The sequence below is a fragment of the Micromonospora sp. NPDC048830 genome (genome assembly GCF_043198215.1).
Taxonomy (GTDB): Bacteria; Actinomycetota; Actinomycetes; order Mycobacteriales; family Micromonosporaceae; genus Micromonospora.
Genome location: NZ_JBICUP010000031.1, coordinates 1 through 57550, shown reverse-complemented (window position 1 = coordinate 57550; position 57550 = coordinate 1). Strand labels below are relative to the sequence as shown.

The window sequence follows — 57550 nt, the reverse complement described above, 5'->3', positions numbered from 1 at the left end:
CGTCGGACGAGTCGTTCATCCTCGATGACGACGACACGATCGCCTCCGTCCAGCACGCACACCGAGAAGCCTGCGAAGCATCACGCCATGCGACGTCATCCCTGGGTCTGGACGACATCCTTCACGGGCACCGTCGGGGCCCGCTTCCGCTGCGGTGGGTGTATCTCCACGTGCTGCGCGAGCTCGCCCAGCACTGCGGGCACGCAGACATTCTTCGAGAGCAGCTCATCAACGAGTAGTGCCCGGACGTCCGCTCATGCCGCCGATAGGGCGCCTCCACCTGACCTTTCTGTCGAGCAGATCGACGCCTTCGACCTAAAGAGCACGTAGCAGCACAGGGCAATGGGCCTGCTCCTGTCCAAGATCGTTGATATGGTTCCCGCGTGGCTCAACTCGATCCGCCCGGTCAGTCCGCGCTGGCGCCCTACCCGTCGGCGCCGCCTGGCGACGAGAGGTCGCCTTACCAGCCGTATCCGCACTACCAGCATGACCCTCCGGTGACGCCCGCCCCGGGCGTCAACGGCTTCGCGGTGGCATCCTTGGTACTGGGAGTCATTGGTGGTGTCCTGCTCAGCGTGATCTTCGGCGTTGTCGCGCTCGTCCAGATGCGTACCCGGCCCTACCGCGGCAAGGGGCTGGCGATCGCGGGCCTGGTGCTCTCCGGTGTCTGGGCGCTGGGCCTGGCCGTACTGATCGTGGTGGCCATCGCGTCGGGTGCCGAGCGCGACCCCTCCGGTGAGGTGACCGACGGAGGTTCGGTGAGCGCCCGGCAGTTGCGTCCTGGCGACTGTGTCAACGACCTCGAAGAGAGCAACAACGTTCTCAGTCTGCCGGCGGTTCCCTGCGCACAACCACACGAGGGCGAGGTCTTCGCCGCCTTCGCGTTGTCAGGAAGGGAGTGGCCCGGCGAGGGGCACGTGTTGGAGAAGGCGGACCAGGGCTGCCAAGACCGTTTCGAGTCCTACGCCCCGAGGGCGGACTTCGACTCGTTTGAGCTCTTCGTCCTCTATCCGACGCAGCGAGCGTGGACCAGAGGCGACCATGACGTCACCTGCATCGCAATAGATCCCGCTGGCAAGAGCATCGGCTCCCTGCGCGGCTGACCTGCGGCGATAGGGCCCCGCCGCTGCGCCCTGGCCCGTACGCCGCCAGCCGGCGAGGCAGCGCACCGCCGGCAGGCTCCCGGGACGGCCGATGGCGGATGGCCGCGGGAGTCTGGCACCGTAACCCCGTGGGGCGAGATCCGACCGGGCCACCGGCCTCAGTGCTGGCGGGCGCCAACGGGTGCTCGTAGGCCTGTTCTCGGCGAAGAACAGGGAGTTCGGCGCGAAGCTCGATCTGCTGGCAGCTTCAGTGGAGGCCCATGGTGGACGGGTGGTAGGCCGGTACGTCCAGCGGCGGGGCGTCTCGCACGGCGGTGCGGCCAGGATGAGCGCACCGTTCTCGCGGCAGACGCTGCTCAGCCCCGGAAAGCGTGCGAGATCGCGCACGCATGCCGGGCCGCGGCGGTCGACGTGCCGAACATCACGAGCCCGCTACTCGTCGAGTTCGGGCTTCGCTGGACCTATTCGATCGCGACCATCGCAGGCCTGTCGTTCCTCGGATTCGGTATGGCGCCGCCGGCGGCCGACTGGGGGCTCATGATCAACGAGAACCGGATCGGGATCAGTCTTCAGCCGTGGGCGGTGGCCGTACCGGTCCTGCTCATAGCTGTGCTGGCCGTCGGGATCAACCTCATCGCGGATGGCCTGGACAGAGTTCTCATCGGAATCGATCGCGACACGGGAGCATCATGACCACCGCCAAAGTGCATCGCACCCCGGAATCTGTGGCTGGGGCCACCGTGCTCACCGTCGACAATGTTTGCGTAGCCCTCGAACCTTCCGGAACCGTGGTCGACGAGGAATTGAGCCTGTCGCTTCGCGAGGGGGAGATCGTGGCCCTCGTCGGGGAGTCGGCGTCGGGAAAGACCACGGCCGCAACGAGCCTGCTCGCGCACCAGCGTCGCGGCGCCCGCATTGTTTCGGGCGCGATCAGGATCGACGGCGAGAACCTGCTCGCAGCGTCCCCGGAACGGCTCCGGCGCATACGCGGCGCCCGCATCGCGTACGTACCTCAGGACGCGTCCGCCTCCCTGAACCCGGCGCTCCGCATCGGGACGCAGCTACGCGAGACGTTGGAAGCACATGACTTCGGCGCCGGCCGGGAAGATCGCCGGAACCGACTCGTGGAAATGATGGCAGAGGTCAAACTGCCCGCCGATCGATCCTTCCTGCGCAGCTACCCGCACCAGCTGTCCGGTGGCCAGCAGCAACGTGTGGCCATCGCGATGGCGCTGGCGTGCCGACCCAGTGTCATCGTCTTTGACGAGCCGACGACGGCTCTGGACGTGACCACGCAGGCCCACGTACTCGAGACCATCCGTCATGTGACGCGCGTGCATCGGATTGCCGCGCTGTACGTCACCCACGACCTGGCCGTGATTGCCAACATCGCCGACCGCGTCGCGGTGATGTACGCGGGACGCATCGTCGAGTTCGCACCGCGCGCCGACCTGTTCGAGCAACCGGTTCACCCCTACACGCGTCGCCTGCTGGCCGCGATCCCGGACCTGTCCGGTCGCCGGCCGCTGCATGGGATCGATGGCAAGGCGCCGCGGCCAGGTCAGCGCCCGCCCGGCTGCGCGTTCGCGCCCCGGTGCGATCTCGCCGTGGAGCGCTGTGCGACCGACGCCCCGCCGGTCACCCAGCCGCAATCGGGACGTGAGGTCAGATGCTGGCGCTGGCAGGAGCTCAGTGGTCAGCAGTCGAACGCCCCCGCCCGCCCGGTGGCGAGCACCGTCCTGGACACACCACGCGGGCAAGATGCCTGCCTCGAGGTGCCGAGGCTCGAGGCGTTCTATGGCGAGCGCCAGATCCTCCACGACGTCTCGATCTCTCTGAAGCGTCATCACTGTCTTGCTCTTGTCGGCGAGTCCGGATCGGGGAAGACCACACTCGCGCGCTGCATCGCCGGACTCCACCCCTCGAAGTACACCGGCGAGATACGCCTGGAAGGCAAGGTCCTGGCGCACGACGTTCGATCCCGGAGTCGCGACGAACGGAAGGCGATCCAGTACGTCTTCCAGAGTCCGTACAGCTCGTTGAACCCACGCAAGACGATCAAGATGATTTTGGAGCAACCGATACGTCAGTTCTTCGATCTCAGCGCCAGGCAAGCCGAGTCACGGATGATCGCCAGTCTCGAGCAGGTTTCGCTGGACAGCTCGATACTCTCGCGGTACCCCAACCAGCTCTCCGGAGGTGAGCGGCAGCGGGTCGCCATCGCGCGCGCGTTGGCGGCCGAGCCATCGGTGCTGGTCTGCGACGAGGTGACAAGCGCGCTCGACGTTTCCGTCCAGGCGTCGATCGTCGAACTGCTCCAGCGGCTCCGGGACGAGCTCGGCATCAGCATGCTTTTCGTAACGCACAATCTCGCGCTCGTTCGAAACATCGCGCAGGAGATGGCGGTCATGCATCACGGGAGGATCGTCGAACGGGGAGGCGTGGACGCCGTTCTGGACCGTCCGGTAGACGACTACACGCGAGCGCTGATCGCCGACACGCCAACGCTGTGAACGACCAGCGGCGAGGCTCGACGTGAGCCTCCGCCGGACTTCGTTGCGGTGAGCGCTGGCAAGATCGGGAAGACTCGCGCTGTGAAGTCGTCGGGCCGTCCTCGCCCGTGGCTACCTCCGAGGTCCTCGTTCGCCGGGTTTCGTTTTCCAGCAGCGGTGATCGTCGTCGCGGTCCGCTGGTACCTGCGTTCGGCCTGTCCTACCGCGACGTTGAAGAACTGCTGGCCGAACGCGGCATCGAGGTCGATCACGTCACGGCCTACCGGTGGGTGCAGCGGTGCACGCCGCTGCTGGCCGGCGCCGCCCGCGTCTGCCGGCACTCGCCAGGCGGTGGCCGCGCCGGCGTCGGACGCCCGAGCCGATGAACCCCTGTCCGACAGCCACCACGGGAGACGGAAGACCATGGCAGCTCAAGCCCTTGACCACCAGTCGGCAGCGCTGGCGAGGTTGAACACCGGCCTGTTCGTCGACGGCGCATGGGGGGTCCGTCAGCGTCCGGGCGTACCTTCGATGTCGAGAACCCGGCGACTGGCGAGATTATTGCCCAGGTCGCCGACGGCGGCCCAGTCGACGCGCAACGGGCGATCGAGGTGGCCGGCGCCCGGCAGCGGGACTGGGCACGGACCGCGCCGCGGGAGCGCAGCGAGATCCTGCGCCGCGCGTACGAACTCATCCTCGATCGGGCCGACGAGCTGGCCACAGTCATGACGGCCGAAATGGGAAAGCCGCTGACCGAGGCGCGCGGTGAGGTGCTGTACGGCGCAGAGATCTTCCGCTGGTTCTCCGAGGAGGCCGTCCGGATCGGGGGCGACCACACGCTCACCGGCGACGGGAAGACCCGAATCCTCGTGACCCGCGGCCCGGTCGGACCGTGCGTCCTGATCACACCGTGGAACTTCCCGCTCGCGATGGGCACCCGCAAGATCGGCCCCGCCCTCGCGGCCGGCTGCACGATGGTGTTCAAACCGGCCGAACAGACACCACTGACCTCCCTCGCCCTGGCCGGCATCCTCGCCCAGGCGGGACTTCCCGCCGGCGTGCTCAACGTGGTCCCGACATCGGAGCCGGGCAGCGTCGTCAGCCTGTGGATGAAGAGCGGGATCGCCCGCAAGGTCAGCTTCACCGGCTCGACCGACGTGGGGAAGCTGCTTCTGGCGCAGGCCAGTGAGAAGGTGATGAGGTCCTCGCTCGAGCTGGGCGGCAACGCTCCCTTCATCGTGTGCGCCGACGCCGACGTGGACCGGGCGGTTGACGGCGCCGTCACGGCGAAGATGCGCAACATGGGCGAGGCCTGCACCGCCGCGAACCGCTTCCTCGTTCACCGCTCCGTGGCGGAGGAGTTCTGCCGGAAGCTTGGCCAGCGCCTGTCGGCCCTGACGGTCGGCAACGGCGCGGCGCCGGGCACGGAGGTCGGCCCGCTGATCGACCAGGCCGGGCTGCAGACGGTCCAGCAGCTGGTCGACGACGCAGTGTCCCGGGGCGCGTCAGTCGTGGTCGGCGGATCGCGACCAACCGGGCCGGGCTATTTCTACCTGCCGACCGTGCTGGCTGACGTCCCCGTCGACGCTGCGCTGATGTCCACCGAGATCTTCGGACCGGTGGCCCCCGTCGTCCCCTTCGACGACGAGGACGAAGCCGTCCGGTTGGCCAACGACACCGACTGGGGCCTGGTCGGATATGTGTTCACCTCGGACATCGACCGGGCGCTGCGGCTGAGCGAGGAGCTGGAGGTGGGCATGGTCGGCATCAACACCGGTCTGGTCTCCAACCCGGCGGCCCCCTTCGGCGGCGTCAAGCAGTCCGGCCTCGGCCGGGAAGGCGGCCGCATCGGAATCGACGAGTACCTGGGGGTACCTACCTGTCCGGATCCTGGGTGCCTATTGCCGGTCGCTCTAAGGCCGATGCAGCGCTCGTGGCCCGTGCGGCGTTACGGGGACGGGCCGCTAACGGCGATACCCCCGAGTTGCCCGACGGCGCCGCCCTCGTTGTCTCCTGCCTGACCACGCCGGACGGCTCGGAAGTCAGCTTCGATGGCGACGACATCATCGCCACCGTATGGATTTCTTCGGACAGGATCTCCGAAGAAGGCGCCATGATCGAGGTGCAGGTCTCCCACCGTCTCTTCCCGAATCGCGCCAGAAAGGCACGCGTCGGGATGTGGCGCAGGTTGTTTATGCGTTTTCGATCGCCGTGAATCTTCAGCCAGGAGAGCTGCCGCTTTCAAGAGGTTGGCTGCGGCGCCGCTGGCCCGCACCCTGCCCGCCGCTACTGTCCCGCGCGGCTGATCCCACTGAAGGAACCCATGACCAAGCAGCCCTCCAATGATGTTCTGGAGAATGAGCACACGTAGAAGGTCACCACCGGATCATCGCAAGGCGACCGTAGGCGGGGAACCCGGTACGCGACGCGAGCGTACGCTCGGGCCGCGACGCGCGCGTTCGACCAGGCTCTCGGACGACCGGCGCTGCCGATGTGAGGCGTTCGAGGGGGCGGACGCGCAGTCTTGAGTAACTATTTGGTGCGGATGGCAGCCAGCATGTGCATGGCGAGGCGCTCCTTGTCTGCGAGTTCGGTGAGGGTCTTCGAGGCGCGGGTCAGATGGTCGGGATTGCCGGTTTCTCCGGCGGTCGCGATACGGCGGGCGACCTCGGTCCATAGTGGGGCGGCCTCGGCGTACGCCTGGTGACCGAGGTGGAGGTTGTCGTCGTCGACGATGGTGGCGCATTCGGCGAGGAAGTCGCGGTACATGTTGCGAAACAGGGCGCCACCGGTGCCGCCGCGTTCCATCAGCGTCGCGGCCAGCGGGAGGTCGCGGGACGGGTCGCTTGAGCGGTCCAGCCACCGCGCCACCTGTCGGGCCGCCTTGCCGATGCCGCGGTGGCCGAGGTTGGCGATGGGTGGGTTGAGGAAGGCGTGCGCGTTGCTGCGGATGGCCGCCCGGATGGCGTCGCCCAGGTCGGGTCGGGTGGCGGGGCCTGCGATGGTGTAGGAGAGGTTGCGGGCGGTCACCGGTCCGCGTGCGCTGCGGGCCCGTTCCAGGCTGTTCAGCGTGGTCGTCACGGCACCGCCCTGCTGCGCGGTGTCAACCAGATACGCGTGGGTGTCGTCGTAGCCGTACATCGCGACGTTGTGGGCCCCGAAATGGATCTTCGTGGTGAAGTAGTCCAGGTGGTAGGAGTCCAGTTGCAGGCCGACCGGCCGCCCGGCATCGAGGGCGGCGGCGATGTTGCGCCAGGCCTTGTGGGGCGAGGCGGTCTCCTCGATGCGCAGACTCAGGCCGAGCCGGTCGGCCACGGTCCGGGTGATCGCGGTCGGCTTGGTACGGCCGCCGATGAACGGGAAGTCCATGCTCTTGGCGTCCCAGTAGACGAAGCTCAGGCCTTCGCCGAGGCCGAACAGCATAGGTTCGGACAGGTTGATGCCCTCGTGGCGCAGCAGGGCGCCGAGCGTGGTGGTCTCGCAGTGCTGGCCGGCGGGGAACGCCACACCCTCGATGATCATTTGGTTCCCTGGCTGTTGGGCGGATGGGCCGGCCGGGGGCCGGACCGGCCAGGCGATCTCCGTGCGGAGCGCGGCCGACGGCCGGGGTGGGTGCGGTGTTGGCGGGGGCGGTGCCGCGGATGCGCCGGGCGCGGGGCGGGACGAGGTAGTGCGCCTCGGCCGGGTCCGCCGGCGCCCGGTCGTGCTCGGCGATCCAGCGTCCCGGCGACCGGTACGCGGTCGCAATGTCATCGTAGCCACCTGGTGGACGGTCGCGGCGAGCAGACGGCCCGGCAGCTTCCCGGCCGCGATCGTCGCGGTCGGCCGGGGTGGACGCGCCATGGACACTTACGACTCCCACGGGTAGCCAGCCTCGCACGGGTCCCGGCTCGGTCAGCGCAGCCCCCAACCGCCCGGCGATTTCGCCGAGCTGGGCCGCCTGCGCGGCCATCCGTTCCCGGCGCCGCTCGAGAGTTCGGCTGCGGCGTGCTACTCGTACTCCTGCCCGCACCGGGCCAGTTCCGCGAGATCGGCCCAGCCGAGGGAGCCGATGGTGTGCTCACCCGGCTCCGGTTCGTTCACCAACGACACGACGGGGCCAGGAACCGGCTTTCGTAGGCCGTCGTCTGCGCTCCAGCCGCCCAGTGCTCCGGCCATCCCGCATTCCAGGTACGCCTGCGGGTCGAAGTTGTACCAGCGGATGTCCGTGGCTCGCACACATCCTGCCGTCCGGGGGGCGTCAATGCCGAACCGGGCGTACTCGTCCAGCGGTCCCTGATCGGCGAAGTCGGCCACAGCGGCCGGGCAACCCGCCACCATGCACGCAGGAACACGTCCAAACTGCGCGTGGCGGCGTTCATGCGTTCGCCTTCTGAGACAAGGCGCCGGTAGAGGTCGCGGTTCGTGCGGCAGACCGGCCCGGGTGGCCCGTCGACCCAGTAGGTCTGCTTGTGCACCACACCAGACTCCAGCGCCAGGACCTTCGCCAGCGCCTCCACCCGATCAGCGAAGACGCCCATCCGAACTCGGTTGCCGTTGTCGTCCTGCCGCCAGAGCTCCCACACCGTCACGGCAGCCACCGTAGTCGTGGCCCCTCCCCGGCGAGCAGAGGAGACCGAGCAGAGAAGAGGGAACAGCCACATCCGCTCTCGCTGCGGACCCGGCCGTACGTCGCTAATACTGCAACGGCGGGTCGTGACTTATGGCGGTTCGAGTCGTTTGCGGTAGTGGGCGGCTCGGGCTTGTTCCTGGCGTAGGCGGCGGAAGTTGGACCAGTGCAGGATGTGGCTGGCTTGGTGGCGGATGGTCAGGACGAGGTGGGCGAACACGTGGCGGATCTCGTTGCTGCTCAGCGGGATCAGGCTGCCCTCGCTGCCGGTGGCGCCCCCTTTGCGGCTTCGCGGGCGCGGGTGACGACGAGGAACGCGGCAGCGGCCATGGCCAGGGTGATGTGGCCGTACCAGGCGTCGTAGCGGCGGACCTGGTACTGGTCCAGGCCGACCTCGTTCTTCGCGGTCTGGAACGATTCCTCCACCGACCAGCGGCTACCGGCGACCCGCACGAGTTCCCGCTGTCGGGTGCCGCGGGGGCCGAAGCAGACGTAGTAGGCGATGTCGCTAGGGTCGCTGATCGAGCGTCGGGCCAGGACCCAGCCGCGGCGGCCGTGGGCGAAGGTGCGGCGGATCGGCACCCGGGCCCAGTCGTAGCGGCGTGGTCCGTGCGCGCCATCGCCGCACGACAACCGCTGCCACGCACCCGCACGCACCCTGGCGATCAACTCGTCGACGCGGGTGGTGGTATGCAACCCGGAGGGCACCTCGTCGTCGCATCGGGTGGCCATCACATACGCGATGTCCTGCTCCTCCAGCCAGCCCCGCAGGCCGGGGTTCTGCCCGTAGGCCTCGTCGGCGGTGAACCACGAAAACGGCACCCCGGCGGTGATCGCCCGCTCCAGCATGGCCCGAGCCTGCTGTGGCTTCGTGGCGAACTCGACCTCATCCGGGATCGCCGCCGCTCGGCACCGGTCCCGGTCGCCGGTCCACGACTTGGGCAGGTACAACTCTCGGTCGATCAACGCCCGGCCCCGGCTCGTGGCGTAGCACAGGAACGTGCCGATCTGGCAGTTCTCGGTCTTGCCCGCCGTGCCTGAATACTGCCGTTGGACCCCCGCCGAGGCGCGGCCCTTCTTGATGAACCCGGTCTCGTCGGCGACGAGCACCCCGGCCGCATCGCCGATCTGCTCCACGACGTAGTCGCGTACGTCATCGCGCACCGCGTCCCGGTCCCACGCCGCGCTGCACAACATGCCCTGCAACCCGTCCGGCGAGACATGCCCAGCCTGCTCCGCGAGGGTCCAGCCGTTACGCCGCTCCAACGGCGCCAGCAACCCCCGCATATACGCCCACGCCCGCCGCCGCGGCTCCACCCGAGTAAACCGATGCGAGAACCGGAAGAACAACTCCTCCAACCCGGCATCCCACGACCCGACCAACTGCGCATCCACCACAACCAGCCAACGAGCGATTACCACCCGAAGCCACGACCCGCCGTTGCAGTACTAAGCGGCGCGGCACAGATGGCGGCTATCGGCCGTCCTCCCACCGTGCGGCCGCCCACGTCCGCTCGAACTCGTCGCGATCGAACTCCTGGTCCGGCAGACGAGCGGCCATCCGATCCTCCAGGGCAGGAGCGTCTACCAGGGCGAGGCCGGCTGCGTTGCGCGTTGTCAATCTGCGGGTGCCGGCTCGGTGGGCCGTGGCGTGAAGAAGCGGATGATGTCGTCGGCTGCGGTGGGGGACAGCATCATTGCCTGGACTCGTGCGGACATTTCGGCGATCGGGTGGATTCTGGTGAACATCGCCTCCTCGTACGTCTGGATCGCCGAGTCGGGGTCGGCGGGGTGCGTGGCGAGTTCGGCGGCGAGTTCGGCGGCGTCGAGCATGGCTTGGTTGGCGCCCTCGCCGACCGGCGGCATGAGGTGCGCGGCGTCACCGATGAGGGTGATGCCCGGTTGATGGGCCCAGCGTGTGCCGGTGGGCATCGCCTCGATCCTGCGTGGGGCCGGCGGGCTGTCGCCGGCTTCGATGAGTGCGGTGAGGCTGGGGTCCCAGCCATCGAACATGTTGAGCAGAGCGCGCTTGCTGCGGTAGGTGTCCAGGTGACGATCGTCCGCGCGTAGGGAGATCCCGACTCGGATGCTGCCGTCGCCGAGGCGTTGCGCTGCCAGGATCTGGTTCACGCCGATGCACCAGAGGTTTCCGGGGCCGACCAGCTCGGCGAGATCCGGGTGGCGCCGGTCGACGTCGCTGATGTTGAGCTCGACCAAAGTGGCCACGGAGGACAGTGCCGCGTCGGTCAGCAGCGACCGGACGACCGAGCGTGCGCCGTCCGCGCCGATGAGGACGTCGCCGTCGGCGCTGTGGCCGCCCTCGAACGTCAGCCCGAAGCCTCCGTCGGGTCGTGGCGTCGCCGCGACGAGCCGGTGCTGCCAGACCACCGCGTCGCCGGGGAGCGAATCGAGCAGAAGATCACGCAGTGCGCTGCGGTCGATCTCGGGGCGTCCGGAGAATGAGCCGGGTTGTGGCTTGTGGTGCACGAGGGTGCGTCCGGCCGGGTCGAGGATGCGATGTTCCTCGCCTTCCGGCCGTGCCTCGGACCGGAATCGGCCGGCGAGGCCAGCATCGGCCAGGGCCCGTTGCCCGGACTCGGGGTGCAGGTCGAGCGATCCGCCCTGTGGTCGCGCGGATCGGCTTGCCTCGCGTTCGTACACCACCGCGTCGATGCCGTGTCGGCGCAGGATTCGGGCCAGCGTCAGGCCGCCGAGGCCACCACCGGCAATCGCGATTCGCATCATCATCTCCGTTACCGTACGGTGTATGTCATGGAGACGTCGTACGGTAGCGCACCGCTGCCCGTCTGGGAACGGCCCGAGCCTCAGCCGCGGGCGGCGCCGGTGCCGCTGAGCCGCGCGAAGATCGCCGCCACGGCGATCCGGATCGCCGACGCACACGGCCTCGACGGGCTGTCGGTACGCAAGATCGCCAAAGAGCTCGGCGTCGGTCCGATGCGGCTCTACGACTACGTGACCAACAGATCCGAACTGCTCGATCTGATGGTCGACGCCGTGTATGCCCAGATCGCCGAGGCCGGCCAGCGCTCCGAGTGGCGCGCCACGGTACTGGCCATCGTTCACCGGACCCGTGAGGCGGCTCTTGATCACGAATGGTTCGTCGACCTGCTCGGCGCAAGGCCACATCTGGGACCTCACGCGCTCGCCGTGGGGGAATCGACCGCGGCGGCGCTCAGCCAGGCCCCTGGTGTGCGCGGCATCGACGATCTCCAGCGGGCCTTGGGTGCCCTCAACGCGTTCATCGTCGGAGCGCTCCGCAGGGAGATCACCGAGCGCCGCACCGCCCGTTCAACCGGCACCGACGTGTCCGCTTGGCAGGCCACCCTCGGGCCCTACCTGACACGCATGCTCGAAACGGGCCGCTATCCCACCGTCGCCCGGCTCGTCATCGACGGCGCCCACCTCGACGCCGAGGAAACCTTCCACCACAACCTGATCACCATCCTGGACGGCATCACCAGCCATCCCCGCACGTGACCTGCTGCTCGCAGGCCGGCGCCGGCCGAACAGCGCGTCACGCAGTGTCAGCGTTGGTCAATCAAGCCAGAAAACCATGGCCCCTGGCGGGGCCACCCACAGGTGGGTGAAACTCGGTCGGCGGTATCGCTCGCCGTCGCCGGTGGTGCTTGGTGCCCTCGTGGTGCCTGAAAGCCAGAATGGTGTGGGAGCCCGTCCCTGGTATCCCAGGTTGTCGCCCCCGTGCACGTGTCTCAGTGTCATGAGTTTATGACGGGCTCTGCGAGCGGCGCCGTCCCTGGTTGGTTGTTCGGGACGGAGGCGTGGTTGGACATTTTGTACTCGCATGTCGCGGGGATCGACGTGCATAAGAAGCAGGTCACGGTGACGGCGCGGACACCGGATCCGCGGCGGCCGGTGGCACGCAAGGAGAAGACCCGTACGTTCCGCACGTTTTACGCGGATCTGCTGGCGATGGCATCCTGGCTCGTCGAGCTGGGGGTGACACGGGTGGCGATGGAGTCGACCGGCCCCTACTGGTGGCCGGTGTACGTGGCGCTACGGGAGGCCGGCGGGCCCGACCTGACCGTTGATGTGGTCAACGCGGCGCATGTCAAAGCGGTCCCGGGCCGGAAGACCGATGTCAAGGACTCGCAGTGGCTGGCCCGGTTGTTGGAGGTCGGGCTGTTGCGGGGCAGTTTCCTGCCGCCGGACGACATCCGCGAGATCCGGGACCTGACCCGGTATCAGACGAAGCTGACCGAGGAACGGTCCAGGGAGAAGCAGCGGCTGCTCAAGGTCCTCGAAGCCGCCGGGATCAAGCTGGAGGTCGTCGCGTCGGACACCTTTGGTGTCTCCGGCCGATCTATGCTGGACGCCCTCGTTGCCGGCGAACGTGACCCGCACGTCCTGGCCGGGCTGGCCCGCGGGGTGCTACGGAACAAGACCGACGACCTGCGGCTGGCCCTCGCAGGACGGTTCACCACCCACCACGGGCAGATGATCGGGTTCCACCTGCAACGGCTCGACCACCTCGACCAGATGATCGACCAGGTCAAGAAGAAGATCGGTCACGCCGGTGTGGCCGGGGGCAGTCGGCGTGCGGCGGTCGCGCCGATGGGGCTGGTCGCCCCGTTCGCCGCCCAGATCCAGCTGCTGAGCAGCATCCCCGGGATCAGCGACCGGGTCGCCACGGTGATCATCAGTGAGATCGGCGTGGACATGAGCCGGTTCCCGTCCGCGACACACCTGGCGGCGTGGGCCGGGCTCGCCCCGGGCAACAACGAGTCCGGCGGCCGGCGCCGGCGGGCCCGGCACCGCAAGGGCAACACCCACGTCCAGTCGATCCTCATCGAGGCCGCCCTGGCCGCGTCGCGGACCAGGACTCGGCTCGGGGCGCGTTTCCACCGGCTGCACCGGCGTTTCGGCGGCCGGGCGAACAACACCGCGGGCAAGAAAGCCGCGTTCGCCGTCGCCCACACGTTGATCAAGGTCATCTGGAGCGTGCTGGCCAGCGGGCAGCCTTACACCGATCTCGGCCACGACTTCTACACCCGCCGGGTCAACCCCGAACACCACACCCGGCGGCTGATCGCCCAGCTCGAAGCGACCTCCGGCAAGAAGATCATCCTCGCCGACCACGACGGTGAACCGCCCAGACCAGACGACAGCTACGGCAGGCACGACAACGAGGCCGCCGCCTGAACGACCTACCCCGCACATAGGCGGTGGGAAGAGCGCCGACAAGGCCGTTTCCAGCAAGGTCAAGCCACAAGGGCCGACAACGTGGTCGCTCTCCCCACCAGCAACCCAGCTTGCCGCATCCCGGCCACCAGCGGCAAGCCCCTAACCGTGCCCGAAAACCACGTGTCCCGGCTCCGCCGGGACGCTGCCGCACACATGGCCAAGGTCCGAGTTTCGTCTCAGCGGCTCGGCTCGATGAGGATGACGGACGCGCCCTCCTGATGCGCCGTCATCGCGGCGACGCAACCCGCGGGCGTTCCTCCGTAGACACAGACATCGGCTGTACTCGTCATAACCATGCACTCTGCCGCTGGAGGAATCCCCTTGGGCATAGCAACTCCGGCCGTCCGCATGTACTTTTTTGCCTTGGTGACGCTGGACGGCTATTTGCTCGCCCCGTCCCAGGAGCAGTTCAGCCTCAGCTTCGACAGGTACGACGGCTGGTGCCTGCTGCTGCCGAGGACCGGAGCCTTCACCTTCGAGGTCTCCGGCGGGCCGCAAGGGGTGGCGAAGCGCGGCGACATCGTCGTCTGCCCGCCGGGCGGCACGCTCTGGCGCCGGATGCAGACTCCGACCTCCTTCTTCCACGCGCGCTTCAGCACCGAGCTGGAGCCGCCGATCGGCCGTACGCGCGTACCGGACGTCGACCGGTTCCGCGCCGACCTGGCAATGCTCGAGGCCGCCGAAGCCCACCCCGACCTGCTGGCCGCTCATGTCGTCACCGACCTCGTCCTGATGATGCTCCGTGCCCGCCGCCCAGCGCCCGGTGACGAGCTGGTGCGGCAAGCGACAGCGTTGATCCTGGACCACTTCGCCTCTCCGGACCTTTCGCTCGGTGAGCTGGCCGCCGCACTCGGCATCAGTCCAACGCAGCTCTCCCGACGCTTCCGAGCCGTCCGGGGCGTCACGCCGGTCGCATACCTCCGCAGCGTCCGGCTGCGGAAGGCACGGGAGCTGCTGACCGGGACCGACGCCACACTGCAGGCGATCGCCGAGCGCTGCGGGTACCGGAGCGCGTTCTACTTCAGCCGGGTCTTCAGCAACCACGCCGGCCAGTCGCCATCGCAGTACCGGCACGACAGCCGTGTCTGACTGACGAGGGACGTCGCAGCGGACGAACTCCCCACCGCCGAGCGGCTCACCGGCGCGGTCGTCCCCTCACCTACCACGATGACGTGGTTGACGTTCGAACGGGTGCGACGGAGAACTTGGCTGAACGACCGACGGAACGTTCCACGTTCATGATTGAACAGTCAACGAATATTCGTCGCGCAAGGGTTACCTGGTGCTACCGGAGCGCCCTAGTCTCCGCACCATGTCAGACATCTCCCGCCGCAGGCTTCTCGGCGCCATCGCCGGTGGCACCGCCCTCTCTCTTCTGCCCCCGTCACTGCTGAAGGCGATGGCCGCGCCGCTGCCTCCCGGGGGTATGGATGCGATTGAACACGTCATCATCCTGATGCAGGAGAACCGTTCCTTCGACAACTACTACGGCACCCTCAAGGGCGTACGCGGCTTCGGCGACCGGACGCCGCTGCGGCTGCCCACCGGGGCCACCGCCTTCGAGCAGCCGCGGTCCGCTGGTGGCAAGGTCCTGCCGTTCTCGGCCCGGCAGGCGGCGGTCGACGCCGGCCGCCGCGAGAGCGACATCCAGTACCTCGGCGCGCTCCCGCACGGCTTCTCCGACGCCAACCAGGCGCGGGCGAACGGCTGGTGGAACGACTGGGTCGCGGCCAAGGGCCAGAGCACCATGGCCTTCTACGACCGGCGCGACATTCCCCTCCAGTACGAGCTGGCCGACCGTTTCACCATCTGCGACGCCTACTTCTGCTCGGTCTACGGCTCGACCAACCCCAACCGCAACTACCTGTGGACCGGCACGACCGGCTACGAGCCGAACGGCGTCAACCGGGCTGTCACCAACGCCGCATACTCGTACACCCACGCGGGCTATGACTGGACGACATACCCGGAGCGGCTGGAGGCCGCCGGCGTCTCCTGGCAAATCTACCAGGAGTGGGACAACTTCACCGACAACGCGGTGGAGTACTTCCGGCCCTGGAAGGAGATCGGCCGGAAGATCCTCTCCAAGGTCAGCGGCCAGTACTCCACCACCGAGCAGTTCTACGACGGCCTGTGGGGCAAGACCGCGGACCAGCGGAGGGCCGCGCTGGCCCAGTTACAGCAGGGCGTCGACTCGCTGACCGAGGCGGAACGCCGGCTGTTCATGCGGGGCGCCTACCGCTCCGAGCCGAACACCCTCGTCCAACGGATCAGGTCGGACATCAAGAACGGCACGCTGCCGAGGGTGAGTTGGCTGGTTCCGACGGCGGCGCTCTCCGAGCACCCCAGCTCCTCCACCCCGGTCGGCAGCGCCAACCTCATCTACGACGTCCTCGACGCCATCGCGAGCGACCCGGAGACCTGGTCGAAGACGGCTTTGTTCATCAACTTCGACGAGAACGACGGCTACTTCGACCACGTGCCCGCCCCGGTCGAGCCCCGGCCGGACTCCGGCAACAGCGACGACTGGTTCAACGGCCTCCCGGTCGGCCCCGGCCCGCGGGTGCCGATGACGGTCGTCTCGCCGTGGACGGTGGGCGGTTTCGTCTGCTCGGAGACGTTCGACCACACCTCGGTCATCCGGTTCCTGGAGAAGTGGACCGGTGTCCAGGAGCCCAACATCAGCGCCTGGCGCCGCAGCGTGTTCGGCGACCTGACCTCCGCCTTCGACTTCGACCGCGGATACGCGCAGCCCACGCTGGAGCGGCCCGGCCCGGTGCCGTCGGCGGTCGGCCGCTGGAACCCCGTACCGCCGAAGAACCAGTCGCTCCCGCAGCAGGAGGCCGGCACCCGCCCGACGCGTCCCTCTCCGTACCGGCTGTCCCTGCGGGCCGACGTGACCGGCTCCGGCGTCCGCCTCCGGCTCGGCAACGCGGGCACCACCGCCGCGACGTTCACCGCCTACCCCGGTGACGGCACCACCCCACGCACGTGGGCCGTCTCCGCGGGCGGGACCGCGGACGACACGGTCGGCTACGGCGCCGACGGCTACGACCTGCAGGTCACCGGCCCCGGCTGGTCCGTCTGGGAACTGCGCGGCACCGGTGCGAGCGCCGAGGCCCACCTGGTCGAGCAGGCCGTCCCCGGCCAGGTGAAGGTCCAGTGCGCCAACCCCTCCACCGTCACCCGGACGCTCCTCGTCGGCGAGTCGGTCTACCCGCGCAACCCCGGGGACCATGTCCAGACCGTCACCCTCGCGCCCGGCGAGATCCAGACCGTGCCGATCCACCTCCCCGACCACGGCTGGTACGACGTCGTGGTCGTCGACCAGGCGGACCCGACGTTCCTGCGCCGGATGACCGGCCGCCTGGCCGACGGCAGGCCCGGCGTCACCGACCCGGCGACCGGTACCGCCCCGGCGCTGGCCGCGGCAATCACCCTGCCGCAGCCGCTGCCCTCCCTGGACACGCCGTTCGCCCAGGGCAACCCGACCGATGTCGTCGTCACCGTGCGGAACCAGGCCGACGCCAAGCTCGACCAGCTCTCGGTCGCCCTGCTCGCCCCCTCCGGCTGGACGGTCGAGCGGACCGCCGCAACGCCGAGCGTGGTCGCCGCCGGGGACTCCGTCGATGTGCCGTTCACCGTCACGCCGGCGCCGAACGCCACCACCGGCAGCCTGGTGGTCGCCGCCCACGGCGACGGCAACGGCCTGCTGAGGTTCGCCGACGCCCGTGTCCGCTCCCGGGTCGTCCCTGCGATGAGCGTCTCGCTGACCGGTCCGGCGAGCTCGCCCGGCACCGACGGCACCGTGATCTCGCCGGGCAGGCCGGTCACCGTGACCGCCGCCGTCACCAATGCCGGCGGCACCCCGCTTACCAGCCTGGCCGCCGCGCTGGCCCTCCCGCCGGGCTGGACCGCCACCCCCAGGGGCGCCGCGCCGGCGTCCGTTCCGGCCCGATCCTCCGTCCGCCTGGAGTGGGACGTCGTCGCGCCCGCAACGGCGGCGCGCGCCTCCGGCAGCGTCAAGGCGACCGTCACGGCGAATCTGAACGGCAGCGTCCAGCAGGCGACCGCGTCCCTGTCCACCAGGACCGGGCCCGTCATGACCGGCTATCTGCTCGCGGAGGACTTCGAGTCCGTCGCCCCCGCGCTCGCCCCGGCGGCCGACCTCAGCCGGCCCGGTCTGCTCGGCTGGACCCGGACCACCCCCGAGGGCTGGACGGTCGGCAACGCGCCGGCCATGCCGCAGGGCACCCGGGAACTGCAGGGCTGGACCTTCCTGTCCAAGCAGTTCTGGTTCCCCGGCGGGCAGAACCGCCCCAACTTCAGCCGGTCCCTCGGCGTCGTCGCGGTCGCCGACCCCGACGACTGGGACGACACCGGCAGCCCGTCCAGCCGGGGCCGGTTCGACTCGACCCTGACCACCCCGGCGGTGGCCATCCCGTCGGGCACCCCCACGCTCCACCTGGGCTTCGACTCCCACTATCGGCAGGAGAGCCCGCAGGAGGCCGAGGTCACCGTGCAGTTCGACACCGGCGACAGGGTGCAGCTGCTGCACTACAGCAGCGCCACCTCCGGGAACACCAACCAGGGCCGGGACCAGGAGAACCGGCTGGTCCGGCTCTCCTGCCCCGTCCCGGCCGGGGCCACGTCGGCGAAGGTCAACTTCCGGATCTTCAACGCTGGCAACAACTGGTACTGGGCGATCGACAACGTCCGCGTGGGCACCAGCCCGATCGTCGACGCCTGACCGGCCGGCGGCCTGACCGCCTCCGCGCGGGGACGCATGGCCGTCCCCGCGCGGAGCCGCGGTGATGCGCCAGGAGGCGGGCGCCGGTGCCGGCCGGCCCGCCTCCTCACGCGAGCGCCGCTGGTCTTCACGCGCCGGACGGGTCTGCGTTGCCGACGTCCACGTTGCCGATGGCGTCCATTCGGCCCCAGCGCCCAGGGATGCCAAGCAGCTCGATGCGACCGAACGTGGCGGGCAGCACCGGTTCCACGATCAGGTCGTCTTCGTACGGCTCAAGGCCGAGCATGGTCCGCAGCAGCAGGAACGGCGTTCCGGTGGACCCGGCGTGCGGGCTGGACGCGGTGGGGTATTGCACGGGGTAACGGGTGAGGTGTCGGGGGTATCCGGCGAAGGCTTCGGGTAGTCGGCCGTCGAAGTAGTCGGCGGCGTCGAGGATGCCTTCGGCGATGCGGGCGGCTTCGGTGTGGAAGCCGTAGCGGCGTAGGCCCCAGGCGATGAGTGAGTTGTCGAATGGCCAGACGGTGCCGACGTGGTAGCCGAGGGGGTTGTAGTGGGCCTGGCCCTGTCCATGATGCCCACCCACCCGGACGCCGCGGCGTGGAGCACCCGCTTCTGCCCTGCGCCGGCCCGCCGGGGCGCGCCCTCAACGTTGCGGCGAGCGTCCTGTCCGTCGCAGGACGCCGGCCGCCATGCCGTCAGGTAGTCGGTTCGCCGAGCGACAGCATGAGCCGATTCGCCCAGTTGAAGAACGCCCCGCTCATGATCGCGTCCAGGATCTCGAACTCGTCGAGACCTGCCTCGCGCAGGACCACGATCTCGGCCTCGCCGAACCGGACCGGCGTCCGGGTGAGCGCCACGGTCGCGCGGACGATGGCGTTCCACCGTGCGCCGAGATCGGCGTCGACTCCCTCGTCGAGCAGGCGCTGGACCTCCTCTCGGCGCTTGGAGTGGTGGGACGCGAATGCCGAGTGCACCGACGCGCAGTAGACGCAGCCGTTGAGCCTCGACGCCGCCGTCGCCGCCAACTCGCGGTCGGCGCGTGGCAGACCGGCCTTGGTGTTGTAGAAGATGTCGAAGTCGGTCTTCGTCCGTTCCAGCAGCGCCGCAGGATCCCGCGCGAGCAGCCGGAAGTACGGGTTCTTGGCCCGCGATGCCTGCACCAACGACTCCAGGTGCTCCTCGGTCAGTTCGGACTCGTCGAGTGGATGCAGCCACGGATGCCAGCCGAGGACGTCCTGGGTGAACCGCGGCGGCTCGACGATCTCCACCTCGGGAGTGAGTGTCTCGCTCATGACAGGTCTCCTTCGCGGCTCGCACTCAGGGCCTGCAGCCCCTGGACGACACGGATCTGAAAGGTCAGGAATGCGACGAGTTGCGACAGCGACACGATCCCCGTCGTCGACCACCCAGCGTCGAGTAGCGCCTGTAGCCGGGTACGGCTCGCATCCCGCGGGTGGAACACCAGGAGGTGGGTGTGTTCGAGTGCCGCGACCAGCCGCTCGCCCAGTACGTCGACGCTTCCGATGGAGTCGATGACGTACTCGCTTCCGGTTGTGCTCTCGCCCGCGAGTTCGAGCCGGAACTGTCCGTAGGGCCCATCGGTCGCACTGCGGCGGCTCTCGGCGAGGACGACGTTCAGAAGGGTTGCCGAGCCCTCCCCGCTGTCGAGCAGACGGTCCGTGTAGAACCGCGTCGCGGCATCGACGCCATGGAGGCAGGCGACGAACGCGGCGACGGCGAAGCGTTCCCGCAGCGTGAACTGCGAGTCGTCGCGCGGCTCGAAGAAGGCCCGGAAGCTGCCCTGAAGATGTTCGCGCGCTTCCGGCCGGTTGTCGCGGATGGCCGAGATGCGATCACTCGGCCGCAAGCCGATGAGATGGTCGACGACGTCGAAGTCTGTGCTGGCCGACACGAGCGGTCCTTTCTGTGGTGCGGGGGGCTAGGACGGAACGTCGAGACGGGTGCCGAGAGCTGCGAGCGCGGCGCGCACTCCTGCGGGGATGGCGTACTCGGGCTCCGGAGCGAAGTGCGGCGTGTGGTTCGACGGCATGTCGACGGGATCCCGGCCGGGGCGGTAGGCACCGAACATCCAGAAGACGAGCGGCACGCCGATCGCGTCGGCGAGCCAACCCACGTCCTCGCTGCCGGTCGCCCGCAGGTCGCGCGCGACGTTGTCCGGCCCGAAGACGGCATCGAGGGCCGCCGCCACCTCGCCGGCCTGCTCCGGCGCGTTGAAGCACCGGGGAAAGCGGCTGATCTCCTCGATCTTCGGCTCGGGCGCGCCGCTCGCGCTCGCCTCGGCGGCGATTATGCGCCGGACAGCGGAGAGCACCGTCTCCCGCGTCTGGGCATCCGGCGTGCGGATGTTGAGCGAGAGGGTCGCCTCGTCGGGAATGATGTTCTCCTTGGTGCCGGCATGGAAGGTGCCGACGGTGAGCACGGCCGGGGACCCGGGTTCCACCTGCCGGGAGACGACGGTCTGCAGGCGGATGACGAGGTGGGCACCGAGCACGATCGGGTCGATGGACTCGTGCGGGCGGGCCCCGTGTGCGCCGTGTCCGCGCAGTCGCACGTGCCACGAGTCGCCGAGGTTCATGACGTTCCCGACGCCGATCCGCACCTGGTCGCTCGACAGGGATGTCACGTGCTGCGCCAGCACCGCCTCGGGACGCGGGGCCTTTTCCCACAGCCCGTCGTCGACCATCGCCACCGCCCCCGAGGCCGTCTCCTCGGCCGGCTGGAAGATCCACACGACGGTGCCGGCCCAGGCGGCCCGGTTCTCGGCCAGCACGCCGGCGGCCGCGAGCGCGACCGTCATGTGGAGGTCATGGCCGCAGGCATGCATCACCCCGGACACCGATCCATCCGGCAGTTGGCCCTTGTCGGTGCTCGCGTAGGCCACGCCCGACTCCTCCTGGATCGGGAGCCCGTCGAGGTCCGCGCGGTATGCCACGACGGGTCCTTCCCCGTTGCGCAGGATGCCGACGACGCCCGTACCGCCGCACCGGAACGTCTCGATGCCCAGGTCGGCGAGCCGCGCCTGGACGAACTCGGCGGTCCGGTGCTCCCGTCCGGACAGTTCGGGATGGGCATGCAGGTGGTGATAGGCGGTCAGCGACGGAGCCAGCCGTCCCCTGCTCCAGAGCCGGCTCAGGACGGTACCTGCGGGGCCCGCCACCCGCGCCGATCGGTTCACGCCGTCACCGGGGCCGCAGCCTCGAAATCCTGCGCCAGCTCGTCGAGGGCGGCCGTGACGCTCGCGTCGATGTCGAGTTCGGCGCCCGCGATGATGTCGTCCAGATGCGACTCGCGCCGGATGCCACAGATGACGTTGACGGCGTCTGACGACGCGAGGAGGTAGGCGATCGCCAGCGCACCGGGAGTGGTGCCCAGGGACGAGGCGACGGAGGTCAGTCCCTCGACGAGGTCCATGGCCGGTCCGAAGCGGTCGCCGAACAGCGGGTCGTCACGCCGGGTGCCTGCGCGCGCCGGCGGCGCGGACCTGGTAAACGCGCCCGTGAGCAGCCCGTTCGCGAGGGGTGAGTAGGCGTGCAGGGACAGCCCCGTCGACGCGCACAGCGGCAGGAGGTCGTCGCGTACCTCGCGGGCAAGGAGGCTGTACTTGCGCTGCACGATCTCGATCGCGTCGTGCGCGAGGTAGGCTTTGACGTCCTCTGGAGGACAGTTCGACGCACCGATCGTGAGGATCTTCCCCTCGTCGCGCAGCTCGATGAGCGTTGCGATCGTGTCCTCGATCGGCGTCATGAACGGCGGCATCGCCGGGTTGTGGGTGTAGTAGATATCGATGCGGTCGGTGCCGAGCCGGCGCAGGCTCTCCTCCACCTCGATCCGGATGGTCCGCGGACTGAGGTTGCGCTTGACAGCGTGTCCGTCCCACGTGAAGCGGTAGCTGCCCTCGTCGTCGCCCCACCACAGCCCGCACTTGGTCGCGATGATGACGTCGTCGCGGCGACCGCGAATGGCCTCGCCGATCAGCTCCTCGCTGTGACCGAATCCGTAAACTGGTGCAGTGTCGATGACGTTGACACCGCGGTCGAGGGCGGCGCGTACGGCGCGGACCGACACCGCGTCGTCGGCATCCGGGTAGCGGAATCCGCCGCCGATGCCCATGGCGCCGAAGGTGACCACGGACGCCTTCAGCGAGGTCCGGCCGATCGGGCGGTACTTCATGCGATGTTCCTCTCGAAGTAAGTCGGTCAACGAGATGGGCCGGCCGTCAATTGGGCTGGTGGGGCTGCGGTGCCTCACCCGCATCGCCCAATTGACGGACGCCCCTACTCGGCAACGGCACGGTCGGCCGATGTCAGGTCATGTCGAGGCGAAGGATCCCGCCGACTCCGACGTTTTCGGCGGCATGCTCCTTGATGATGACCACCACCTTGACGGTGTCGCCCCAGTCACTGGCCTGGACGACATCGTGGAGCGCCTTCACTGTCCGACGCTTGAGCTCCACGCTCTTGCCGGGTGCCGTGTACAGGAAGAACGTGATCTCGTAGCCGTCCTTCACCGTGCAGTTCTCGGGTGGCAGCGGCACGAGGTAGACGCTGCGCATGTGCGGGGGCAACTCGAAGGCTGTCTGCGCCGCACGCCCGATTTCGTCGACGAACGTGGGGAGATCGACCCTGTCGAGCGGGAGATCGGTCATGCCGACGACGCTGACCATGGTGTTTTCCTTCCTGAGGGGCTGCGGTTCGAGGGGCTGCGAGGAGTCAGGGCGTCTTCTTGAGGCCCTTGTAGGTGTTCGCGATCCAGGTCTTGTAGTCCGCGGACTGCATGAACGAGGTCGCCGCATCGAGCCAGGCGGTGTTCTCGTAGCCCTCCTTGACGACCCAGAGCGTGCCTCCGTAGGTGCGGTAGACCTCTGGCGTCTCCTCGTAAAGGGCCTTTATCGAGGGGTCCTTCATCAGGTAGACGGTGATCGAGGGAGCGGTCATCGCGTCCAGGTCGGGGAACGCCGCGGCCTTGCTGCGCGGGTTGACCTCAACCCAGCGGAGGTTCTTCGGGTTGGAGGTGATGTCGAGGATTGTGGGCGCCTCGACGCCCTTCGCGAGCTCGATGAGGCCGTTGGCGGCGAGGAGTTGAAGCTCCCGGGCGCGATTCGCGGAGTCGTTGGCGATGCCGATGCGCGCCCCGTTCGGGAGTGCGTCGGCCGAGTCGTGCTTGCTCGAGACGAACTGCACGGCCGTGGTCTGCAGCCAGGGGCCGTAGGTGACGAGCGACGATCCGTTGCTGTCCTTGTAGCTTTTGAGGTAGTTTGCGTTCTGGAAGAAGTTGGCGTCGATACTGCCGTCCTCGGTGGCCCGATTCATGGCGATGTTGTCGTCGAACACCTGGACCTTCATCGTGTAGCCCTGCTGAGCCAGATGCTCGGCCACGAAGTTCAGGTCGGGCTCCTCGCGGGCGAGTACGCCGATCCTGACCGTCTTGCCGTCGCCTCCGGAGCCGGAGCCGGACGAGCAGGCCGCTAGGGACACGGCCAGGGCGCCGACGACGAAGAGCGGGATCACTCTCCTGAGGGGGTTTCTCATGGGGGTGCTGCCTTTCGTGCTGGGACTCATGGGGCTGGAGTTACCGGAGTTTGCGGTAGAGGGCGTTGCCGCCGAGCTGAATGCCGATCACCATGACGACCAGGATCGCTACGGTGCCGTACATGATTTGGTCGTTGAAGTTCTGGTAGCCGTAGGTCAGGGCGACGGCACCCAGGCCGCCCGCGCCGATCGTGCCGGCCACTGCGGTGAAGCCGAGCAGCGAGATCACGCCGAGCGTCATCTGCGAGACGACCGCCGGTACCGACTCGGTGACGATGACCCGGAAGGTGATCTGCCGGTCGCTCGCGCCGAAGGATCGTGCCGCCTCGATGAGGCTCGGATTGACCTCCTTGAAGGCGCTCTCGAGGAGCCGCGCGATCAGCGGGCTGCCCGCGAATGTGATGGCGAAGACCGCCGCCCACACGCCGATCGACGTGCCGAGTACCAGGCGGGTCAGCGGGATGATCGAGATGGCGAGGATGATGAACGGCACCGACCGCAGCATGCTGATAACGGTGCTCACGATCTCGTGGACCGTCCGGTTGGGTCGAAGCCCGTGTGTGTCGGTCGTTACGAGGACCAGTGCGAGCGTGAACCCCACCAGGGTGCACGTGATGAACGAGCCGAGCAGCATGGTGATGGTGTCAAGCAGCCCGGGCAGGATGATCCGCTCGAAGAGCTCGGAAAACTCGTACTGGTACATCAGATCTCCTTCCAGTCGGCCCCGAGAGCGGTCAGGCCGTCGCACACCGCGCGAATATCGGCGTCGGCCACCTGAAGCAGGAACGATCCCGAGACCCGGTCCCGGTAGCGGTCGAGCCCGCCCCACGAGATCTCGAACGGCACGCCGGTGCGGATGGCGAGCTGCGACAGCAGACTGGTCTCCGCGACGTCCCGCTGGACGACCCGGACGAGCGAGGTGCCGGGAGCGACTTCTGGGCGACGGCCCGCGTCGCGGATGAAGTCCCCCAGCAGCTCCGGGTTGTCCAGGAAGAAGTGCTCGACGGCCCCCTCCGCGCGCAGGTGCCCGTCGCTGAGCAGGCCCATCCGAGTGCACACGGACTTCATGACCGCCACCTCGTGGGTCACCACGACGATCGTGAGGCCGAGTTCGCCATTGATGCGCTTGAGGAGATCGAGGACCGCCTCAGTGATGTTCGGATCGAGCGCGGAGGTGGCCTCGTCGCACAGCAGGATCGTCGGATCGTTCACCAGGGCCCGCGCGATGGCGACCCGCTGCTTCTGCCCACCGCTCAACTCCCGGGGCAGCGCCTTGAGCTTCTCACCGAGTCCGACGAGGTCGAGGAGATCGCGCACCTTCCGGTCGGCCGCTGATCTGCGTACGCCCTGGCACTTGAGAGGGAAGTACACGTTGTCGTAAACGCTCTTGCGCTCCATCAGGGAGAACTGCTGGAACACCATGCCGATCCGGCGGCGGAACTGCGGCAAGTCCCGATCGCCGATGGCGCGTACGTCCGTGCCGTCGACGATGAGGCTGCCGCTGTCGATCTCCTCGAGCCGGTTGATGCACCGCAGCAGCGTGGACTTCCCCGCGCCGCTCACGCCGACCAGACCAAAGATCTCTCTCTGGTCGATATTCAGGTTTATATCGTCGAGCACGACGTGATCGCCGTAGGACTTTCTCAGGTCGCGGAACTCGATCACCGTCGCTGCGTTTCCTTCCCACGCTCATTTCAACCTCGACACAATCCGGAAAATGGCAGGCGACGGCGCGCCGGTGTGGTGAGCTACCCCTGGTTGAACCTCGTGCGGCCCATCGTCACCGACACCGTTTTTGATCCGTCGAAAATCGTCGACGGAAAGTCGACCGCCGGCATGACGGCAGGTTATGCCCTCGCCGAAGGCGCCCCCGATGTCCCGACCTCACCGACATCGCGGCGGCGGGGCCGGGTCATAGCACACACTGTCCGTCCTGCCAGCGTCACACCGCGACACTGCTCGCGTGTGCTGGGTGACCAGCAATTTCACCATGCCGGAACTCTACTAAACCTAGCGACCAAGTAGGGTAGGCCTGTGACCCGGTTCATAGACATCCGTCCACTATCGACATCCTGCCCCTCCCGCCCCGTCATCGCGCTCATCGGCGCAGGCCCCCGGGGGGTATCGCTGCTCGAGCGAATCGGTGCGAATCTCGCGGACTTCACCGATATCGACCACCTCGACATACTTGTCATTGACGACACTCAACTCGGTGCGGGTCGCATCTGGCGTACCGACCAAACGCGCCAGATGTGCATGAACACCCTTGCGGGGGCCGTGACGCTCTTCACCGACGACACCGTGACGATGGCCGGCCCGATCGCACCCGGGCCCACGCTGTTCGAGTGGTGTCGGCTCGCGCTCGATGCCGCGCACCCGTCGCCGTCGTCGGCGATCCAGGTGGCAGACATCGATCCGGCCCACCGCGCCGCGTTCGCCTCGCTTGCCGTCCGCCCGGGCTTCGTCGACGACTACCGCGACGAGCTTGAGGCGATCACGGTTGCATCCCATCCAAGCCGATCACTTTATGGTGAGTACATCCGCTGGTGCTTCGAGCGGGCACTCAACACCATGCCGGAACGCGTGACTGTTGCCACCCACCTGGCGCGAGCAGTCGGCATACGCGAGGACGGCGGGCGCCAGCTCATCGAACTCAGCACCGGTGAGGTGCTCGCGTGCGATGCCGTCGTGGCCGCGACCGGGTGGATGCCGCGCGACCACACCGACGAGGAGCACGGCTTCCTGGCGGTGCTGGCCAGGCATCGCGAGATGATGTGGGTACGTCCCGACAACCCGATCGACCAGGCCCTCGGGGATGTTCCGGACGGGGCGACCGCGATCGTACGCGGGCTCGGGATGGGCTTCTTCGACGCGATGACGCTGCTGACCATCGGCCGCGGTGGGCGATTCGTCGACGACTCGCTGACGCGGGCGGGCGTGCGCTACGAACCGTCGGGCCGCGAGCCGAAGATGCACGTCACCTCTCACCGGGGCGTCCCGTACCGGGCGAAGTCGCTCTACGGCTCACTGCCACCCTCGGCGCCGCAGCGTCACCTGCGGTCGGTCGACTGGTCGACGATCCCACGCCCCATCGACTTCGACCGTCAGCTGTGGCCGCTCATCGTCAAGGACGCATTCGTCGACTACTACGAGACGCTTCACCGCGTGCGCCCCGAAGCGTTCGCCGCCCCACTGACCACGGTCCTCGCGACGATCGACACCACCGAGGGCCTGCCGTCGGCACTCGACGCCGCGATAGCGCCACACGTTCCGGACGCCACGGACCGCTTCGACCTGCCGGCGGCGATGTCGCCGGTCCGCGGAGCGTTCCCCGATCCCGAGACATTCACCGCCTGGGTCGTCGACTACATGGCCGACGACCTCACCGAGTCGGCGAAGGGACGGGACAGCGCCATCAAGGCCGGACTGTGGTCGATCAGCGCGGCGCGACAGCTGGCGAACGTCATCGGAACGTTCGGCGGCTTCGACGCCGAGTCGCGCGCGAGCGGCTTCCGCGCCCTGCAGGCGTTCGGCGGCATGGTCGGCAGCGGCCCACCGGCCTTTCGCAGCCGGCAGTTGCTGGCCCTCGTGGACGCCGGTCTCGTCAGGTTCATCGGCCCCGCGGCGCACGTCATCGCCGACGACGAGCTCGGCCTCTTCCGCGCCGAGTCGCCCGCTGTCGCCGGTTCCGCCGTCACCAGTCCCGTGCTCATCGACGCGTGGATGCACGCGCACGACGTCACGGCCAGCGCTGATACCCTCACCCACTCGCTCGTGGCGGCGGGCCGCACGCGTCCATTCAGCGTCCGCGGACGGGACGGACGCCGGCACCCCACCGGCGGATTCGATGTCGACCCCCAGACGGGGCTACTGGTCCGTCCCGACGGCACGCGCGACACCGCGTTCCACGTCGCCGGCATCCCCCTCGACGAGGTAATGGGCGACACGATCATCAGCCCGATGCCGCGCACCGATCCCACGATGCTGCGTGAGACCGACCGCGTGGCTCGTAGCGTCCTGCGGGTGGCGGCCGAGGCCGCCACCTCCCTTCGTACGTCGAGGGGAAGCCGCGTTTCGCCGACGTTCAACGGTTGACGGCGGCGCCTCCCCAGCTTCCGAGGGCGGCACCGTGCTGCTCGGCGACGCCGAGCCGGGCGTGCCGTACTCGATGCACGGGGCGCTCGGGACCTCGCTCCGGGCTCGGCGCACGCGGGCCGCCCAGGCCCCTGCCGGCAACACGGCCGGGCAGCGCCACCGGGCCGAGGACATCCAAGAGCGCCATCGCGTCATCCTCACCAACCCTCGCTGCGGCGGGTGGCAGGTGTGGAACAAGCAACGTACCGATGAGGTATTACTGGACGTCGAGGACGTGGCGATGGACCACACCGGCCTCATGCGTTGGAGCGCCTGCGACAACTGGGTGATCTCCAAGCAACGGGCCCACATCGCGCTGATCAGCGAGTTGGCCGCCCTTTTCACCGCCCCTTGCCGCGACGGCGGCGACGACAGAGGGCCCGATCGTACCGGCGATGCCGTAGGTGGCGACGTCCCAGCCCTGGGCGCGGCGCTGGCTGCGCTGGCCCGGGGCCGGCGATCGCAGGCAGGCGGCTGCTGATGCCTGCGGTCAGCAAGGGCCGACCAAGCCTGAGACGGCCAGCAGTACGGCGATCACCGCCGGCCAGGTGTGCGGGTAGAGCAGCGCTGCCGCAGCCAGGGTCCCTCCGTGGACAAATCAGGCGACGGCGATCACGGTGCGTCCGTCACGGGCGGTATCCAGCGGCCACGCGATGAACGGCCCGGCCAGATGCGTTGACCCGGCCGGCGGCGGCGCTGACTTCCTGCTGCGGCTCAGGGCGCGGACAGGATGCGCCCTCTCAAGGGGGCGCCGTTTCTGCAGGCAGGCGCCCCGCGTCCTCGTACTGGTGGTGTGGGGGAGCGGCGTAATACGTCCTCACCGTGCCACTGGTTAGCCCATGCTCTTGGCACCGTCCAGGGACTCGCGGATGATGTCGGCGTGGCCGGCGTGCTGCGCGGTCTCGGCGATGATGTGCATCAGCACCCGGCGGGCCGACCACCGCACGCCGGGCTCGAACCACGGAGCCTTCGGTAGCGGCTGGGTGGCGTCCAGGTCAGGCAAGGCGGCGACCAGCTCATCGGTCCGGCGGGCCACCTCGGCGTAGTCGGCCAGCACACCGGCCAGTGTCTCGCCGGGTAGCAGCCGGAACCCGTCGGCCCACCGGGCCCAGTCGGCCTCCGTCATGGTGGTGAAATCACCCATCGTCGACGGGCCATCCACAATGAAGCCCACCCAGTTCCGCTCGACCGCGGTGACGTGCTTGATCAATCCGCCCAGGCACAGCTCGCTGACGGTGGTCCGCCGTCCGGCCTGCTCGTCGGTGAGGTCGCGGGTGGTGAAGCGCAGGAAGTGCCGCTGTTTGGCCAGCGTCGCCAGCAGGTCGGCCCGCTCGCCAGTGGCGGCCGGCGCGTCGGCCAGGTCGTGGGTGGTCCGTTCATCGGCGGTGGTGGTCTCGCTCATCGTCTCCGGTTCCCTTTCCTGTTCCCGTTGGTCAGGACCCACGTTAGGCCGCCCTGCGGACACTTCCTGACCTGAATAGCGCAAGAATCAACGACATGGCGAACACCAGCACCCGGACCCTGCGGCTGCTGTCCCTGCTGCAGAACCACCGGTACTGGCCGGGCACCCAACTGGCTGAGCGACTGGGGGTCTCGGTCCGCACCCTGCGCCGGGACATCGACCGGCTGCGCGAGCTTGGCTATCCGGTCGAGGCGCAGCGCGGGGTGGACGGCGGCTACCAGCTCACCGCGGGCGCGGCACTGCCGCCGCTAGTGGTCGACGACGAGGAGGCGGTCGCCCTAGCCGTGGGGCTGCAGGCCGCCGCGCACAGCGCGGTGGAGGGCCTCGCCGAGTCCTCGGTGCGGATGCTGGCCAAGGTGGTGCAGGTGATGCCGGCGCGGCTACGGCGCCAGGTCGAGGCGCTGTGCGCGATGACCCTGCCCGCCGGCTGGGACAGCCCGACCCGGCCAGGCGTCGACCCGGGCGTGCTCACCGCGGTCGCGCTGGCATGCCGGGACAACGAACACCTCCGCTTCTCCTACACCGCCGCCGACGGCCAGCACACCGACCGGCACGTCGAACCGCATCGGCTGGTCTCCCTCGGCCGCCGCTGGTACCTGGTCGCCTACGACCTCACCCGGCACCACTGGCGCAGCTTCCGAATCGACCGCCTCACCGCGCCGTACGGCACCGGCTCCCGGTTCCGGCCCCGCGACCTGCCCGCCGCCGACGCCGCCGACTTCGTCCGCACCAGCCTCGGCAACCTGCCCCGCCCGTACCGGGTGGAGGCCTTGGTCGACGCCCCTGCCGCGGCCGTGCGCGAGCGGATCGGCCGGTGGGCCACAGTCGAGGAGCTCGACGCCGAGCACTGCCGGGTGCGGATGACCGCCGACTCCCTGGACTGGCCGACCATGGCACTGGGCGCGCTCGGCGCCGACTTCCGCGTCCTCGACCCGCCCGAACTGCTCGAGCAGATCCACAGCTGGGGCGCCCGATTCAACCGGGCTAGGGCGTGATCCGCCTCGCGCAGTCGACGCGGCATGACAGCCCCATCCGCTCATCGGCATGAGCATGCAGCTCCACGTGGCGGCGCCAGCGGCCTCGACCTTCACGCACCGTTGTCCGTTGTCAGAGAAGTTGGTCCGAGCGGAATGCGCCGAGCTGGGCGGGTCAGACCGAATGGCCAAGACGTGTGGTGCGCGGGCCAGCGGGGGGCGATCGCCGTCCAGGTGGTGGGCGCGGAGCGCGTGGAGGCGCTCAACGCGGTCGCCGCCGCAGAGTGTTCACCCCATGCGGCCCGTGTCGCTGGCGATCTGTGCGATCTTCGTGAGTTCGCTTCGGGTGGCCCCGTCCTGGGCCCGCTGGGCCATGCCACTGAGTACCACCATGACGTAGCCGGCCCATCCGGCTGCATCAGTGTCTTCAGGTAGCTGGCCGGTGGCGATGTCGGCGTTGATCTTGTCGGTCAGGAGTCGGGTCTTGTGGCTGCGTAGCCGTTGGAGTGATCGGCGGATCGTGGCGTCGGTGCACCCGGCATCACCGCTGACGACGAGGCATCCGGCAGGCAGTCCGCGCCGGGTGTAGCGGGCTGGTGCCTCGGAGAGGATGCGAGCGATCGCAGCGGCCGCTGTCGGCTCCTCGGCGAGAGCGGCTTCGATGAACTCTCCGTACTCGCGGTCGTAGACGCCGACGGCCTCGGTGAACAGTGCCTGTTTGTCGCCGAACGCGTTGTACAGGCTCGGAGTCCCGATTCCGAGCGCCTCGCTGAGATCGCGGATCGAGGTCGCCTCGTAGCCGTTGCGCCAGAACAGGCGGATGGCCTGGTCGAGAGCGACATCCCGGTCGAAGGATCGGGGTCGGCCGCGCGTGCTGGAGGTCGCCATGCCGCCATTTTATACCGGCCGCTACACAACGTGCTACGCTCGCATTGTCTAGCGATCGCTACAAAAAGGGGTGGGTCGTGGCAGCACTGACGGGCAAGACGGCACTGGTCACCGGTGCCGCACGTGGGATCGGGCGTGCGATCGCGCTGCGACTCGCCGCCGACGGGGCGCGGGTGGCGGTGCACTACGGGTCGAGCCGCGATGCTGCGGCACAGGTCGTGGCGCAGATCGAGTCGCGCGGGGGTTCGGCGTTCGCGATCCAGGCCACGCTCGGTGTCCCGGGTGATGCCGGGCACCTGTGGTCGGCGTTCGACGAGCACGCCGAGGGCGTGGACATCCTGGTGAACAATGTCGGGGTGCTCGGTGGGCGCGTTCCCTTCGCCGAGCTGAACGAGGCGACCTATGACGAGGTGTTCGCCGTCAACACGAAGGCGCCGCTCTTCGTGGTCCAGCAGGGCTTGGCGCGGCTGCACGACCGGGGGCGGATCGTGAACCTGTCCACGCGGTTCACCCACGGTGCACGCAACCCTGAGCTGATCGCGTATGCGATGTCAAAGGCCGCGATCGACGCCTTCACCGCCACGCTGGCGAAACTACTCGGGGCGCGGGGCATCACGGTCAACGCCGTCGGACCGGGCGCGACGGACACGGACATGAACGCCGTCCGGCTGGCCACCCCGCAGGGGCGCGAGGCCATCGCCGCACTGTCGCCGATGAACCGGGTGGCCGGCCCCGAGGACATCGCCGATGTCGTCGCGTTCCTGGCTTCCGACGACGCACGGTGGGTCACGGGACAGTGGATCGATGCCAGCGGGGGGTCGCTGCTCTGATGCCGGTCGCGATCTGGGTCATCGGGTTCGGAATCTTCGCCCAGGGAACCAGCGAACTCATGCTTGCCGGGCTGCTGCCCGGCCTCGCCGGCGACCTCGGCGTGAGCATCCCCGAAGCCGGGCTGCTGATCACCGCGTTCGCGCTCGGCATGCTGATCGGTGCCCCCATGCTGGGCGTGCTCACGCTGCGGTGGCCTCGCAAGTATGCCTTGCTCGTCTTCCTGGCCGTCTTCATCCTCAGCCACGTCATCGGCGCGCTCACCGACAGCTACACGTTGCTGTTTGCCATGCGGTTCGCGGGCGCGTTCGCGTACGCCGGATTCTGGGCCGTGGGCGGCAGTACGGCGATGGTGCTGGCCGGGTCCGAACGGCGGGGACGCGCGATGAGCATCGTTGCCGGTGGCCTGACGGTGGCCACGGTCCTCGGCCTTCCCGCCGGCACGTGGATCGGTCAGCACTTCGAATGGCGCGGAGCATTCTGGGCCGTGGCGGCGCTCTCCACGCTCGCAGCGGTCGCAATCGCGTTCACCGTGCCGGCGCTTCGTCCGGAGACTGCGCCACGCGCCTTCGACGAGATCCGTGGGCTCATGCGCCCGAGGCTCTGGCTCTCCTACGGCATGACCGCCGTCGCGACCGCGGCACTGCTCGGGACTTTCTCGTACCTGGCGGCCATGTTGATCGAAACCACCGGCATCGATGACGGGTGGGTGCCGGTCGTGCTGTTCGGCTACGGGCTCGGCGCGGTGCTCGGCATCGCGACCGGAGGACGAACCGCGGACCGATTCCCTCATGCGGTGCTGGGTGTCGGCTTCACCGGGCTGCTCGTAGCCTCGGTCGCGCTGGCGGTGACGGCATACCACAGCGGACCGGTGGTTGCCCTGGTGGCGGTGCTCGGCTTCGTGGGATTCAGCACCAACCCGGCGCTGAACTCCCGGGTCGTCGCCATTGCGCCGAAGGCGCCGACGCTCGTGGTCTCGGGCAACGTCTCGGCTTTCAACGTCGGCATCAGCGTCGGCCCGTGGCTGGGTGGTCTGGCGCTCTCCGCCGGGTACGGCTATCCCGCCATCACCTGGATCGGGGCAGCGCTGGCCGCGCTCGCCCTGCTGCTCTGGCTTGTCGACCTCACGCTCACGTCGCGGCGCCACCGTTCCGCGTGCCCACTTGCCGTCCCCTCCTGAAACCGCAGCGACCCTGCAACGGCACGGCGCCGACGCGCAAGCGCACGTCGGCGCGGTTGTCGGTGCCGTTCCCGGGCCAGGCGGTTGCGGTGCGGTGGGGCCCCGACCGCGGTCAGCAGCGCACCGGTCGCGACCACCGTCGATTTCAGCCGCGTCGACCTGCGGTACGGGCGCGCCCACGACAACGGCGAGGTGCACCACTACAACATCTACCGCTCGGAGAGCCACGACGTCGCGGTGGTGCCCGGAAACCTGGTCGGACGCACCCACGGCCTGGGGTACACCGACACCGGTCTGCTGGCCAACCAGCGGTACTACTACCGGATCACCGCGGTGGACATGAAGGGCAACGAAGGACCGCCGTCCGCGGTCACCTCGGCCCGTACCGAGGCGAGCAAGCTGCGCGCGATGGTGATCAGGGAAGCCGCCGTCACCCTGGCGGACGGGACGATCCGGATCACGGCGCAGGTCGTCGACGCGCGTACCGGTGCCGGTGTGCCGGCGAAGGTGGAGGGCCGCTTCACCAAGTCGGCCAGCCAGTACCTGTGGATGCCCGCCGACGCCGGTGGCCGGGTCAGCGGCGTGTCGGCTCCGCAGGCGGCGGCCAGCGGCACGGCCGGCTTCACGATCCACCGGATCGTGGCACCGGACTACTACTGGGCGTCCTCGAAGGACCTGGCCCACGCGGGCGAGGTCGTCTGGTAGCCAGCTCGGGTAGGTAGTCAGTCTCCCGCCAGCACTCTGCCGCCGGGGTCCCGGCGGCAGAGTGCTGGCGGGCGCCGCCCGGACCGCCCGGACCGCGGCGGTAGCCCGTTACCGGCGGCACGCCACAGGGCCACTCGGCCAGACAACCCGCCAGCACGACGCCGACCCGTATCCGCACGCGCAGCAAGGAGTCCCATGCCTGACATCGTCGTGTTCGGCAGTCTCAATGCCGATCTGGTGTTGACCGTGCCCTCACTCCCTGCCGCAGGCCAGACGGTGCTCGGCGGACGCGTGCAGACGCACAACGGCGGTAAGGGCGCCAACCAGGCTGTCGCCGCTGCCCGGCTGGCCGGTGCGGGCCAGGTGCGAATGGTCGGCCGGGTGGGCGACGACGAGTACGGCCGCCACCTGCGGGCCGACCTCGCCGCCGCCGGAGTCGACGTCGCTGCGGTGCTGGTGGACCCGACCGAGCCCAGCGGAATCGCGCTGATCCTGGCCGATGCCGCCGGGCAGAACATGATCGCCGTGTCGCCCGGCGCCAACGGCGCGGTCGACGACAGCGACGTGGCCCGCGCCGCAGCCGATCTGCGCGCCGGCGACGTTGTCGTCTGCCAGCTGGAAGTACCGCTACCGGCGGTTCGGGCGTTGTCGACCGCGACCCGGGCAGCCGGGGCGCGACTGGTGTGCAACGCGGCCCCCGCCGCCATGCTCGACGCCGACGTGCTCGCCGCGCTCGACGTACTCGTGGTCAACGAGACCGAGGCGCAGGTGGTGCTCGGCGCGGTCGTTGCCGGGCCGGCCGACGCCGCTGCGGCTGCCTGCCGAGCCGGCTGCGCCGTCGTGGTGACTCTCGGCGCCGAGGGCGCGGTCTACGCCGACCCGGACGGCCGGTCCGGCCAGTGCCCCGCGCCGATCGTCGACGCCGTCGACACGGTGGGGGCGGGGGACGCCTTCGTCGGCGCGCTCGCGGTCGCTCTCGCCGCCGGTGCCTCCCTCCCTGACGCGGTCGCCGCAGGCGTGACCGCCGGCTCGTACGCCGTCACCCAGGTCGGCGCGCGGCCCGCACCACCCCCGGCTGCGGCCATCGCATGATGCCCGGCGGCTCCGGTCGGCGCCGGCCGGGGGCGGGTGGTCCGGACCGGCTGGCTGGTTCCGGCGTTGCCGATGGCCGCGGGGTCATCCCAGCCTGACCAGGGCATTGTCATTGGGCGGCTATTGGTCTACCGTTCCGGACCAATAGCCGCCCAATGTTCGAGGTGATCATGTACGAGCCCGCCGACATCAGCGATGTCGTCGTCGACGAGACCCGGCCGGTACCCGCGTACTACCAGGTCTACGAGGCGTTGCGGCAGCGACTCGGCGGCTCGGACCTCCCCCCGGGCAGCCGGCTGCCCACAGAACGGGCCATGGCCGAGCAGTTGGGCGTGAGCCGGGCCACGGTCCGCGAGGCCCTGACCCGCCTCGAACGCGACGGGCTCGTCAACCGGCGGCAGGGCGACGGCACGTACGTGGCCGAACCCCGGGTCGAGCACGACATGCGGTTCCTGCACGGGTTCTCCGCCGAGCTGGCCCGGCGCGGGCACCGGGTCCGCGCGAAGGTCCTCGCCATGAGCACCGTCCGTCCCTCCGCCCGGCTCTGCGAGGTTCTCCGGGTCGCCGACGGCCCGGACACGGTGATCGAGCTGCGCCGGGTCCGTTCCCTCGACGGCAGCCCGGTGTCGCTGGAGACGGTGTGGCTCTCCGCCGACCGGTGCGCCCCCCTGCTCGGCGTCGACCTGAACGACCGGTCGCTCTACGACTCGCTGCGCGCCTTCGGCATCCAGCCGGTACGCGGGCACGAGCAGCTCACCGCCACCATCCTCGACGACTTCGAGGCGACCTGCCTCGACCAGCGGGTCGGCGCCCCCGCCTTCCTGATCGAACGGCTCACCTACGACGCCGCCGATCGCGCGGTCGAGTACGTCAAGAGCGTCCTGCGCGCCGACCGGTTCACCATCCGCACCGACCTCGACCTCGAGGCGGCCCGTTCCCCGCACACACCCACCACCACTGAAAGCTGACCGGAGGTTCCCCCATGAGCGAGCGAAAGATCAAGCACGGTCCGGATGAGCCTCGTGACGGTTTCCGAGCGCAGGAAGGAAGCGGCATGAGCAGTGCCGGAGCCCGGAGGGTCGAACGCCGTCGCGGCGCCGCGCGCTTCTTCACCCCCCGCCGGATCGCCCGCATCGCCATCCTCGTCGCGCTCAGCGCCGTCGGCGCGTTCATCAAGCTGCCCAGCCCGACCGGCACGGTGGCGCTCGACTCCGCGCCCGCCTTCCTCGCCGGCGCCGCGTTCAGCCCGCTCGAAGGGTCCATCGTCGGGGCGCTCGGGCACCTGCTCTCCGCCCTGACCACCGGCTTCCCGCTCGGCCTCCCCGTCCACCTGCTGGTCGCGGCCGAGATGGCCCTCTTCGTGGCGATCTTCGGCCTGCTGGCCCGCCGGGTGAGCATCTGGCTCGCGATCGTCGTCGGCATCGTGCTCAACGGGGTCGGCGGCGCCGCCATCATGATCCCGATCGGCGGCGTCGGACTCTTCGCCGCGCTCGTGCTGCCGCTCACCGTCGGGTCGGCCATCAACATCCTGGTCGCTGCCGCCGCGACCCGGGCCCTGCGCGCCGCCGGCCTCGCGGAGGAGGAGACCAGATGACCGACGCGGTACGCACCGTCCGGCGAATCCGGGACCTCACCGTACTCGACCTCACCGACAGTTGCCTGGTCGTCGCCTGCGACTCCGTGGGCGGCATCGGCCCGAAGCCGCACGACACGGTGGCCGTACCGGCGTCGACCACCGCGCACTTCGCCACCCGCGTGCCGATGCTGGAGGTGCTCTGCGCCGGAGCCACCCCCACCCTCGTGGTCAACACGCTCTGCGTGGAGGCCGACCCGCAGGGCCGGGAGATGATCGCCGCGGTCGTCGCGCTCGCCGCCGAGGTCGGCCTCGACGCCGACCGGGTCACCGGTACGACCGAGGACAACGTCCCCACCGTCGCCACCGGCATCGGGGTGACCGTCCTCGGCGAGGCGGCTCACGGGGCGCTGCGCCCCGGGGCCTCCCGCCCGGGGGACGTGGTGGTCTGCCTGGGTCTGCCCCGCTCGGCGCCCCGGGACCGGGTCGTCCCCGGCCACCCCGACCTGGTCGGCCTCGCCGACCTGCGGGCCCTGCTCGACAGCGGCGTCGTCCACGACGCGCTCCCCGTGGGCTCCAAGGGCCTGGCCTGGGAGGTGCCACAGCTCGCGGCCAGCGCCGGGCTCACCGTCGACTGGCGGACCGACCATCCCGTACCGGTCGACCGCTCCGCCGGCCCGTCGGCCTGCGTCCTCGTGAGCTGCCGGCCGACCGACCTGGCCACGGTCCGGGCCGCCTTCCCCGATCGGCTGCCGGTGAACGTCGTCGCCGACCTGACCGAGGAGGCACCATGACCGGTCGAGGGCTGACCCGAGTCGCCGGCGGCGAGCCGCAGGGCACCGACCCGGGCGCCGTGCTGCGCGCCGACGGCGTCAGCTTCCGGTACCGGTCGGCCACCGAGCGCCAGCTCACCGACGTCTCCTTCCAGATCCGGCGCGGCGAACGGGTCGCCGTCATGGGCGCCACCGGGGCCGGGAAGACCACCTTGTTGATGATGTTCAACGGGCTCATCCCGCACCACCACGACGGTGAGATGCACGGGTACCTGACCGCGGTCGGCCTGGACACCGTCGAACACGACGTGGTCGACCTGGTCCGGCACGTCGGCCTGGTCATGCAGGACCCGGAGTCGCAGATCACCGGCCGGCTCGCGCTGGACGACGCGGCGGTCGGCCCGGCAAACCTCGGGCTGCCCCGCGCCGAGGTGCTCGACCGGGCCCGCCGGGCCCTCGACGCGGTCGGCCTCGGCGAGCTGGCCGACCGGGACACCGGGCAGATGTCCGGTGGGCAGCAGCAGCGGCTGGCCATCGCCGGCATCCTGGCCATGGCTCCGGAGATCCTCGTGCTCGACGAGCCGACCAGCGAGCTGGACCCGGCCGGCACGGCCCAGGTGTTCGCGGTGGTGGAGCAGGCCGCCGCCGACCGGGACCGGACCGTGATCCTGGTCGAGCACGAGCCGGAACTCGTGGCGCAGTGGGCCGACCGGCTGATCGTCCTGCACGACGGTGCCCTCGTACACGACGGCCCACCGGCGGAGTTCTTCGCCGCCGCGCAGCGGGCCGAGGCGGTGGGGCTGCGACCACCGCAGGTGACCACCGTCTGCCACGCGCTCCAGCGGGCCGGCCGGCTGCCCGCCGACCGGACGGCGGTGACCCTGGACGAGGCGGTCGCCGTGCTCCAGGACCGGCTGCCGGTCACCGCCCGGGTACGCGCCAGCGCCCGCGCCCCGCAGCCGGCGGTGCCGGCGGACGCGGCCGTCGTGATCGAGGCGGCCGGCCTCGGCCACCGCTACCCCTCCGGGGTCCAGGCCCTGTCCGACGTGGACGTCCGGGTCCGGGAGGGGGAGTTCGTCGCCCTGCTCGGCCGTAACGGCGCCGGGAAGACAACGTTCGCACGGCACCTCAACGGCCTGCTCCGCCCCACCGCCGGCCAGTTGCGGGTCTACGGCCGCCCCACCGACGGCCGCTCGGTCAGCGACCTGGCCACCGACGTGGGGTACGTCTTCCAGAACCCGGACCACCAGATCTTCGCCCCGACCGTCCGCGACGAGGTCGCGTTCGGGCTGCGCAACGCGGGCTGGACGGACGACCGGATCGAGGAGAAGGTACGCGAGGTGCTCGACATGGTGGGCATGCGCGGCCACCTCGACCACCACCCGTTCCGGCTGGGTAAGGGGCAGCGGCAGCGGCTGGCGGTGGCCAGCGTCCTGGCCCTGGAACCCCGGATCCTCATCGTGGACGAGCCGACAACCGGCCAGGACTGGCGCGGCGCGCGGGCGATCATGGACCTGGTCCGCGAGCTGAACCGGGCCGGCCGGACCGTCCTGATGGTCACTCACGACATGCCCCTGGTCGCCGAGTACGCGCATCGGGCGCTGGTGTTCGACGCCGGGCGGCTCCGCGCCGACCTTCCGGTGGCCGACCTCTTCGCCGACGAGGACCTGCTCGCCGGGACCCAACTCGTCGCACCCCAGGTGACCCGCCTGGCCCGGCGGCTCGGGCTGCCCCCGGTCACCACCGTGGAAGCGTTCGTCGAACTGTGGGAGGAAGCCTGATGTTCCTCGAGTACCGGCCCGGCACGAGCTTCCTGCACCGGATGGACGTCCGCACCAAGCTCCTCGTCTTCGTGGTCGCGGTGGTGTTGACCTTCCAGTTCGCCCACCCGCTGCCCAACGCGCTGCTGGCCGTCGGCTCGCTGCTGCTCCTGCCCGCGATTGGCGTGCCGGGGCGGCAGGTGGGCAAGCTACTGGCGCCCCTGGCCCCGGTCGTCGCCCTGATTCTGATCTTCGCGGCGCTCAGCCGCGGCCCCGGTGACTTCGGCTCGTCCTCCTCCGCCCGGGTGCTGGTGCACCTCTGGTTCGGTGACGGCCTGCCACTGACCGTCGGCGGCCTGGCCCACGGCGCCAACCTGGGCCTGCGGATCCTCACCATGGTCTGCCTGACCGCCGCGCTGATCGTCAGTACGCCGGTGGAGCACTTCGTCGCCCTCATGCGCATGGCCCGACTGCCGTTCCCGGTGGTCTTCATCGTGATGACCGCCCTGCGGTTCGTCCCGACCATGCAGCACCGGGCCAACCAGGTACTGGACGCCCAGCGGGCCCGGGGCGCGAAGATCGACGGCGGGATGATCGGTGCGATTCGCGCCTACACCACCATCATGGTGCCGCTCTTTTCCACCGGCATCCGGATGTCCGAGGAGTTGGCCGCCGCGATGCTCAACCGCGGCTACGGCATCACCCGGCAACCCACCGCGCTGACCATCCTGCGTCCGACCTGGCGTGATCCCGCCGTGGCCGGGGCGACCGCCGCGGTGGTCGGCGTGGTCGTCTGGGCCCGGCTGACGGGGTGGGGATCGTTGTGACCACTGTAGAACCGATGAACGGAGTACCCGACATGACCGACCGAGCGACGCTGGACACCGCGACCACGGCGGACCGGGCACGCGGCTGCCTAGCCGGGGTCGCGCTCGGCGACGCCATGGGCATGCCCGGCGAGCTGTGGCCACGCCAGCGGGTCGTGTCGACCTTCGGCTGGATCGACCGTTTCCTCCCCGGCCCGGACGGCCACTTCGTGGTGGACGGCTTCGTCGCCGGCCAGGTCACCGACGACACGCAGCAGACGTACATGCTTGCCGAGGCGATCCTCGCCGCGGGCGGCACCGTGGACACCGCCGTGGTCGCCCGGCACCTCGTCGAGTGGGCCGACCGGGTGGGGGCCAGCGAGGGTAACTTCCTCGGCCCCAGTTCGGCCCAGGCGATCCGGCGGCTGCGGGAGGGGGCCGACCCGACGGAGACCGGCAAGGGCGGGGAGACCAACGGCGCCGCCATGCGGATCGCCCCGGTCGGCCTGCTGCACCGCAGCGACCGGCTTGACGCGCTGGTCGACGGGGTGGTGGCCGCCTCGCTGATGTCCCACCACACCAGCGTGGCGATCAGTGGCGCCAGCCTCGTCGCGGGCACCATCAGCGCCGCTGTGGAGGCACCCGACTCGGTCGACCGGCCCACCCGGCTGGCCGAGGCGCTGGAGGTCGGGTACGAGGCGGGCCGGCTCGGCGCGACCCGGGGCGAGCAGGTGGTCAGCCCCGCGGTGGTCCGCCGCGCCCGGTGGGCCGCCGACCTGGCGCGGCAACCCGGGGACGACGTCGACTTCCTCGCCGACCTCTACGACCTGGTCGGCGGCGGCGTGGCGACCGCCGAGACGGTGCCCACCGCGGTCGGCCTGCTGGTCCGCTCGGGCGCGGACCCGTTGCGCTGCGCCGTGCTGGCGGCGAACCTCGGCGGGGACACCGACACCATCGGCGCGATCGCGACCGGGATGGCCGGCGCGGTCAGCGGGCTGTCCGCCATCCCGCGGGGCCTGGTCGACCAACTCCGGGTGGTCAACGGGATCAATCCCGAAAAGCTCGCCGACGCGCTGCTCGACCACCGGCACTGACCCGCCATCTTGGCTTCGACTGGCCGGTACGACTTGAAGGCGGAAACCGGCTGGTCCACGTCGTGGGCCGGCCGGTACCCTGCGCTGGCCAGGAAGGAGTGCCGCGGTGGCCGAGACGATGACCCTGTGGCGGCCGACCGGCCCCGAGGAGCTCGAACTCGTGCGCGCTTCCGGCTGGAAGGCGTGGCCGCCGCGACTGCCCGACCAGCCGATCTTCTACCCGGTCCTCAACGAGCAGTACGCGATCATGATCGCCAGGGACTGGAACGTTCCCGCCTCCGGCGTCGGTTACGTCACCCGGTTCGCGGTCGACCGCGGGTTCGCCTCCCGTTACCCGGTCCGGCAGGCCGGTGGGCGCGACATCCTTGAGCTGTGGGTGCCCGCCGAGGAGCTCGACGAGTTCAACCAGCACATCGTCGGGCTGATCGAGGTCGTCCACGAGTTCCGGCCCGACAGCGGGCCGACGGGGTGACCGGCGATGGACGCGTCCGAGCGGCTCGCGAGGGTCCAGCACCTCCTGGCCGGACTACCAGGACCATACGGTAACGAGCATTTGTGGACCTTGATCGGGTTCGCCGTTGACGAGGACTGACTCGACGAGACGAGAAGCCGTGATGCGTGAGTATCAGCAGCAGCTACGTGACCGGTTCCTCGGCGCCCCGGTCGTGCCTGCACCTGCTCCGTGGCTTGCGCCGCCCACTCCATACCCGTGCATACCCGTGGGCGGGCTGCTGGGCGTCGGCTTCGCGGCAGATCCGGCGAGCGGCGCGGACATCCTCATGGTCGTGTCGCACGACGGGCGAGGTCTGTTCGATCCTCCACGGGCACGAAGATCGCCCGTGATCGGAACCCTGATCCGGACCTCTGCATCCCGATGGGGACGGACCTGTCATGTCCAGGATTCGGTCCGCTGGCCGACACGCGCGTCCGTATCGCCGGGCTGTTCGGCGGCGGACTCCACGCCACCACCGAGGACGGCTGGACCGTCGACGTGGTGGCACCGGACTGGCCCAACGAACGCGTCGTGCTGTCCATCGACGGCGATATCTATCGCGGCACAGCCGGTACGCACTGGTGGCACATCTTCCACTCCGACTACTCGGAGCTGCGCGCCGCCGGCTTCTCAGCCACCGGACGCACGCTCGTAGTTGCCACCAGCAGCGATATCACGCTGTGGCACCGCGGTTGATCAAACGGGGTGCGGCGGTGGCGACGAGGGCATGCCGCGAGTTGACCGACGAAGTCGAGGCTGCTCGCAGGATTGCCCAGGAGATCGCCAGCCGGCACGACCTGACTCTGGTGGGGCTCAGAACGCGATCTACGCGGGCCGGTCACATCGAATCGCGCTGCTCGACCGTGACGGGATGCTGTTCGTTCTCGTCCCGGCGGCCGGCCGACGCTCGGCTACGACGGTTCTCGCTTCCAGCCTGCTCCGGATCAGGTCGACAGCTACGCCGAGAGCGCCCGGATCCGCGGACTCGGCGACATCGCCGTTTGCCGCGACTTCGCTCGCGGAAGACATCCTGCTGGGCCTGACTCGCCGCCTGAGCCGTCCGCTACTCGACGCGGGGAAGCGTGATGGTGAATGTCGTCCCGACGCCGACCTCACTCGCGACCGTGATGCTGCCCTGGTGATCGGTGACGATCTGCCGGGCGATGGCGAGGCCGAGGCCACTGCCCCCGGTGCGGCGGCCCCGTGCGGCGTCGGCCCGCCAGAACCGGTCGAACACATGCGGCACCGCGTCCGCTGCGATCCCCGAGCCGGTGTCGACGACCCGGACGATCGCCTGCGTTCCGGTGCGGCTCGCGACCAGCCGGACGCTGCCGCCCACAGCCGTCGCCCGTAGTGCGTTGGTGACGAGATTGCCCACCACCTGGCGCAGCCGGTCGGGATCGGCGTGTACCGCAACCGGCTCGGCCACCACGCGCAACGACACCCCGGCTGACTCCGCCCGGGCGTGGTGGGCGGTGCCGCAGGTCTCCAGGAGTTCGGCCAGATCCACCGTGACCCGGTGGTACGCCAGGTTGCCGGCCTCAGCCAGGGCCAGGTCCTGCAGGTCGTCGACGATGCGCTGTTGCAGCACCGCCTCTTCGAGCAGCGAGGCGTAGAGCTCCTGGTCCGGCGTGATCACGCCGTCGGAGAGCGCCTCGAGGTAGCCGCGCAGGTTGGCCAGCGGGGTGCGCAGTTCATGTGCGACGTCGGCGACCAGCCGGCGTTGCCGCTCCTCCCCGCGCTGCAGGGAGTCTGCCATCCGGTTGAACGACCGGGCCAACTCCGCCAGCTCGTCGTCGCCCCGCACCGGAACCCGTCCGGTGAGGTCGCCCCGGCCGAGCCGCTGGGCGGCCGTGGTGAGCGTGTCGATGGGGCGCAGCACCCGCCGGCTCAGCAGCACGGTGCCGATGATCGCGACCGCCGCAACGCCGGCTGCCGCGGAGAGCAGCGGACCGGCCGCCAGCGTGGCCGCCGGATCGCCACGAGCGCCGAGGTAGACCCGGGCGGGTACCGGCGCGACGTCACTGATCTGGTTGGTGAAGACCTGGGTCAGGCAGGAATCCAGTGGTTCCACCGCCGTCAGGGCGCCACAGCCCTGCACCCGGTCGGCGCCGGCCGCCCGGTTCCGGTCCGCCTGGGCCGCGGCGTCGCGACAGCCGCGGACGATCTGGTCGGCGCCCGGGCGATGGCGCACGGCGGCCGTGCTCGGGTCTGCGTCGAATCGCGGAACTCCCGTGCTGGTAGGTGAGGCGACGACGGGGACGGATTCCCGGGTCAGGCAGGCCGCGAACAGCACGCCCGTGCGGTAGGCGGCGATCGCATCGACCACGCCTTTCGCCCGGCCCGCCGGCTCCGTCGGCAATGCGGCCAGGTGCAATACCGGCCGCGGGTCGACGAACCCGACCATCGTGCCGAGCGGCCGGGCGGTGCGGTTCTCCTGGGTGTCCGTGTCCACGATCACGTCGCCCGTGTCGGCGACCAGGTGGATCCGCTGACCGGTCTGGGCGCGCAGGTTCTGTACCAGGCCGGGCACGCCCTCCCAGGTGCCGTGCTGGCTGCCGTACGCCCTGAGCCGGCCGACGACCTGGTCGAGTTGCGCCCGGTCGGTGGTGGCCGAGTCGTTGATCTGTTGCGAGGCCTGCCGCAGGGTCAGCCACGCGGTCGCCGCGACCGCGCTCACCGCGACGAGGATGACCAGCCAGAGCACCCGTAGCCGAAAACTCACCTGCTGGCTCCGGGCGTGCCCTCGGGCGTCGGCGTCGCCGCCGGTTCCGGCTTTGGTTCGGCGAGCCGGTAGCCGCGGCCGTAGACGGTCTGCACGTACCGCGGCTCGGCAACGTCGTCCTCGATCTTGCGGCGGAGGTTCATCACGTGCGCGTCGACGGTGCGTTCGAGCACGAAATGATCGAACCCGAAGGCGCGGTCGATGATCTGCGCCCGGGTGAACACCCGCCCGGGCTCGCCGGCGAGCACCTCGAGGATGCCGAACTCCTTGGCCGTGAGGGCGACCGGTCGGCCGCCGACGCGTACCTCGAATCGGCCGGCGTCCACCTCGAGTTCGCCGACGCGCAGCAGCGCCCGGTTGTCGGCGCTGACCACCCGGGCCCGGCGCAGCAGCGCCCGTACCCGAGCGGCCAGCTCCCGCGGGCTGTACGGCTTGGTGAGGTAGTCGTCGGCGCCGAGATCGAGGCCCAGCAGGACGTCGTCCTCGGTGGTACGGGCGGTCAGCAGCAGGATCGGAATCTCCGACTCGGCGCGCAGGATCCGGCACACGTCGAGGCCGTCGACGACCGGCATCATCACGTCGAGGACCACCAGGTCCGGCCGGCGGGACCGGCACTGGTCCAGCGCGGCCCGCCCGTCGCCGACCAGCAGCACACTGTGCCCCTCGCGTTCGAGATAGACCCGTACCAGGTTGGCCTGCTTGGGGTCGTCCTCGGCGACCAGGATCCGCGCGCTCATGTTTTTCCCATTCTGCCTGGTGGTGGCGGGGGTCAAGTAAACCCGAAACCTGTGAAGAACTGATGTGGGCGGGCTCCGCAGGGCTCCGGGGAGCGGCGAGCGGGATGCCCGCGCAGGTGGCCCACGGCTTCTTCAAGGGTTCTTCACAGCCGGCTGCCTACCGTGCCGTCATGCCAGTCAGGAGCCGGACATGACCGTCGAACCGGCACACCCGGCCCGCCGCGACGAGCAACAGCGGCGGGCGGTCCGGCGGCGGATCCGGGAGACGCTCGCGGTGCGCCGGGCCGCCGCCGGCGGGCACGGGGCCGGCGAACCGCCGGGTGAACCGCCCGTCGAACCCGAGGCTGCCGGGGTGACGCCGGGTACGCGCGGTCGGCGCGCGGGAACCGGTGTGGCCGATGAGGGTACGCAGCTGGCCGAGGCCGTGATCGATCTCGCGGCGATCGCGGAGAACATCCGGACGATCGCGGCGATCGCACGTACCGGGTTGATGGCCGTGGTGAAGGCCGACGGGTTCGGGCACGGCGCGGTGCCGGTGGCGCGGGCTGCGTTGGGGGCCGGCGCCGCCTGGCTGGGCGTGACCTCGGCGGCGGAGGCGCTGGCGCTGCGGTCGGCGGGCATCGACGCGCCCGTCCTGAGCTGGCTGCACCGGCCGGACGAGGACTTCACCCGCCTGATCGCCGCGGACGTCGACATCGGGGTGTCGACCCTGACCCATCTCCGCGCGATCGCCAACGCGGCCAGGAAGCTCGGTGTGCCCGCCGCGGTCCAGCTCAAGGCGGACGTCGGTCTGTCCCGTAACGGTGCCGGCGGCGGCGAATGGCCCGAGCTGGTCGCCTGGGCTCGCAAGCACGAGGCGGAGGGCAGCATCCGCGTACACGGGGTGTGGTCTCACCTGACGAACGCCGACGTGCCCGGATGCCCGAGCATCGCGCGGCAGCTGTCGACGTTCCGGGAGGCGCTGCGGATCGCCCGGGATGCGGGGCTTGACCCCGCGGTGGTGCATCTGGCCAATTCGGCGGCGGCACTGGCCGCCCCGGAGGCCCGGTTCGATCTCTGTCGGATCGGCCTGGCCATGTATGGCATCGACCCCTTTGGCGCGGCCGGTGCCCGCCGTCTCGGCCTGCGACCCGCCATGACCCTGCGGTCAAGGGTGATCAACCTGAAACGGGTGCCCGCCGGGACCGGCGTCTCGTACGGGCCCGACCACGTGACCGATCGGCCGACCACGCTCGCTCTGCTGCCGCTCGGCTACGCCGACGGCCTGTCGCGCACCGCCGAGGGCCGCGCGTGGGTCTGGCTCGCTGGTCGACGATGCCCCATCGTGGGCCGCATCGCCATGGATCAGTGCGTCGTCGACGTCGGCGATCTGCCGGTGGCGCTCGGCGATCCCGCGGTCGTCTTCGGCCCCGGCGCCGAGCCCGGCTCGCCCGACCCGGCCGAGCCGACGGCCGCCGAGTGGGCGCGGTGGGCCGGCACCAACCCGCACGAAGTCCTGACCGGAATCGGCGCGCGAGTGGCGCGCGTGCACCTGCGCGGGGGAGAGGCAAGATCATGACTGTTCGTCTGGCGGTGCTGTTCGGTGGGCGCAGCGGGGAGCACGACGTCTCCCGCCGCTCGGCGGAAAGCATCCTGGCCCATCTCGACCGCGACACGTACGACGTGACCGAGGTGCTGATCGAGCGGGACGGCCGGTGGCGGGTGAACGGCGACCGGGCCACGTTCGCGCAGGCGCTGCGGACCCTCGGCGACCAGGACGTGGTGTTCCCGGCGCTGCACGGCCCGTACGGTGAGGACGGCACCGTCCAGTCGATGCTGGAGTGGCTCGGCGTCGCGTTCGTCGGAAACGGTGTCTTCGCCAGCGCCGCGGGGATGGACAAGCCGGTCACGAAGAAAGTTCTCGCCGCCGAGGGCCTGCGCGTGGCCGCCGGGGTGACGCTGCGCCCCGACGAGGAGCTGTCGTCGCGGGATCAGGAGCGACTGGGACTGCCCGTCTTCGTCAAACCGGCCCGGGCCGGCTCCAGCCTGGGCGTCTCCAAGGTCGAACAATGGGCGCAACTGCCCGCCGCCCTGCGGATCGCGCGCGGGAGCGACGCGAAGGTTCTCGTCGAACGCGCCGTGCACGGGCGCGAGATCGACGTCGGCGTCCTTCAGCACCCCGACGGTCGCGTCGAGGCCGGGCCGCCGCTGGAGATTCGGATGGCGAACGCCTCCTTCTTCGACTACGCCGCCAAGTACGACGGCGGTGCCGTCTTCCACATCCCGGCCCAGCTCGACCCCGGCACCACCCGACTCCTGCAGGACCGGGCCGTGCGGGCGTTCCATGCGCTCGGATGCCGTGGGCTGCTCCGCGTCGACTTCTTCCTGCCGGATCCGGACGCCGACCACGGCACAGGGTGGACCGGAGACCACCGGGAGCCGGTGATCAACGAGGTCAACACCTTCCCCGGATTCACCGCCGCCTCCCAGTACCCGCAGATCTGGCAGCGGGCCGGCGTCGGCTACTCGGCACTGCTCGACATCCTCATTCAGGGCGCACTGCACCGACGAGGCACCGCCTCCTCCTGCCTGCGGCGCTGACCACGAGCTGCCCGCGGCGCCGACCACGAGCTGCCCGCGGCGCCGACCACGAGCTGCCCGCGGCGCTGACCACGAGCTGCCCGCGGCGCCGACCACGACGCGGGTCTGCGAGCCGGTGGCGATGCCCGACAAGACCCGCGATTTTCCGGGTGTTGCAGGGGCCGGCCGGTTGCGACGATCCCTTCGTGGGCGTGGGGAGCGCGGAGGGCGTACACCAGGGTTGCGGGCCGATCCCGTGCCTCGTCGACGTCTGGGCGCTTGGCGGCTGGGCCGTTTCCCGGCGACGTGGCGTCATGCGGGCTGGTTGGACAGAATTCTGCGGCATGAGACCGCGGGCGATCAGAGCCATCCGCAGCACGGCCACCGGCCAACGGTGGCTGGGACGCGCCAGCCTGCCGACCACTCCCGCCGGGGTCGAGCAGAGCGCGGTGATGGTCTTCCTCGGCGTACGGTTCGTCAATCTTCTGCAACTGGCGGTGACGCTGCCGTCCGCGCTCGGGCACACGGCGCGGCCGGTCCTGTTCACCGCGGTGCTCACCGGGTTCGCCGCGGAGTCGGTGCTGATCGCGGTTGTCACGGTGCGCGCGGGGAGGTACCGCGACCGGCGCTGGGGGTGGGCCGACACGGCGGTGGCCGTGCTGGTGTTGCTTGCGCAACCGGCCTTCACCACGGCTGAGGACATCACCGGGGACTGGACTGCCTGGGGGTTCGCCTGCACCATCAGCACCGCGGTGGGAGCCTCGATCGTGTTCGCGCGTCGCCGCGAGGTCGGCTTCGTGGTGGCCATCCTCATGATCTGCTACCTGGCGACCGCCCTGTCAGGTGCGCAGCCCGGATCGACCAGGGCGACGGTGCTCGGCAACGCGTTCGCGTACCCGGGATTCGCCCTGCTCTCCCGGCTGCTGGTCGGTTACCTGCGCCGGCTCGCGGCCGACGCCGACGCCGCCCGGATGGCCGCCGCGCAGGCCGCGGCAGAGGCTGCCCGCATGCGGGAGGTGCAGCAGCAGCGGTTGCTGCTGCACGACAACATCAGCGTGCTCCACATGCTGGCCAGGCCGGACCTGCCCGAGGAACTCGGGGAAGCGCTCAAGGCGCAGGCCGTGGTACTGGCCAACCGGGTCCGCACGTTTCTGGACGACGCGGCGGATCGGATCGGCGCCGACGCGACCGATCGGATCGGCTGGGACGGCGTCAGGCAGCGGCCGCTCACCGCGATCGTTCGGGACGCCGTAGCCGCCTATCCGGATCTGCGCGTGGAGACCAGCCTCGATCTCGCCGCCGGGGTCACCCTCCCGGAACCGGCCGCTGAGGCGTTGCGCGACGCGGTCGGGACCGTCCTGTCGAACGTCCGCCTGCACGCGTGCGCCAGCCGCGTGGTCGTGCACGCCGACGCCGATCCCGATGAGGACGAATGGGAACTCACCGTGACCGACGACGGCCGTGGGTTCGACCCCGCCGCAACGCCGTACGGCTTCGGCCTGCGGGTCCAGGTGGAGCAGACCCTGGCTGCCCACGGCATCAGCACACACGTGCATTCGGTGCCCGGCGACGGCACCAGGGTCACCGTACGCGGCTGCCTGACAGCGGTGGACCCGGCCAGCCGGTCTCCCCACCCAGGTGACCGTCCGTGACGGCCGCGGCGATCCCGCCTGGCGGGCGCGTCCGGGTGGCCGGCGTGGACGACGACACCATCATCCGGGACGGCCTGCGACTGCTGCTGCCACAACTGGACGTCGTGGCGACCTTCGCCGACGCCGAGTCCCTGCTCGCCGCCCGACCGCAGGTGGATGTCGTCCTGCTCGACCTCAAGCTGGACGGCACCGGGCGAGAGCTCTCGCTGCGGGGGACCGACGCCGTACGGGCTGTGGCCGCCGCCGGGCACCGAGTGCTGGTCTACACGAACGAACGCCGCCGCGCGGTGCTGGCGGCCTGCCTGACCGTGGGCGCTCTCGGTATCGCCCACAAAGCCGAGCCGCTCGACGCACTCGCCGACGCCGTCGCGCAGGTCGCCGCCGGGCACATCGTCATCACCCAGGCGCTCACCGGGCTGGCCGAGGTCGCGGACCGCCGGGGCCGGCTGCCCGCCCTGTCCCCGCGGGAACGGCAGGTGCTGGCCGGCCGGGCCCGCGGCGAGTCGTTCCGCAGCATCGCTGCCCGACTCTACGTGTCCGAGAAGACGGCCGCCGGATACATGGAGCAGGTCAAGGCGAAGTTCGCCGCGTACCTGCGCGACCATTCCCCCGCCGACCTGGAGTACAGCCTCGGCCTGGAGCCGGCCGACCTGCCCGACCGCTACCCGCACGACCCCGCCCCCTGAAGGAACCCGATGCCCGCCACCATCCCTCGGCCCCGACTCGGGACCTGCGCCCGCCTCATCGGGATCCTCCTGGCCGTGGCCGGTCTCGTGAGTACCCCCGTGAGCGCGGCGGCCGGCGGTCCGCGCCTCACGGCCACCGCCCAGCGGGCAGGCGTCGACAGAGGTGCCCAGCCGGTGCCGGTCGACGGGCGCTGGATACGGGGTGACGCGTCGGCGAACCGCGCAACGTTCCTCGCCTGCCTCGGCGACTCAGGTGACGACTGCGCGGGCGGCGAGCGCGACGCGATGCCGCCCGGGTGGCTCGCCTTCCTCCTGGCGGTGTGCCTGCTCGCGGGTGCGGTGGGAGCGTGGTATCTCGGTTGGACGCTCATCGACATCGCGGCGGAGGCGATCAGGGACCGCCGGGCCGGCGAGCGGTTGCGGACGGTTGGGATCTGGCCGGCGCTGGCCGCGCTGGAGGTCGCCTGGCTGGTCGTGTTCGACAACCTCGCCTTCGGCTACGCCCTTCCGCGGATCGGCCTGGAGGTCAACGCCCTGGCCGGGGTCGTGCTGTACCCGCTCTATCTGGCGGTGCTGGTGGTCGGCCTGCTCATCATGATCGGCTACCCGGTGTTCGCGGCGAGTCTGCTTCGCTCCCGCACGCGGTCGGCCGGCCGGCGGCTCGGCCTGTACGCGGTGGTGGTGGCCGTCCTGATCGGTTGGCGACAGATCTACCTGCGGTTTCCGGCGGTCGCCGCGGGCCCCTTCGAGATCCGGACGGCATGGCTGAACGACGCATTGCACACCTGGCCGCTGCAATGGCCGATCACGGTCCTCTGGCAGACGCTGAGGTTCTTCGCCACGCCGGGCGGCATCGCCGCCTTCTGCTGCCTCGCGCTGATCTCCGGCGTCCTTCCGGACCGCCGATGGGGCGGTCGCGGGAGACCCGCACGTGCCGTCGTCGGTGCGGTTCACGGCACGGCGGTCAACGCCGCGGCGTTGCTCACCGGCACCGCGACGACGATTGTCGTCGGCGTCATCGCGTTCGCCGTGCTCGCTCTCGCGGCGGCTTTTCTCGCCGCTTATGCCATCTACTACCTGCTGGCCATGGTGATCACGGGCGCGATGATCTCCTGGCTCGTCAGACGCTGAACACTTGGAGGGTGGAAAGAAATGGCTGACTTCGATGACATGGTAGCCGCCGAACGCCGAAAGCTGGACGAGCAGGCGGCGGCCGAAAGCCGGTTGCAGGCCGCGGCGAAGTCCCGGCGGGACGCCTGGGAGCGCACTGAGTTGCGCGCGTGGCAGGAGAGCATCGACCGCATCCAGGAGTTGTTCTCCGCCGCGGTGCGACGGCTCAAGGCCGAAGGTGTCGAGCCGCTGCCGGTACTGGAGCGCCGCAAGGCAAGGTCGTTCCAGGAGGTCGACCGCCACGTCGTCGCGGGCCACCGATGGGAGTTCGAGGGAAGGTTCGCCCTGGACAAGCGCTGTCACGCCTACCGGGCCGTGGGCGCCGAGCCCCTGATCCCCGCCGAGAGACGGCCCGATCGGAACATCGTCAGGCGGTTGGACAAGTATCTGCGGGACAGGGGCCTGGTGCCAGGCGCCTACACGGGCCAGTCGAGCGCACAGCGTTTCGCCAAGCTCGATGACAGGTCGCGGCTGCGTACCGGCCTGGCGGCGGACCAGCCCGTGTTGCTGTGCCTGGGGGACGACCGGCACCTCATCGAGTTCGAACCGGCCAAGGCGGTCGAGTCCGGCCGCATCCACTGCTTCGGCAAGGCCGACGACGGCACTCCGCTGATGCTTCCGACGAACGACGACCGGCAACCGGAACCCTTGGAAGCGTTCATGGCGAGGGCGGTCGCCCGGCTCCTCGCGCGACAGCCCTGACGATCGCCGCAACCAGTTCGACCGTATTCGACACCAGATGATGTGGATGTGCCGTGAACAAGCGATGGTCAGCGGCCGTTGCGGGCGTAGTGGCGCTCGTGACCGCCGCCGGATGGGCCGCAGGTACGGGCAATCTTCCCTGGCAGGAACCAGAAACGGCCAGGTCGGGGACGGCGCAGGTCGGACCGGACGGAGGTACCTTTTCCTTCCCCGGCGGTGCCGTCGTCACGGTGCCCAAGGGTGCCGTGGCGAGCGAGACCACGTTACGGGTGACGGCGCCGCAGCCGCTGAAGGCCAGCGAGGCGGGGCCACTCGGCGGCATCCGCGCGGCCGTGGCGAAGTTCGACATCTCCCTTGCCAAGGATGGTCGGGACGGCATCCAGCCGAAGGTTCCGCTCACGATCGAGTTGTCGTACGCGGGCAGGCCCCGGGCTGAGGGCGCCGAGCATGTGCTGGCCCTTCCGTACACGCCCGACGGCGACGCGTACGCCCTGTTGCCGTCGAGCGACAACGGCACCGCGACGAAGATCTCCCTACCGCACCTCTCGCCGAAGTACATCGCGTACGTCAGCGACCGGGCGTTGCTCGCCTCGTTCTTCCCTGAGCAGGTCGAAGAGAACCGAACCGACTGCAAGCAGGAAGTGACCGTGTCCGGTCAGCAGGTCAAAATCGGTTCTCGCGGCTGGTCGCTCAAGGACGACAGCCCCATCTTCGCCTGCCTCTCCTCCGGCAGCGAGGGGTACGTCCGCGTCGGCATCGCCAACCGTACCAACTACATCTTGTCGGTGGCCGCCACGAGCGATGTCCGTCTCGTCGCCTCACATGGCGACCACGAAGAGGAGGTGGTCAAATATGTCAGCAAACTGCTGCCCTTCGGCGAGAAGGTCAAGGCGTACCTCGGGCGCGACGGCCACCTGGTCGGGTCGATCAACACGAAGGACCTACCTGCCACCATCGAGCTCCAGGGCGACTTCCGCACCTTTGCCGCCGAAAGCATCGTGAAGCTCTTCGGCCTCGCGGTTGGCCTGCTGACCGGCGAAGGCAACGCCGGCAAGACGATGGAGGTCGTCGGCGCGCTCCTCGAACAAGGCAACCTCGTCTCCTGCGTCCAGAACTCGATGGCGCCGCTTGCCGGCCGAGCGACGCTCGGCCAGGTCATCAACGCCGGCGCCGGCTGTTTCGGCACCCTTGTCAGCCTGCTGGCCGGCCGGATGAACCTCGCCAAGCTGCTGTGGCGCTTGGCGTGGGTGGGCGACGCGCTGAAGGCGCTTGTCGACACCGTCACATCGTCCATAAGCGGCATCCGGCTGCAACTGAGCAACACGCTGCGGGTCGCGGTGGTGGGGTCGGCCGGCGGCACCAGCCCGGCCCGGCCGGCGTTCACGTTGAAACCGAACTTCGCCAGCTTCGCCGCCGGTGAAAGCATCTCCATGTTCGATCGCCTGACGATCCCGTATCCGAAGAACTGGATCGGGGCCATGAGCGAACCCGATGTGGTGATGAACTTTGCGGAGGACTGCGGCGGAACCACTGCGGACTGCCCGCATGTCAACTTCGTCAATCTCGCATCGGGGAAGGCGGACGAGTACTTCGGCGATGATCCGGTCAAGCACTGGGCCGCGCAGTCATGCTCGGGCGGCGCGCCCGGGAAGGTGGAGGGACCCGTCAACCTGACGCTGGGCGGACAGCCTGCAAGCCTCTACCGGCAGCGGTGCGGCGCGGACAGGTTCGCCTCGCCGCGCTACGCCTGGCTGGTGCCGGGAAAGCAGCTTTTCGTCATGATTACGGACGTCGGCGCCTCGCCCGAGATCGCAGAAGGTGCACTGGAGAAGGTGCGGTGGCAGTAGCACCTGTGGGGTCAGGGGTGGAAGGTGTCGGCGGTGGCGCCGTGCCAGTGTTCCTCGCCGGGTGGGCAGATGACGGTGTCGCCGGGGCATACGCGCACGACCGTCCCGTTCCATGTGGTTCTCCTGTTCGTCGCGTTGCTTGGGATCGGCGGTCGCGGAGGTCAGGGCCGCAGCAGTGTCTTGATGGCGCGGCGTTCGTCCATTGCGCGATAGCCCTCGGCGGCCTGGTCGAGCGGCAGCGTCAGGTCGAACACCTTGCCGGGGTCGACGTGGGAGTAGAACAGTTCCTGGCCGGGGAGTTCGACGCCGTGGGTCACGCCGACGTAGCCGACGTGTCCGCCGGGGCGGGTGGATCGGATGGACTGCAGCACCGCTTCGCCGCCCCGGAGGACATCGCGCTCGGACGGCCGCACCTCCCGTCTGTCGGCCGGGCCTACCCGTCCCGCGTCGCCTCATGCCTGCGATCTCGACTAGCTGGGGCGACAAGGGGTACCTACCGGCGGCGGCCGGGGTCCCGGGACGAGGCGCCCAACCGGCGGGCCGAGACGAACCACCGGAGAGGAGAGGCGATGGACGCGAGGAGCGGGCCGCCACGGCGGCGCCGGCCGGCGGCCGGACGGAACGGCCGGCCGTGAGGGCCCGGGAGGTACGCCACCAGACCGGCCGGGTCCTCGTGGTGGTGTGCGACAAGGGGGAGGAGGCGATGGCGGCCGTCGGGGTGGCCCTGCGCGAGCAGCGGGTGCGCGCCGCCCGGGTGACCGCCGTGGGCGGCTTCGCCGACGCGGAGGTCGGCTGGTTCGACCGGGACCGGCGGGACTACCGCCGCATCGCCGTACCCGAACAGGTGGAGGTGCTGTCCCTGCTCGGCGACGTGGCGGAGCAGGACGGCGAGCCGGCCCTGCACATGCACGCGGTGCTGGGCCGGTCCGACGGCAGCACCGTCGGCGGCCACCTGCTGCGCGGCCGGGTCTGGCCGACGCTGGAGGTGATCGTCTCCGAGGTGGCGCCCGAACTGGCCAAGCGGGTCGACCCGGAGACGGGTCTGGCCCTGATCACGGGGGAGTCCCCGGCCCCCGGGTCGTAGCTCGCGGCGGCGCAGCGGCTCGCCGGGCCGCCGGGCCGCCCGGCCGCCCGGCCGCCCGGCCACCCCCAGCCCCGGACGGCCCGCTACCTGTCGCGGCCGGCCTCTCCCGGGTCGCGCCACTCCGGCGGGCTCAGCCGCTCGCCGTCGCGCTCGGAGTCCAGCGGGTCGCTGTCGGCCTCCCGGGTCTCCTCGAAGCTGGGCCGGCGCACCTCCTCGGGCGAGGGGACGTGGACCGGCCGGGCGCCCGACTGGGGCAGCGGCTGGAACTCCTCCACCTCTTCCACGCCGTGCGCGCCCGTGGCGCTCGGCGGCTCCGGCCGGCGCGGCACGTGGTGCAGTTCCTCGGCGAGGTGCTGCGGCGGACGGGCGGCGCGCTGGGGCAGGTCCCGGCCGAGGTCGGCGACCAGCGGGCCGTACTTGGCGTCGAACGCGGGGCGCTCGGAACGGATGCGGGGCATGCGGTCGAAGTTGCGCAGCGGAGGCGGGCAGGTGGTGGCCCACTCCAGCGAGTTGCCGTACCCCCAGGGGTCGTCGACGGTGACCGCGGCACCAAAGCGCCAGGACTTCCACACGTTGTAGAAGAAGAACAGGGTGGACGTGCCGAGGATGAACGACCCGATGGTGGAGACCGTGTGCAGCATGGTGAAGCCGTCGCCGGGCAGGTAGTCGGCGTAGCGGCGGGGCATGCCCTCGTTGCCCAGCCAGTGCTGTACGAGGAACGTGGTGTGGAACCCGACGAGCATGGTCCAGAAGTGGATCTTTCCGAGCCGCTCGTCGAGTAGCCGGCCGGTCATCTTCGGGAACCAGAAGTAGACCCCGGCGAACGCCGCGAACACGATCGTGCCGAACAGCACGTAGTGGAAGTGCGCCACCACGAAGTAGGTGTCCTGGACGTGGAAGTCCAGCGGGGGGCTGGCCAGCAGGACGCCGGTGAGCCCGCCGAGCAGGAACGTGACCAGGAAGCCGACGGCGAAGAGCATCGGCGTCTCGAAGGTCAGTTGCCCCTTCCACATGGTGCCGATCCAGTTGAAGAACTTCACCCCGGTCGGCACGGCGATGATGAAGGTCAGCAGTGAGAAGAACGGCAGCAGCACCCGGCCGGTGGTGAACATGTGGTGTGCCCACACGTTCATCGAGTAGAAGAAGATCCCCCACAGCGCGAGCACCATGCCCTTGTAGCCGAACAGCGGCTTGCGGGAGAAGACGGGAATGACCTCGCTGATGATGCCGAAGAACGGCAGCGCGACGATGTAGACCTCGGGATGGCCGAAGAACCAGAACAGATGCTGGTAGATGATCGGCCCGCCGTGGTCGGCGTCGTAGACGTGGGCGTCGAGGACCCGGTCGGCCAGCAGGGCCAGGAGCGCGGAGGACAGCAGGGGGAAGACCACGACCGCCATCAGGGCGGTGATGAACATCGCCCAGGTGAACAGCGGCATGCGGAACATCGTCATGCCGGGCGCCCGCAGGATCAGGACCGTGGTGATCAGGTTGACCGAGCCGAGGATGGTCCCGACGCCGGAGAGCACCAGCCCGATGATCCACATGTTGCCGCCGACGCCGGGCGAGTGCTCCGGCTCGCTCAGCGTCGTGTAGGCCGTCCAGCCGAAGTCGGCCGCGCCGCCGGGCGCGATGAACGACCCCAGCACGATCATGCCGCCGAACAGGTACAGCCAGTACGCGAAGGCGTTCAGCCGGGGGAACGACACGTCCGGGGCGCCGATCTGCAGCGGCACCAGATAGTTGCCGAAGGCGAACGCCAGCGGGGTGGCGAACAGGAACATCATGATCGTGCCGTGCGAGGTGAACAGCTGGTTGTACTGCTCCGGCGACAGGAACTGCATCCGCGGGCGGGCCAGTTCGGCGCGCATGAGCAGCGCCTCGATGCCGGCGGCGGCGAAGAAGAAGAACGACGTGACCAGGTAGAGCAGGCCGATCTGCTTGGCGTCCGTCGTGCCGAGCAGCTTGAGCAGTTTGTTGCCGGGCAACGCCGAACGCACCGGGCCCGGATAGCCGCCGACGTGGGCCGGCGCCAGGATCGCGGTCCCGCGGTCCCGGCCGGTCCCGGCAGTGGTCCGTTCGGGCATGGCTCACCCCATGGGAGACGGCGAGGAGCGGATGACTTGTCGACCCTATGCGGTCAAAGGTGCAGAAGGGCGGTATCGCCGCATAGTCCCTCGTATGGGCGGGCCCGACCGGCCGCGCACCCGCCCGCATGGCGGATCTGCTGGCGTTGACGCTGCTGTGCCCGCCCGCCCGGCGGGTCGGGCTGACCCGACTCGCCGGCCCGTGTCCCGCCCCCGCGGTCGGGCGGGTGAAACTCGGGAGGGAACGCGGGAGGAGATCCTGTCGTGGGTTCGATCTCAGCCAGCGGCCACACTGCTCCTGGCCGACCCTGACAAGGGGTGGATACCCCTTCCTGCCAACGACGACGAGGTGGTCCTCCAGGAACCCACGACGATCAGGCGTGCCCCGCGACCGGGTGACCAGGCAGGGCCGACAAGCGCATGAGGCGTGGCCTGCTGTCGGCGATCCCGGTCATCCGCGCAAACGGAGGGTTATCGGTCCGTTGGGTCGAGTAGGTGCGACAGTCCGGTGACCTCCACGATTCGGCGCACACGTTCGCTGGGCGAGACGGTGAGCTGGCACCCTGCCCTGCGTGCGGCGTTTTAGGCGTGGACAAAGTGTGGCGGCGCCGCCCCGGACCTGCCCCGGCGGCCGCTTCCGCCACCACCCGCGTCACCGCCTGATGAATGACTCGGCGTCGTCGGGGCCGGAAGCAACCCGCAGTGGCAAGCGGTCGCCTTCATCGAATGTCTTCCGTGGAAACCCCCGGCTTTAGCCGTGGGGAGGAAACGGAACCCCTGCGGAGCAGGTCAGGGATAGCCCATTCGCCGCCA

The 57550-nt window shown here is 69.9% G+C and carries 52 protein-coding genes and 2 pseudogenes (1 of these 54 cut by a window edge); 34 read left to right on the top strand and 20 right to left on the bottom strand.

Features of this window, described 5'->3' with window-relative positions:
• The 7 genes and pseudogenes from ACGFIZ_RS23820 to ACGFIZ_RS23790 all read left to right on the top strand — a co-directional run.
• On the top strand, positions 1 to 239 hold the 3' portion of the coding sequence (locus ACGFIZ_RS23820) for a DinB family protein (RefSeq protein WP_393422601.1). The gene continues 259 nt to the left of window position 1, outside the view; 239 of the gene's 498 nt are visible here — the last part of the coding sequence; the start codon falls outside the window, past its left edge; it ends in the stop codon at positions 237 to 239.
• Between the two features lie 144 nt (positions 240 to 383).
• Positions 384 to 1103, top strand: coding sequence for a septum formation family protein (locus ACGFIZ_RS23815; protein WP_393422599.1), 720 nt, complete (start codon positions 384 to 386; stop codon positions 1101 to 1103).
• A 411-nt stretch (positions 1104 to 1514) separates the two neighbouring features.
• Positions 1515 to 1796, top strand: a complete 282-nt coding sequence (locus tag ACGFIZ_RS23810) for an ABC transporter permease subunit (RefSeq protein WP_393422597.1) — start codon at positions 1515 to 1517, stop codon at positions 1794 to 1796.
• Positions 1793 to 3616, top strand: coding sequence for a dipeptide ABC transporter ATP-binding protein (locus ACGFIZ_RS23805; protein WP_393422595.1), 1824 nt, complete (start codon positions 1793 to 1795; stop codon positions 3614 to 3616). Before ACGFIZ_RS23810 ends, ACGFIZ_RS23805 begins: the two co-directional genes overlap by 4 nt.
• Positions 3617 to 3772: 156 nt before the next feature.
• Positions 3773 to 3909: pseudogene (locus ACGFIZ_RS23800) on the top strand (IS6 family transposase); the annotation flags it as partial.
• Between the two features lie 183 nt (positions 3910 to 4092).
• Positions 4093 to 5616, top strand: a complete 1524-nt coding sequence (locus ACGFIZ_RS23795) for an NAD-dependent succinate-semialdehyde dehydrogenase (protein ID WP_393422593.1) — start codon at positions 4093 to 4095, stop codon at positions 5614 to 5616.
• The gene (locus ACGFIZ_RS23790) at positions 5580 to 5810 is read left to right on the top strand and encodes a hypothetical protein (RefSeq protein ID WP_393422591.1); all 231 of its coding nucleotides are present in this window, start codon (positions 5580 to 5582) and stop codon (positions 5808 to 5810) included. The genes ACGFIZ_RS23795 and ACGFIZ_RS23790 overlap by 37 nt, the downstream gene beginning before the upstream one ends.
• A 317-nt stretch (positions 5811 to 6127) precedes the next feature.
• On the opposite strand, the gene ACGFIZ_RS23785 is transcribed toward ACGFIZ_RS23790, so the two are convergent.
• From ACGFIZ_RS23785 to ACGFIZ_RS23770, 4 genes are all read right to left on the bottom strand, one after another.
• Positions 6128 to 7117: a BtrH N-terminal domain-containing protein gene (locus tag ACGFIZ_RS23785; RefSeq protein WP_393422589.1), complete on the bottom strand. Its 990-nt coding sequence runs from the start codon at positions 7115 to 7117 to the stop codon at positions 6128 to 6130.
• Between the two features lie 468 nt (positions 7118 to 7585).
• A complete protein-coding gene (locus ACGFIZ_RS23780; RefSeq protein WP_393422587.1) occupies positions 7586 to 7813 on the bottom strand; it encodes a hypothetical protein in 228 nt (75 codons plus the stop codon).
• Between the two features lie 640 nt (positions 7814 to 8453).
• Positions 8454 to 9587, bottom strand: a complete 1134-nt coding sequence (locus ACGFIZ_RS23775) for an IS701 family transposase (RefSeq protein ID WP_393422649.1) — start codon at positions 9585 to 9587, stop codon at positions 8454 to 8456.
• 234 nt (positions 9588 to 9821) lie between these two features.
• On the bottom strand, positions 9822 to 10952 hold the full coding sequence (locus ACGFIZ_RS23770; RefSeq protein ID WP_393422585.1) for an FAD-dependent oxidoreductase: 1131 nt from the start codon (positions 10950 to 10952) through the stop codon (positions 9822 to 9824).
• Between the two features lie 24 nt (positions 10953 to 10976).
• On the opposite strand from ACGFIZ_RS23770, the gene ACGFIZ_RS23765 reads away from it, so the two are divergent.
• Together ACGFIZ_RS23765 and ACGFIZ_RS23760 are read left to right on the top strand one after the other, a co-directional pair.
• On the top strand, positions 10977 to 11702 hold the full coding sequence (locus ACGFIZ_RS23765) for a TetR/AcrR family transcriptional regulator (RefSeq protein WP_393422583.1): 726 nt from the start codon (positions 10977 to 10979) through the stop codon (positions 11700 to 11702).
• 306 nt (positions 11703 to 12008) lie between these two features.
• Positions 12009 to 13385, top strand: a complete 1377-nt coding sequence (locus tag ACGFIZ_RS23760; RefSeq protein ID WP_393422581.1) for an IS110 family transposase — start codon at positions 12009 to 12011, stop codon at positions 13383 to 13385.
• 218 nt (positions 13386 to 13603) lie between these two features.
• Here ACGFIZ_RS23760 and ACGFIZ_RS23755 read toward each other — a convergent pair whose 3' ends face one another.
• The gene (locus ACGFIZ_RS23755; protein ID WP_393422579.1) at positions 13604 to 13717 is read right to left on the bottom strand and encodes an FAD-dependent oxidoreductase; all 114 of its coding nucleotides are present in this window, start codon (positions 13715 to 13717) and stop codon (positions 13604 to 13606) included.
• Positions 13718 to 13793: 76 nt separating this feature from the next.
• Between ACGFIZ_RS23755 and ACGFIZ_RS23750 the strand changes: the two genes are divergently transcribed.
• Together ACGFIZ_RS23750 and ACGFIZ_RS23745 are read left to right on the top strand one after the other, a co-directional pair.
• A complete protein-coding gene (locus ACGFIZ_RS23750) occupies positions 13794 to 14516 on the top strand; it encodes a helix-turn-helix domain-containing protein (protein WP_393422647.1) in 723 nt (240 codons plus the stop codon).
• A gap of 223 nt (positions 14517 to 14739) precedes the next feature.
• Positions 14740 to 18177 carry a phosphocholine-specific phospholipase C gene (locus ACGFIZ_RS23745; protein ID WP_393422577.1) on the top strand — a complete coding sequence of 1146 codons (3438 nt, stop codon included), beginning with the start codon at positions 14740 to 14742 and terminating at the stop codon, positions 18175 to 18177.
• Between the two features lie 127 nt (positions 18178 to 18304).
• Here ACGFIZ_RS23745 and ACGFIZ_RS23740 read toward each other — a convergent pair.
• The 9 genes and pseudogenes from ACGFIZ_RS23740 to ACGFIZ_RS23700 all read right to left on the bottom strand — a co-directional run.
• Positions 18305 to 18742, bottom strand: a pseudogene (locus ACGFIZ_RS23740) (amylo-alpha-1,6-glucosidase); the annotation flags it as partial.
• A gap of 130 nt (positions 18743 to 18872) precedes the next feature.
• Positions 18873 to 19469, bottom strand: coding sequence for an alkylhydroperoxidase domain protein (locus tag ACGFIZ_RS23735; protein ID WP_393422575.1), 597 nt, complete (start codon positions 19467 to 19469; stop codon positions 18873 to 18875).
• The gene (locus ACGFIZ_RS23730) at positions 19466 to 20089 is read right to left on the bottom strand and encodes a CMD domain protein (protein WP_393422573.1); all 624 of its coding nucleotides are present in this window, start codon (positions 20087 to 20089) and stop codon (positions 19466 to 19468) included. The genes ACGFIZ_RS23735 and ACGFIZ_RS23730 overlap by 4 nt, the downstream gene beginning before the upstream one ends.
• Before the next feature lie 27 nt (positions 20090 to 20116).
• On the bottom strand, positions 20117 to 21373 hold the full coding sequence (locus tag ACGFIZ_RS23725) for an amidohydrolase (RefSeq protein WP_393422571.1): 1257 nt from the start codon (positions 21371 to 21373) through the stop codon (positions 20117 to 20119).
• A complete protein-coding gene (locus ACGFIZ_RS23720; RefSeq protein WP_393422569.1) occupies positions 21370 to 22368 on the bottom strand; it encodes an aldo/keto reductase in 999 nt (332 codons plus the stop codon). Before ACGFIZ_RS23720 ends, ACGFIZ_RS23725 begins: the two co-directional genes overlap by 4 nt.
• 133 nt (positions 22369 to 22501) lie before the next feature.
• Complete coding sequence (locus tag ACGFIZ_RS23715) at positions 22502 to 22861, bottom strand: tautomerase family protein (protein WP_393422567.1); 360 nt, start codon at positions 22859 to 22861, stop codon at positions 22502 to 22504.
• A gap of 46 nt (positions 22862 to 22907) precedes the next feature.
• Positions 22908 to 23726, bottom strand: a complete 819-nt coding sequence (locus ACGFIZ_RS23710; protein ID WP_393422565.1) for a MetQ/NlpA family ABC transporter substrate-binding protein — start codon at positions 23724 to 23726, stop codon at positions 22908 to 22910.
• Positions 23727 to 23766: 40 nt separating this feature from the next.
• Complete coding sequence (locus ACGFIZ_RS23705) at positions 23767 to 24429, bottom strand: methionine ABC transporter permease (RefSeq protein ID WP_393422563.1); 663 nt, start codon at positions 24427 to 24429, stop codon at positions 23767 to 23769.
• On the bottom strand, positions 24429 to 25391 hold the full coding sequence (locus ACGFIZ_RS23700; protein WP_393422561.1) for a methionine ABC transporter ATP-binding protein: 963 nt from the start codon (positions 25389 to 25391) through the stop codon (positions 24429 to 24431). Before ACGFIZ_RS23700 ends, ACGFIZ_RS23705 begins: the two co-directional genes overlap by 1 nt.
• A 369-nt stretch (positions 25392 to 25760) precedes the next feature.
• On the opposite strand from ACGFIZ_RS23700, the gene ACGFIZ_RS23695 reads away from it, so the two are divergent.
• Complete coding sequence (locus ACGFIZ_RS23695) at positions 25761 to 27821, top strand: FAD/NAD(P)-binding protein (RefSeq protein WP_393422559.1); 2061 nt, start codon at positions 25761 to 25763, stop codon at positions 27819 to 27821.
• 34 nt (positions 27822 to 27855) lie between these two features.
• Positions 27856 to 28341 carry a hypothetical protein gene (locus tag ACGFIZ_RS23690; protein ID WP_393422557.1) on the top strand — a complete coding sequence of 162 codons (486 nt, stop codon included), beginning with the start codon at positions 27856 to 27858 and terminating at the stop codon, positions 28339 to 28341.
• Positions 28342 to 28692: 351 nt separating this feature from the next.
• On the opposite strand, the gene ACGFIZ_RS23685 is transcribed toward ACGFIZ_RS23690, so the two are convergent.
• Entirely contained in the window at positions 28693 to 29262 is a 570-nt protein-coding gene (locus ACGFIZ_RS23685; protein WP_393422555.1) for a DinB family protein, read from the bottom strand.
• A 95-nt stretch (positions 29263 to 29357) separates the two neighbouring features.
• Between ACGFIZ_RS23685 and ACGFIZ_RS23680 the strand changes: the two genes are divergently transcribed.
• Positions 29358 to 30317 carry a helix-turn-helix transcriptional regulator gene (locus ACGFIZ_RS23680; protein WP_393422553.1) on the top strand — a complete coding sequence of 320 codons (960 nt, stop codon included), beginning with the start codon at positions 29358 to 29360 and terminating at the stop codon, positions 30315 to 30317.
• 267 nt (positions 30318 to 30584) lie between these two features.
• Here ACGFIZ_RS23680 and ACGFIZ_RS23675 read toward each other — a convergent pair whose 3' ends face one another.
• Positions 30585 to 31184: a TetR/AcrR family transcriptional regulator gene (locus tag ACGFIZ_RS23675; RefSeq protein ID WP_393422551.1), complete on the bottom strand. Its 600-nt coding sequence runs from the start codon at positions 31182 to 31184 to the stop codon at positions 30585 to 30587.
• A gap of 77 nt (positions 31185 to 31261) precedes the next feature.
• Between ACGFIZ_RS23675 and ACGFIZ_RS23670 the strand changes: the two genes are divergently transcribed.
• The 12 genes from ACGFIZ_RS23670 (at position 31262) to ACGFIZ_RS23615 (ending at position 42184) form a co-directional block, all read left to right on the top strand.
• Positions 31262 to 32014 carry an SDR family oxidoreductase gene (locus ACGFIZ_RS23670; protein WP_393422549.1) on the top strand — a complete coding sequence of 251 codons (753 nt, stop codon included), beginning with the start codon at positions 31262 to 31264 and terminating at the stop codon, positions 32012 to 32014.
• The gene (locus ACGFIZ_RS23665) at positions 32014 to 33192 is read left to right on the top strand and encodes a Cmx/CmrA family chloramphenicol efflux MFS transporter (RefSeq protein WP_393422547.1); all 1179 of its coding nucleotides are present in this window, start codon (positions 32014 to 32016) and stop codon (positions 33190 to 33192) included. The genes ACGFIZ_RS23670 and ACGFIZ_RS23665 overlap by 1 nt, the downstream gene beginning before the upstream one ends.
• Positions 33193 to 33276: 84 nt before the next feature.
• On the top strand, positions 33277 to 33897 hold the full coding sequence (locus ACGFIZ_RS23660) for a hypothetical protein (protein WP_393422545.1): 621 nt from the start codon (positions 33277 to 33279) through the stop codon (positions 33895 to 33897).
• A 195-nt stretch (positions 33898 to 34092) separates the two neighbouring features.
• Positions 34093 to 34989, top strand: coding sequence for a ribokinase (locus ACGFIZ_RS23655; protein WP_393422543.1), 897 nt, complete (start codon positions 34093 to 34095; stop codon positions 34987 to 34989).
• Between the two features lie 155 nt (positions 34990 to 35144).
• Positions 35145 to 35957 carry a GntR family transcriptional regulator gene (locus ACGFIZ_RS23650; protein ID WP_393422541.1) on the top strand — a complete coding sequence of 271 codons (813 nt, stop codon included), beginning with the start codon at positions 35145 to 35147 and terminating at the stop codon, positions 35955 to 35957.
• Between the two features lie 86 nt (positions 35958 to 36043).
• Positions 36044 to 36583 carry an ECF transporter S component gene (locus ACGFIZ_RS23645; protein ID WP_393422539.1) on the top strand — a complete coding sequence of 180 codons (540 nt, stop codon included), beginning with the start codon at positions 36044 to 36046 and terminating at the stop codon, positions 36581 to 36583.
• Positions 36580 to 37356 (top strand): hypothetical protein, encoded by a 777-nt coding sequence (locus ACGFIZ_RS23640; RefSeq protein ID WP_393422537.1) that lies wholly within the window; start codon positions 36580 to 36582, stop codon positions 37354 to 37356. The genes ACGFIZ_RS23645 and ACGFIZ_RS23640 overlap by 4 nt, the downstream gene beginning before the upstream one ends.
• On the top strand, positions 37353 to 39116 hold the full coding sequence (locus tag ACGFIZ_RS23635) for an ABC transporter ATP-binding protein (protein ID WP_393422535.1): 1764 nt from the start codon (positions 37353 to 37355) through the stop codon (positions 39114 to 39116). Before ACGFIZ_RS23640 ends, ACGFIZ_RS23635 begins: the two co-directional genes overlap by 4 nt.
• On the top strand, positions 39116 to 39922 hold the full coding sequence (locus tag ACGFIZ_RS23630; RefSeq protein ID WP_393422533.1) for an energy-coupling factor transporter transmembrane component T family protein: 807 nt from the start codon (positions 39116 to 39118) through the stop codon (positions 39920 to 39922). The genes ACGFIZ_RS23635 and ACGFIZ_RS23630 overlap by 1 nt, the downstream gene beginning before the upstream one ends.
• A gap of 32 nt (positions 39923 to 39954) precedes the next feature.
• Complete coding sequence (locus ACGFIZ_RS23625) at positions 39955 to 40995, top strand: ADP-ribosylglycohydrolase family protein (protein WP_393422531.1); 1041 nt, start codon at positions 39955 to 39957, stop codon at positions 40993 to 40995.
• Between the two features lie 106 nt (positions 40996 to 41101).
• Positions 41102 to 41467 (top strand): ADP-ribosylation/crystallin J1, encoded by a 366-nt coding sequence (locus ACGFIZ_RS23620; RefSeq protein ID WP_393422529.1) that lies wholly within the window; start codon positions 41102 to 41104, stop codon positions 41465 to 41467.
• A 402-nt stretch (positions 41468 to 41869) separates the two neighbouring features.
• Positions 41870 to 42184, top strand: coding sequence for a hypothetical protein (locus ACGFIZ_RS23615; RefSeq protein ID WP_393422527.1), 315 nt, complete (start codon positions 41870 to 41872; stop codon positions 42182 to 42184).
• A gap of 367 nt (positions 42185 to 42551) precedes the next feature.
• Here the strand turns inward: ACGFIZ_RS23615 and ACGFIZ_RS23610 are convergent, their stop codons facing one another.
• Entirely contained in the window at positions 42552 to 44213 is a 1662-nt protein-coding gene (locus ACGFIZ_RS23610; RefSeq protein WP_393422525.1) for a sensor histidine kinase, read from the bottom strand.
• On the bottom strand, positions 44210 to 44950 hold the full coding sequence (locus tag ACGFIZ_RS23605) for a response regulator transcription factor (RefSeq protein WP_393422523.1): 741 nt from the start codon (positions 44948 to 44950) through the stop codon (positions 44210 to 44212). Before ACGFIZ_RS23605 ends, ACGFIZ_RS23610 begins: the two co-directional genes overlap by 4 nt.
• A 412-nt stretch (positions 44951 to 45362) precedes the next feature.
• Between ACGFIZ_RS23605 and alr the strand changes: the two genes are divergently transcribed.
• From alr to ACGFIZ_RS23570, 7 genes are all read left to right on the top strand, one after another.
• The gene (alr, locus tag ACGFIZ_RS23600; RefSeq protein WP_393422645.1) at positions 45363 to 46508 is read left to right on the top strand and encodes an alanine racemase; all 1146 of its coding nucleotides are present in this window, start codon (positions 45363 to 45365) and stop codon (positions 46506 to 46508) included.
• Positions 46505 to 47530 carry a D-alanine--D-alanine ligase family protein gene (locus ACGFIZ_RS23595; RefSeq protein ID WP_393422521.1) on the top strand — a complete coding sequence of 342 codons (1026 nt, stop codon included), beginning with the start codon at positions 46505 to 46507 and terminating at the stop codon, positions 47528 to 47530. The genes alr and ACGFIZ_RS23595 overlap by 4 nt, the downstream gene beginning before the upstream one ends.
• A gap of 323 nt (positions 47531 to 47853) precedes the next feature.
• Positions 47854 to 49161: an ATP-binding protein gene (locus ACGFIZ_RS23590; protein WP_393422519.1), complete on the top strand. Its 1308-nt coding sequence runs from the start codon at positions 47854 to 47856 to the stop codon at positions 49159 to 49161.
• Positions 49158 to 49847, top strand: coding sequence for a LuxR C-terminal-related transcriptional regulator (locus tag ACGFIZ_RS23585; protein ID WP_393422517.1), 690 nt, complete (start codon positions 49158 to 49160; stop codon positions 49845 to 49847). Before ACGFIZ_RS23590 ends, ACGFIZ_RS23585 begins: the two co-directional genes overlap by 4 nt.
• Before the next feature lie 174 nt (positions 49848 to 50021).
• On the top strand, positions 50022 to 50978 hold the full coding sequence (locus tag ACGFIZ_RS23580) for a hypothetical protein (RefSeq protein WP_393422515.1): 957 nt from the start codon (positions 50022 to 50024) through the stop codon (positions 50976 to 50978).
• A 21-nt stretch (positions 50979 to 50999) separates the two neighbouring features.
• The gene (locus ACGFIZ_RS23575) at positions 51000 to 51719 is read left to right on the top strand and encodes a hypothetical protein (RefSeq protein WP_393422513.1); all 720 of its coding nucleotides are present in this window, start codon (positions 51000 to 51002) and stop codon (positions 51717 to 51719) included.
• A gap of 53 nt (positions 51720 to 51772) precedes the next feature.
• Positions 51773 to 53566, top strand: a complete 1794-nt coding sequence (locus ACGFIZ_RS23570) for a hypothetical protein (RefSeq protein WP_393422511.1) — start codon at positions 51773 to 51775, stop codon at positions 53564 to 53566.
• 161 nt (positions 53567 to 53727) lie between these two features.
• Here the strand turns inward: ACGFIZ_RS23570 and ACGFIZ_RS23565 are convergent, their stop codons facing one another.
• On the bottom strand, positions 53728 to 53979 hold the full coding sequence (locus ACGFIZ_RS23565; RefSeq protein ID WP_393422509.1) for a hypothetical protein: 252 nt from the start codon (positions 53977 to 53979) through the stop codon (positions 53728 to 53730).
• A 218-nt stretch (positions 53980 to 54197) separates the two neighbouring features.
• On the opposite strand from ACGFIZ_RS23565, the gene ACGFIZ_RS23560 reads away from it, so the two are divergent.
• Entirely contained in the window at positions 54198 to 54650 is a 453-nt protein-coding gene (locus tag ACGFIZ_RS23560) for a PPC domain-containing DNA-binding protein (protein ID WP_393422507.1), read from the top strand.
• A gap of 83 nt (positions 54651 to 54733) precedes the next feature.
• Here ACGFIZ_RS23560 and ctaD read toward each other — a convergent pair whose 3' ends face one another.
• The gene (gene ctaD, locus ACGFIZ_RS23555; RefSeq protein ID WP_393422505.1) at positions 54734 to 56737 is read right to left on the bottom strand and encodes a cytochrome c oxidase subunit I; all 2004 of its coding nucleotides are present in this window, start codon (positions 56735 to 56737) and stop codon (positions 54734 to 54736) included.
• Between the last annotated feature and the right edge of the window lie 813 nt (positions 56738 to 57550).

Coding starts and splice junctions, on each gene's coding strand:
- ACGFIZ_RS23805 (WP_393422595.1), top strand. CDS start 1,793: ATGACCACCGCCAAAGTGCATCGCACCCCGGAATCTGTGGCTGGGGCC.
- ACGFIZ_RS23795 (WP_393422593.1), top strand. CDS start 4,093: ATGGGGGGTCCGTCAGCGTCCGGGCGTACCTTCGATGTCGAGAACCCG.
- ACGFIZ_RS23785 (WP_393422589.1), bottom strand. CDS start 7,117: ATGATCATCGAGGGTGTGGCGTTCCCCGCCGGCCAGCACTGCGAGACC.
- ACGFIZ_RS23770 (WP_393422585.1), bottom strand. CDS start 10,952: ATGATGATGCGAATCGCGATTGCCGGTGGTGGCCTCGGCGGCCTGACG.
- ACGFIZ_RS23765 (WP_393422583.1), top strand. CDS start 10,977: ATGGAGACGTCGTACGGTAGCGCACCGCTGCCCGTCTGGGAACGGCCC.
- ACGFIZ_RS23755 (WP_393422579.1), bottom strand. CDS start 13,717: ATGACGAGTACAGCCGATGTCTGTGTCTACGGAGGAACGCCCGCGGGT.
- ACGFIZ_RS23745 (WP_393422577.1), top strand. CDS start 14,740: ATGTCAGACATCTCCCGCCGCAGGCTTCTCGGCGCCATCGCCGGTGGC.
- ACGFIZ_RS23735 (WP_393422575.1), bottom strand. CDS start 19,469: ATGAGCGAGACACTCACTCCCGAGGTGGAGATCGTCGAGCCGCCGCGG.
- ACGFIZ_RS23720 (WP_393422569.1), bottom strand. CDS start 22,368: ATGAAGTACCGCCCGATCGGCCGGACCTCGCTGAAGGCGTCCGTGGTC.
- ACGFIZ_RS23715 (WP_393422567.1), bottom strand. CDS start 22,861: ATGGTCAGCGTCGTCGGCATGACCGATCTCCCGCTCGACAGGGTCGAT.
- ACGFIZ_RS23710 (WP_393422565.1), bottom strand. CDS start 23,726: ATGAGAAACCCCCTCAGGAGAGTGATCCCGCTCTTCGTCGTCGGCGCC.
- ACGFIZ_RS23705 (WP_393422563.1), bottom strand. CDS start 24,429: ATGTACCAGTACGAGTTTTCCGAGCTCTTCGAGCGGATCATCCTGCCC.
- ACGFIZ_RS23685 (WP_393422555.1), bottom strand. CDS start 29,262: ATGAGCGAGACCACCACCGCCGATGAACGGACCACCCACGACCTGGCC.
- ACGFIZ_RS23680 (WP_393422553.1), top strand. CDS start 29,358: ATGGCGAACACCAGCACCCGGACCCTGCGGCTGCTGTCCCTGCTGCAG.
- ACGFIZ_RS23675 (WP_393422551.1), bottom strand. CDS start 31,184: ATGGCGACCTCCAGCACGCGCGGCCGACCCCGATCCTTCGACCGGGAT.
- ACGFIZ_RS23665 (WP_393422547.1), top strand. CDS start 32,014: ATGCCGGTCGCGATCTGGGTCATCGGGTTCGGAATCTTCGCCCAGGGA.
- ACGFIZ_RS23655 (WP_393422543.1), top strand. CDS start 34,093: ATGCCTGACATCGTCGTGTTCGGCAGTCTCAATGCCGATCTGGTGTTG.
- ACGFIZ_RS23650 (WP_393422541.1), top strand. CDS start 35,145: ATGTTCGAGGTGATCATGTACGAGCCCGCCGACATCAGCGATGTCGTC.
- ACGFIZ_RS23645 (WP_393422539.1), top strand. CDS start 36,044: ATGAGCAGTGCCGGAGCCCGGAGGGTCGAACGCCGTCGCGGCGCCGCG.
- ACGFIZ_RS23640 (WP_393422537.1), top strand. CDS start 36,580: ATGACCGACGCGGTACGCACCGTCCGGCGAATCCGGGACCTCACCGTA.
- ACGFIZ_RS23635 (WP_393422535.1), top strand. CDS start 37,353: ATGACCGGTCGAGGGCTGACCCGAGTCGCCGGCGGCGAGCCGCAGGGC.
- ACGFIZ_RS23630 (WP_393422533.1), top strand. CDS start 39,116: ATGTTCCTCGAGTACCGGCCCGGCACGAGCTTCCTGCACCGGATGGAC.
- ACGFIZ_RS23625 (WP_393422531.1), top strand. CDS start 39,955: ATGACCGACCGAGCGACGCTGGACACCGCGACCACGGCGGACCGGGCA.
- ACGFIZ_RS23615 (WP_393422527.1), top strand. CDS start 41,870: ATGGGGACGGACCTGTCATGTCCAGGATTCGGTCCGCTGGCCGACACG.
- ACGFIZ_RS23605 (WP_393422523.1), bottom strand. CDS start 44,950: ATGAGCGCGCGGATCCTGGTCGCCGAGGACGACCCCAAGCAGGCCAAC.
- ACGFIZ_RS23595 (WP_393422521.1), top strand. CDS start 46,505: ATGACTGTTCGTCTGGCGGTGCTGTTCGGTGGGCGCAGCGGGGAGCAC.
- ACGFIZ_RS23590 (WP_393422519.1), top strand. CDS start 47,854: ATGAGACCGCGGGCGATCAGAGCCATCCGCAGCACGGCCACCGGCCAA.
- ACGFIZ_RS23575 (WP_393422513.1), top strand. CDS start 51,000: ATGGCTGACTTCGATGACATGGTAGCCGCCGAACGCCGAAAGCTGGAC.
- ctaD (WP_393422505.1), bottom strand. CDS start 56,737: ATGCCCGAACGGACCACTGCCGGGACCGGCCGGGACCGCGGGACCGCG.